This is a genomic window from Enterovibrio qingdaonensis (genome assembly GCF_028683135.1).
Lineage (GTDB): Bacteria > Pseudomonadota > Gammaproteobacteria > Enterobacterales > Vibrionaceae > Enterovibrio > Enterovibrio qingdaonensis.
In genome coordinates, this window is the sequence record NZ_JAJUBB010000007.1 from 115,343 (window position 1) to 170,555 (window position 55,213).

Sequence of the window (55,213 nt, forward strand, 5' to 3'; positions counted from 1 at the left end):
TGGCTACACCGGCCATGGTGTTGGCCTAACGAACATTGCAGGTCGTGTTGTTGCAGAAGCAATGGCAGGGCAGGCAGGTCGCTTCGATGTGTTCTCTCGTATTGACCATGGCTGGATTCCAACGCCTAAAGTACTGCGTAAACCCGCATTGGCGATGGCAATCTGGAAAGCTAAGATGGAAGACGCACTGGCGAACTAATTCTCCGGTTCTTCATTTTCTGAAAGGGTGGCATTGGCCGCCCTTTCTTTTTTAACGGGATGTCATCTTCTGACTGCTTTGGTAACGTATGAAAGGCAAAAAGGAGAGGGCAATGCAAGGCGACTTATTTGAAGATCAAGGCTGGATAAACATTCCCGATGGTTTGCTTTACTGGCAACCTGATTTCATCCAACAGGATGAAGCGGCCAACCTGTTTACTGTGTTATCTGATTCACTCCCTTGGCAACAACTCCCTATTACCATGTTCGGTAAAGAAGTCCTTCAGCCAAGAATGCAGGCTTGGTTCGGTGAAGCTTATACCTATTCAGGGTTATCCCTGACACCAGCGAAAATGCCAGACGCGTTGGCGGTGCTGAAAAAGCGATGCGAGTCCGTTGCAGGTGTTGCGTTTAATTCTGTGCTTGCGAATTTGTATAGAGATGGAAATGACTATATGGGTTGGCATCAAGACAATGAGCCTGAATTAGGAATGGCCCCCTCTATTGCCTCTTTAACATTGGGAGACACACGCAGGTTTGTTTTACGTCATGTGCAATCAGGAGAAAAAAGGGAATTTGAGCTGAATTCTGGCTCCTTGCTAATTATGGCGGGTAAAACACAAACTTATTGGCAACATTCAGTGCCCAAAACCGCTAAAGTTAGGGGGCCGCGAATCAATCTTACTTACCGCTCTATCAATTTCTAATTGAAAAATTGCGTGATTATGCTTCGATATGGTCGATTTATATCGTCTTTGATGTGTATTTGAGCGAACGAACATTAATTTCAAAAAATAGTGTTGACTAGATCACGTGAATCCGTAGAATGCGCACCGTACCGCAGAGGAAGGCAACTTACTGAAGCGGAACAGAGAAGGCGCGTTGGCAGAGTGGCTATGCAGCGGATTGCAAATCCGTGGACCTCGGTTCGACTCCGGGACGCGCCTCCATTTGCGACACTAGCTCAGCTGGTAGAGCGCAACCTTGCCAAGGTTGAGGTCACGAGTTCGAACCTCGTGTGTCGCTCCAAACATATAAGTCGTCATCGTACTTTAAACGGTGAAACACGGACGCGGGATGGAGCAGCTTGGTAGCTCGTCGGGCTCATAACCCGAAGGTCGTTGGTTCAAATCCAGCTCCCGCAACCACATTTAGTCATTCGGCTACGCCGGATGACAATGCGACACTAGCTCAGCTGGTAGAGCGCAACCTTGCCAAGGTTGAGGTCACGAGTTCGAACCTCGTGTGTCGCTCCAAACATATAAGTCATCATCGTACTTTAAACGATGAAACACGGACGCGGGGTGGAGCAGCTTGGTAGCTCGTCGGGCTCATAACCCGAAGGTCGTCGGTTCAAATCCGGCCCCCGCAACCACATTTAGTTATTCGGCTAACGCTGGGTGACAATGCGACACTAGCTCAGCTGGTAGAGCGCAACCTTGCCAAGGTTGAGGTCACGAGTTCGAACCTCGTGTGTCGCTCCAAACATATAAGTCGTCATCGTACTTTAAACGGTGAAACACGGACGCGGGGTGGAGCAGCTTGGTAGCTCGTCGGGCTCATAACCCGAAGGTCGTCGGTTCAAATCCGGCCCCCGCAACCACATTTAGTTATTCGGCTAACGCCGGGTAACAATGCGACACTAGCTCAGCTGGTAGAGCGCAACCTTGCCAAGGTTGAGGTCACGAGTTCGAACCTCGTGTGTCGCTCCAAACATATAAGTCGTCATCGTGCTTTAAACGGTGAAACACGGACGCGGGATGGAGCAGCTTGGTAGCTCGTCGGGCTCATAACCCGAAGGTCGTTGGTTCAAATCCAGCTCCCGCAACCACATTTAGTTATTCGGCTAACGCCGGGTGACAATGCGACACTAGCTCAGCTGGTAGAGCGCAACCTTGCCAAGGTTGAGGTCACGAGTTCGAACCTCGTGTGTCGCTCCAAACATATAAGTCGTCATCGTACTTTAAACGATGAAACACGGACGCGGGGTGGAGCAGCTTGGTAGCTCGTCGGGCTCATAACCCGAAGGTCGTCGGTTCAAATCCGGCCCCCGCAACCACATTCGAAAGCCCAGACTTAGGTCTGGGCTTTTTTGCATTTGAGATTTGTACACCGAAAGGAATGGATGCTTTGCACTGATAGAGCGCAACCTTGCCATGGTTGAGGTCACGCCTATACCTTGCAGATCGGGAACCTCGTGTGTCGCTCGCTTTCTCATAAAAGCATGGGTATAAGTCGTCATCGTACTTTAAACGATGAAACACGGACGCGGGGTGGAGCAGCTTGGCAGCTCGTCGGGCTCATAACCCGAAGGTCGTTGACGGATCACCGCCCGGTACAAATCCAGCCCCGCAACCACATTCGAAAGCCCAGACTTAGGTCTGGGCTTTTTTGCATTTGAGATTTGTACTCCGAAAGGAATGAATGCTTTGCGAATGATTGAGCGCACCTTGCCAAGGTTGAGGTCACGCCTATACCTTGCAGATCGGGAACCTCGTGTGTCGCTCGCTTTCTCATAAAAGCATGGGTATAAGTCGTCATCGTACTTTAAACGGTGAAACACGGACGCGGGATGGAGCAGCTTGGTAGCTCGTCGGGCTCATAACCCAAAGGTCGTCGACGGATCGCCGCCCGGTACAAATCCAGCCCCGTGACCACATTCGAAAGCCCAGACTTAGGTCTGGGCTTTTTTGCATTTTAGGTTTGTACTCCGAAAGGAATGAATGCTTTGCACTGATAGAGCGCAACCTTGCCAAGGTGGAGGTCACGCCTATACCTCGCAGATCGGGAACCTCGTGTGTCGCTCGCTTTCTCATAAAAGCATGGGTATAAGTCGTCATCGTACTTTAAACGATGAAACACGGACGCGGGGTGGAGCAGCTTGGTAGCTCGTCGGGCTCATAACCCGAAGGTCGTTGACGGATCACCGCCCGGTACAAATCCAGCCCCGCAACCACATTCGAAAGCCCAGACTTAGGTCTGGGCTTTTTTGCATTTGAGATTTGTACTCCGAAAGGAATGAATGCTTTGCGAATGATTGAGCGCACCTTGCCAAGGTTGAGGTCACGCCTATACCTTGCAGATCGGGAACCTCGTGTGTCGCTCGCTTTCTCATAAAAGCATGGGTATAAGTCGTCATCGTACTTTAAACGGTGAAACACGGACGCGGGGTGGAGCAGCTTGGTAGCTCGTCGGGCTCATAACCCGAAGGTCGTTGACGGATCGCCGCCCGGTACAAATCCAGCCCCGCAACCACATTCGAAAGCCCAGACTTAGGTCTGGGCTTTTTTGCATTTGAGATTTGTATTCCGAAAGGAATGAATGCTTTGCGACTGATAGAGCGCAACCTTGCCAAGGTTGAGGTCACGCCTATACCTTGCAGATCGGGAACCTCGTGTGTCGCTCCTCATATAACGACTACTGGTTAAACGTTTCTCTAGTCAGTATTGCTGTGTTAGTTTTTAGCAAAAGAAAAATTCACTATAGGAGCCAAAGGATATGGCTATTTCAAACGTTACTTCACTCGATCGTATTGATATCGAAATCCTACGAATCCTTCAGGAGAATGGGCGATTACCTGTCGTAGAGTTGGCAAAGCGCGTGAATTTAACGACGACACCTTGCTCGGAACGCGTAAAACGCCTTGAGCGGGAAGGGTATATTTCGGGGTACCACGCTGAGCTATCAGCGGAAAGGCTGGGGCTGGATGTACTGATCTTTATCCATGTTCGTTTGGATCAAACCAATCTATCTATCTTCGACAAGTTTGCTAAAACGGCTCTGTTGATCCCTGAGATCGAAGAGTGTTATTCGCTCTCTGGAGACTTTGATGCAATGATCAAAGTCAGAGTGAAAAACATCAAAGCGTATCAGCAGTTCATGTCTACTCGCATTGTTGAACTGCCAGGTGTCATTCAAACCCGAAGTGAAATCGTTATTGCAGAATATAAACGCAGTACCGGAATAAATGCCGACCTGATTTCTTCGTAAATGATGCAAGGTTAAAGAAAAGTAACGGGAAACATCTGTGCTAGTTAGGTAAATTACCTTCCAATCCTTATATTTGAAGGTAATTTATAAGCTTAACAACGGAATAATGAGCCTATTTAGGTAATGTTTAGTCCTGACTACCACTAAAATTAACCTCATAACAACAATGTTAATAATATGTTGAGGTGTTAGATGGTCGCCCCAATTTTCAAAGATACGGACACTTCTTCACGAGGGGAGAGTTACGCAACCAACGCTGTTGTGATGGTTCCTCCTGTCGATTTCAAGTTTAATTTCGAAACCAGCTCAGACAATGAGTTTCAGCAACGGCTCGATTTACCCGATGCTGAAGTCAGAGCTAAGGCATTGGCAGAATTCTACAACATGGTGAGCATTCTCCGAGGGCTAGGCGTTAACGTGACGGTGATGGACTATACAGGAGATGGGCTTGAGACACCTGATGCCGTATTTCCTAACAATTGGTTTTCGACGAACAGAGCAGGTGACGTCATTCTATTTCCGATGGCGTGTCAAAATCGGCGCAACGAAATTCGCCCAGATTGCCTTTTGGACGCGCTGAGTAAAGAAGGTTTTGACGTTTCTGAGGTAGTCACTGTTGGCAACATGAGTCATCCCACCGCTTTCTTAGAAAGTACAGGGGTGATGATTCACGACCATGTGAATCGAACGATTTACGCGGCGCTTTCTGACCGTTGTGACAAAAAACTTCTGCTGCAATATTTGGATGTGAGTGAGTTCCACGAGCTACTATCTTTCGAGACTCAAATGGCGTCAGGAGCTAGCGTTTACCACACCAATGTGATGATGGCTGTGGGTGATGGTTTTGCTGTTATTTGCGATGAAATCATTGAGGAGTTTGAGCGACGACGCGTGCTTTCGACATTAAGGAAAACGAAAGAGGTTATTTCCATCTCAGAGGCGCAAATGGGCCAATTTTGCGGCAATATTTTGCAACTGAAAAATGATAACAATGAGCACCTCATCGTCATGTCTCTCTCTGCATACAACGCTTTTTCACGGGAACAAAAAAACATTCTCAGGAAACACGGTAAGCTCGTACCCATCGATGTAACCACCATCGAAACAATAGGGGGAGGGAGTGTCAGGTGTATGTTAGCTGAAAATTTTCTCCCTCAAAGAGATTGTTCCTAAAGCCGCCTAGCGGCTTTTTTCTTTTCAGACAAGCATCTGCATTTGAAGGATCGACATCACCGAGTTGCAGAATTGGGTATTCGTCTTATTCTTAAGAGAGTAGGAGAGCTGAGATCATTTAAGTCATATAGGGACAATTGGTTCCCAACCCTCTGTTAAAGGGAGCAAAGATATGCCTGAAAGACGATATCGTCTTATCACACGAAGCGATTTTGACGGACTAGTGTGTGCAGTGTTGTTGAGACACATCGATTTGATCGATGACATCAAGTTTGTGCACCCAAAAGACATGCAAGATGGCGTGATTGAAATTAACGAATATGACATCACGACAAACCTGCCATACAACTCAAAGGCGCATCTGTGCATTGATCACCATGCCTCTGAAGTACTCCGCAATGAGGATTTAAACGCCAATCACATTATCGACCCTGATGCACCTTCTGCTGCGCGCGTTGTTTGGAAGCATTTTGGTGGAGAGAATACCTTTCCTGAATCTTGGGATGAAATGATGGAAGAGGTAGATAAAGGCGACTCTGCGCAGTACACCAAAGATGAAGTTCTCTACCCCAAAGGCTGGGGGCTACTTAATTTCATTATGGATGCGCGCACGGGGCTAGGTAGATTTAGGGAGTTCCGCATTTCAAATTATGAACTCATGATGGATTTGATCGAACACTGTCGCGATAAACACATCTATGAAATCATGGAGCTACCAGATGTAAAGGAACGGGTAGACCTCTACTTCAGTCACAGAGAAAAATTCCAAGAACAAATTCGCCGTTGCAGCTCAATTTGTGGAAATCTCGTGATGTTAGATCTTCGTCATGAGGACGTCATTTGGGCTGGAAATCGTTTTGAAATCTATGCGATTTTCCCACAATGTAACATCTCTATTCATGTTCTTTGGGGCCTGAAGAAGCAAAATACAGTGTTTGCTTGTGGTAAGTCCATTTTTGACCGTGACTCAAACACCAACATCGGTGAACTGATGTTGAACTATGGCGGCGGAGGGCATGAAAATGCAGGTACCTGCCAGGTGCCAAATGAAATGGCTGCCAGAGTTGAAGACGAACTCATAGTGCAAATAAATAAAGATGGCTAAATGACAAAGCCCGCGATTAGCGGGCTTTTTTCAGCTTGTAGTCGGTTGTTGTTACTGTTTTACAGTGGCTTTTGGCTGCAGTGGAATGCGTTCAAACCATATGCCTTTCCAACCATTCTCCATAAAATTTCGAATGTTCTGATGATCGGTTCCCGTTGGATTTTGTTTCACATCCTCTCTGTAATAACGACCAAAGCAATGCAGTATCGCGTCTTCACCGATTCCGTGAAGCTTTCCAAAGGCAAAGATTTTACAAGATCCTGAGTTCTGCCCTTCCTGGTTTACCAGAGAGCCATTCGTGAAGCAGCACGGGGAGAAATCATAATACTTTTCGATAATCCCTATCGTGTCCTCAAATTCTATTAGTTCGGGTGTGTTCGATAACGTCTGTAGAAATTGGTTCAATTGCTTATTCCCATTGAAAAGCACGTCAAAAGCTGAAACTAAAATACGGAAAAAGTGGCCCGGTGAGATGGGTCAGTCCAACGCAGCACTCTTGATATGTTGTATCAAGTTATAATGATAAATTGAAGAATAAGCATCCAGCAATATGTACAAACTCACAGGAACTGCCTTTATTTCTTATTCTCACATCAAAAGGCGTAGCATTGTTAACCAAAGGGGGCTCAAGATGCGAGAAGATTTGGTGAAAAATAAAATTCTAGCTATCGAAAGCCTATGAAATACACAGCATATGTGAAAATTCACACCGAAAAGCATCGGGTTGGCGATGATTTGACCGAACGGTAGGGTTTGAGTGAAAAAGCTATTTACAGCATTGCTGAGTCCCGCTATTATTCGCCGCACTTACGGAGGGATGGCTGAGTGGTTGAAAGCACCGGTCTTGAAAACCGGCGTGCGTTTATAGCGCACCTAGGGTTCAAATCCCTATCCCTCCGCCACTTTTCATCGATGAGCTAAATGGCTTGTTGATAAGAGATTGGAGCGGTAGTTCAGTTGGTTAGAATACCGGCCTGTCACGCCGGGGGTCGCGGGTTCGAGTCCCGTCCGCTCCGCCAACGATTTAAGCCCGATGCGAAAGCGTCGGGCTTTTTTCTTATACGCGCCCCAAAAAGTGCTTCGCACTTTGGTCGCGTCCGGAAGCCCGGCGCGTTGAGTCCCATCCGCTCCGCCAACACAACGAAGCCTCAGCAGAAATGCTGGGGCTTTTTTGTATGCATTGAATTTTGGAATAGGACTCTCACGAGCCTGCGGCTTGAGTCCCGCTGGTGCGCCAGCCCGAACTAGGTGTCTCCACCGGTCCGCCAACGCAACGAAGCCTCCACTGTGCGCGCCCGCTTAAATAGCGAGGTGTCGTTCTCCATCGCATTCGTGATTATCACCCAAGATGAATCGAGCAAATAGTCTTCCTGCTATTGATTGTAGATAAACCAAAAAACAGACCATTTTTGAACGATGTGATCTCATTCTGTCCAAACGAACAAAATGCTTAAAAATAGGTATTTACAAGGTTTTCGAGTATCTATATTATTCGCCGCACCTACGGAGGGATGGCTGAGTGGTTGAAAGCACCGGTCTTGAAAACCGGCATACGTTTATAGCGTATCTAGGGTTCAAATCCCTATCCCTCCGCCACTTTTCATCGATGAGCTAATTGCTTGTTGATAAGAGATTGGAGCGGTAGTTCAGTTGGTTAGAATACCGGCCTGTCACGCCGGGGGTCGCGGGTTCGAGTCCCGTCCGCTCCGCCAACACAACGAAGCCTCGCTAGAAATAGCGGGGCTTTTTTGTATATATTAAATTTTGGGATAGGACTCTCACGAGCCTGCGGCTTGAGTCCCGCTGGTGCGCTAGCCCGTCCGCTCCGCCAACACAACGAAGCCTCAGACTGCGCGTCCCGGAAGAAATGCTGGGGCTTTTTTGTATCTGTCGAATTTGAATTTCCTTCCTAGTCACATTGTTTGCGTTATCAGAGATAAAAAAGCGCCCATGATGGGCGCTGGTAAGTAGGGATATATTTTCGTTATTAGACTTGTTTGTTGTTTTATAGGAATTAGGCTTTCTGTGCTTCTAAGGTGATGGCAGGTTCTTTGCCTTCATATTTTGTGAACACATAAAGTGCGACAACAATGATGGACACGATAACGGTCTTGCTGAACACTAATTCTTCACCTAGCGTCATTACCGCGACGACATAACCGACCAGCGGCATCAAGTTCAGTGCCATTGTCGCTTTTTCAACGCCAATTTGTTTGAAAGAGTAAAGCTGAACAAGGTAGCTACCACCTGAAATACCGGTACCCAAGAAAATCAGTAGGGTGATCAGCAATGGGCTAGAAAGAATAATGTTGATTTGTGAAAGGTCTAGATCCATCGCGAAGACAACCACAATACCTAGAACAGCAACTGAGATGTACTGGTACAACATGGACACAACGGAGCCATATTTCTCAGCAAGACTTGCGCGCAGGTGTGCTGTCCAAGCGAGTGACAACATTGAACAGGTAACAAACACATAGCCCAGCATTGGTGTACCGCCTTCAATGCTGTTCGTTGGCCCAACGCTCATCGCATAGATACACAATGCCGACACGATGAACGCACCCCATTGGATCTTGTTCATTCTGAAATTCATGAACATCATGCCGAAGAACACAGTAGCAAAAGGTTGCATGCCTTGGATGACACCATTCTCAGTCGCCCCAATGTGCGAAAGAGAGAGGAAGTTGAAAAGAGAGAAAGCACCTTGGCCAATGATCCCGCACAGGGCAATTTTCAGGTAATCCTTCTTTTCGATCCGCATGGAAGAGCCTAAGTCTTCGCTGAGCGATTTACTTTTTGAAGTAAAAAAGAAAATGATGGAAAGGCCAATAACGGCAGTCACGTAACGGAAGAAGACAAGTGTTAGTGGGTCTACCGCCATCGAAAGGGGTTTAGATACAACACCCGTTACGCCCCAAATTACGGCAACAGAGATTGCGGCTATCCATCCTAAAAAGGCATTGCCTTGTCGATTCTGCATGGTCATTCCTTATCAAATTATTGGGAAGCTTTTTTACTAATGGATTCAAATAGCTGAGGAGGCAACAAATAACGCGTGTCATGACGCCTGCATTGCTGCGTTTTAACTCGATTAATCAGATGAAATGCAGTTTACTGATTGAAGAGTTAAATAATGTGACCCAAGACGTGTGGTTTAAATTAGTTGACTGAAAAGAGGGTTTTAAGTTCCAAATAGTGAATTCGGTCAACTTAAATGAACTGAAATACGGTTTTCATTGATTTTCACGGGTTTGTCGGTTTTATAAAGTGAACGCAGGAAATTTTATTGATTGAAAATCGGACAGCGACGCATGACAATGTAGTCAACATAAGTTAACTAAAAATAGTAATGGCACTCATGAACAGTATCAGTGAATTGTCTACAAAGTTTACGGCGAAGGATCGCGACGTGTTGATGGCCTATTTTCGCTTGGCCGATACCATTGCTGATTTCATTGGTCCTCACTGCGAAGTGGTGATTCACTCCTTTGAGAGTTTCGAAAAGTCTGTCGTCAAAATTGTGAATGGTCATCATACGGGGCGTGAAGTGGGCTCACCACTCACCGATTTGGGGCTTCGAATGCTTAGTGCCTTTGAAAAAACGGGGAATGTGACGCCAAAGAGCTACTTCACCGAAAGCAAAGAGGGGGCACTTCTGAAATCGACCACCTGCATTTTGGAAAGTGAAGAGGGGCGTCCGATAGGGATGTTCTGCATCAACATGAATTTGTCTTTCCCGTTTCCTGAAATCATAAAGACGCTAATGCCAGATATGGCTCAATCTCCGATGTCAGTGAGTGAGAATTTCAGTGCCAGCGCGGGAGATGTGATAGATCAGGCACTGAATCAGGCCATCATCGAAGTGGAAGGGGATGTTTCCATTACGCCTAAAGGTAAGAACAAAGCGATTACAAAACTCCTGTTTGAGAATGGTATTTTTGAACTCAAGGAAGCGACGGCGATTGTGTCTGAGCGTCTTGGTATCACCCGCCATGCCATCTACAAGTACCTTCGAGAATACAAGGCTGAGAGTTAGGAACGTCAGCGTTAACTGTGACAAAAAAGCGCCCACTCTGTGGGCGCAAACGTCGTAGGGTGTTTCCGTTTTTCTTATTTATTAAGTCGATCTTCGACCAGTGTTTGCCAGAACTGAACGCCTGACATCAGGATTTCGTCATTGAAATCGTAGAATGGGTTGTGCAGCGCAGTGCCACCGCATTCACCCACACCATTACCCACCAAAATGTAACAACCTGGGCGTTCACGCAGCATGAATGAAAAGTCTTCACTGATAGTGAACGGCGCGCAGCTTCCATTTACTTTATCTTCACCAGCGACTTTGATTGCCGCTTTTACCGCGTGCTCGGTTTCTGCAGCACTATTGATAGTGGAGAGGAAACTGTTGTTGAAGTTGTAGGTGTATTCCACGCCTGCAGACATACATTGACCTGCCACGATACGCTCAATGGCTTTTTCAATCTTGTGCAGTGCTTGGTCGGTAAAGCTACGTGTATCGCCCGTAATGGTCACGCGAGATGGAATGACATTAACGGTGCCGTTGGTTTTGAATTCGGTTACCGAGATCACCGCCGTTTCGTCAATCGCACTCAAGTTACGAGACACAATGGTCTGCATTGCGGTTACGATTTGTGCGCCAACTACGATTGGGTCAGTACCCATATGCGGCATTGCAGCGTGGCCGCCTGTTGCGATCACTTCAATCTCAAAGCTGCTCTCGCTAGCCATCAATGAATGAGGGCGGGTAGCAAAATGGCCAGCTGGGATGCCAGGCAAGTTATGCATGGCGTAGATTTCATCAATATTCCAGCGCGTGAACAGCCCGTCCGCAATCATCGCCTTTGCACCAACGCCGTGTTCTTCCCCAGGTTGGAATATGAAGTACACAGTGCCGTCAAAATCTTTAGTACGTGCTAGCTCGTGTGCTGCACCGAGTAGCATGGCAGTGTGACCATCGTGACCGCAGGCATGCATGACACCTTCGTGCACCGAGCAATGGTCAAACGTGTTCTTTTCGTGAATATGAAGCGCATCCATGTCAGCACGCAGGCCGATTGAACGGTCACTGTCACCACATTTTAGAATACCAAGTACACCGGTTTTACCAATGTTACGGTGAACTTCGATGCCAAACTCTTCCAGCTTGTTAGCGACCATTTCCGATGTCATCACTTCTTCGAAACCGAATTCAGGATGCTTGTGAATGTGATGGCGCCATTCAGTCACGAGTTGCTTAATGGTCATGGGTGTTCCTCATTTATAAAGTGGGCGCAGCTCCGGGCTGCGCCGTGTAACTAACTTATGCTTCTTGAGCTTCTAATTTGGTTTGTGCTTCTTTCGCTTTATCGTTACCAAAATTCATGAACATCATCATTGAGCCGATAACCACAACGATAGCCAGCAGTCGCATTGGTGTCACTGATTCGCCCAGAGCAAATACCGCCAGTACGAACGAAGACAGTGGCATCAGGTTCAGAGCCATACCGGTACCGTCAACACCAACACGTTCCATCGCATAAATGTAGATTAAGTAGCTGATGCCAGAGATACCGACACCCAGAATCGTGATACATAGAATACGTAGTGGTGAGCTAAAGATGCCAAGCGCAGAAGACAGATCCGCACCGGTGAATAGCAGGTACATACCAAAGCCAATCGAGGCGAAAACAAACTGGTGGAACATGGTCGCTACTGAGCCGTATTTCTCTGCCAGTTCTGCACGAGCATAAGCCATGGTTGCGAAGCTTGCGGCACTACCAAAACAAATCAGGTGGCCGATATTGAATCCATTGGTTTCTGAGTTTGGATCCATGACCAGAATTGCTACACCAACAAACGCGCCCAGTGCAGATAGCATTTGCAGATTGTTAAAGCGTGCACCGTGGCGAACGAAGCCGACAGACAGGATCAATATTGGGATCAAGCCTTGGATAACACCGTTTTCAGATGCGGTGATGTAATCCAAAGAAAGGAATGACAAGAAACTAAAGGCACCTTGGCCGATGATGCCACACGCGGCACTCCAGAAAATGTCGTGACGATTTTCCCAGTTAAGTTTGAAGTCTCTTTTTTTCTCTACTTTGCCTGTAGCGATACCGACGTTAAGAATGATTGCCAGAGTGATAAATGCGACGGTATAACGCGCCCAAACAAGGACTTGAGGGTCCATGACTTCAAGGATAGGTGTACCGACGATCCATGGAATACCCCACAGTAAGCCGATGAAAATTGCTGCTGCCCAACCTATTGCTGTACGGTTCATAATCTATTTCCTTTTAAATCGATAAATTTGAGACGAGCACCCCCGCAAGCACCGAAATGCCAGTATTAGAGAGGAGGTCGGGAGTGCTCTGTAACCGGTAGAGCTAAATCTTGTTTCCGAACGGTGCGACGTTATGCCGCGGTTTCAACGCCTTCGCCTTCACCATCTTTTAGGGTGTCGATCATTGGGTATGGCGATGCGTCTAGGTTCAATAGACGGCCGTACCCCGGACATGATGCGATGTTCCCTGACAAGTGCATGGCGTGCCAGAACATGGCAGAGTTACTGCAAACGACGGGAATACCGAAGCGGTCTTCGATTTCTTGAATGTGGTCGAGAACCCGTAGGTTGGTGCATGACATGAATACTAAATCCGCGCCGGAGTCTGGAAGCAGTTGCTCCAAAGCATCCAACATAGATTCGCGTGAAACCGTGGTAATGTCGGTGTCGCGTTCAATGCCTAGAGAACCCAGACGAACGACGTCAAATCCCGCATTGGTCAGTTGTTGGTACAGGGGAAAGTTCACATCGGTAGGGTAAGGTGAGAAAACCGCTATCTTCTTTGCACCTAGGTGCCTAAATGCGGCTTGCGCTGCCGTCCACGGATTGGTGGCTGGAATATTGCCACGGTTCTTCGTCAACAATTGTGCGACACGGTCTTCACCGATAATGATTGATGCGGAGGTACAGCCAAATGCCATAACATCCATTGGCAGGCCGTAAGCAATCAGGTCCGATGCTTCACTGATGCCATTGGCAATGTTATCCAATGCTTCTGGTGTCATTTCGCTGCTGTAAAACACGCGGCTACTGAATACGGCAGCTTGGGTGCCAATCAGTTTCGCCCAATCCATTTCCAGAGAATGATCAGTGCTCAGTTGAACCAGTCCGATATGCGTGCGATTAATGCGTGGCGCAGCGTGGTAGGTCAGAGGAATTTCAAACGTTTTAAACTCTTCTACAGTCTTCATAGGGTACAGCATCCAAAAGTGGGCCGACATAGGGGGAAACCGGCCCGAATTATTATTTTTAGTATTTAGATTTGTTGTTATTTAATGATGATCAGTTCTGGTTCAGCGCGTTCACTTAGCCACTCAGCACCATTCTCAGTGATCACGATGTTTTCTTCGTGAACCATTGATTTGCCTGGTGCGTAAACCATGCCTGGTTCAAGTGTCATTACCATGCCAGGTTTCAGTAGCGTGTTGTCGGTTGCGGTGTTAGATGGGCGTTCAGTCAGCTCCATACCTAGACCATGACCTAAGCGGCCAACGTCATTCCCGAGAGCTCCGTTTGCTTCCAATACCTTCCACATTGCATTGTAGATATCAGATGTGGTTGCACCCGGACGCGCAGCTTCAAAGCCCGCCGTGGTTGCTTCATAAACCGCGCGATATGCGTCTTTGGTTTGCTCGCTTGCAGAGCCAAACGCCCAGTTACGGTCAAAATCAGAGAAGTAACCGTCACGTTTTGCACCGGTGTCAATGATCAGCACGTCGCCATCTTCAATCATGCGATCAGTTGGGCCCATGATGATGCTGTCGTAGCCGTCAGGGCCAGAGCCTGCGATGATGTATGGACACTCATCAGCACCTTCTAGCAGCATGTCGATACGGAACTGCTTACAGATCTCGCGTTCAGTCATGCCCGCTTTTGCGTATTCAGGTACCTTTGCGAAGCCAACATTCGTGATGCGACAGATCTCTTTTACCTTCGCTATTTCTGCTGCTGATTTCACTTGGCGAATTTCATGCATTTGCAGAGAAACATCCACAAACTCTTTGCTCACCATGGTGGTCAACTTCAGGTAGTTGTTCACTGGCATGCGCAGGTGAGATTCAATGCCTAGCGTTGCACCGACACGACCAAATCGAGCTGGTAGAGAGTTCAAGTAACCAGCAACCAAGCTGATACCGTCGTCTTCTGGGCGTGGAGAAGGCCAAGTGATGATGTTATCTACCCATGTGCCTGCCATGCCGCTTGCACCGATCTCTGGGATGATTGCAGTTGGTTTACCTTCAGCAGGGATCACAACGAACCAAGGACGAGTTGGGCTGTGCCAGAACTGGGTGAAGAAGCCTGTGAAGTAACGAACGTTTGGTTCGGTAGTCAGGATCATCGCATCCAGTTTCATCTCACGCATCATTTGTTGAGCACGAGCGGTACGTTGTTCAAATTCCGCTACTTCAAAGCCACGGGCTAGATAATCAATCATTTCAGTATCCTTCTACACTCATTATTTTAGTTACACAAAGTGAACTTAACTGAAGGTTTGGTTCACTATCGGTAACGTTATGCTGTGCAGTTTACGAATAATTGAGTTAAATAATGTGACCATTCTCTCGTGGTTCACTTAAGTTTACTCAAAGTGCCTTTCTTTGTTTTGAATAGTGATTTTGGTCAACATATTTAAACTTTGCTTACTTTTTATGTTGATTGAAACGCAAATTTAGCGTCACATAGTTACCGAAAGTTAATTGTTTCGATTGAGAGAATGACAACTTCTCCATCTTTTGAGGTTAACTTAAGTTAACTATTGGAATCACAGGGACCATGATTAGTATTAGCGAATTAACCACAAAATTTACATCTAATGATCGCGAAAAACTGGCAGCCTATTTTCGCTTAGCCGACACCATCGCTGATTTTGTGGGGCCGCACTGCGAAGTGGTCATTCACTCTTTTGAGAGTTTGGAAAAATCTGTGGTGAAAATTGTTAATGGTCACCACACAGGGCGGGAAGTAGGGTCACCCATTACCGACTTGGGTCTGCGCATGCTAAGTGCGTTTGAAAAATCGGGAAATGTCACGCCAAAGAGTTACTTTGCTCAAAGCAAAGAAGGGGCTTTGCTCAAATCGACGACCTGTATTTTGGAAGGCGAAGAGGGTAAGCCTATCGGCATGTTTTGTATCAACATGAATTTGTCGTTTCCGTTCCCAGACATCATCAAGACCCTAATGCCAGACGTGAATAACACGGCGGTTTCTGTCAGTGAGAATTTTAGTGCTTGTGCAAACGATGTGGTCGCACAAGCACTCGACCATGCGATGTCAGAGGTAGAAAAAGATCTCTCTATCAACGCCAAAAGTAAAAACAGAGCGATAACGAAATTGCTGTTTGAAGGCGGCATTTTCGAGTTGAAAGAAGCAACAGCCATTGTTTCAGAACGGTTAGGTATCACTCGCCATGCGATTTACAAATACTTGCGCGAGTTTAAGTCATAAATAATTGAGTAAGAGATAAGCATCATGACAACTAAAACTAAAATCCATACAGATTCTGCGCCAGCTGCGATTGGTCCATATTCACAAGCAATGGGCTTCCAAGAACTGGTGTTCACATCTGGTCAACTGCCTTTGGACCCTGCGACCATGGCATTTGTGGAAGGTGGCATCAAAGAACAATCTCGCCAGTCTCTGGAAAACCTAAAAGCTATTTTGGAAGAATCTGGCGCATCAATGGACACGGTGCTGAAAACAACCTGTTTCTTGTCTGATATGGAAAACTTTGCTGCATTTAATGAAGTGTATACTGAAGTATTCGGCACAGAAATGGCACCTGCGCGTTCATGCGTGCAAGCTGCTCGTCTGCCAAAAGACGCGCTGGTAGAAGTGGAAGCGATTGCGTTTATCAAACGTTAATCACCCACGTTAGATTTATTGGCGAGCCTTAACGTTGGGCTCGCATATCCTCTCTCTTGTCAGAAGTAACCGCCATGTTGAAAGTCACTGAAAATAAATATTTTACCGGTCAAACAAGCAATATTTTCTCTGCTGAAGTTGCAAAAGAAACGCGTGCTTTCCACCAACAAATTGAAGGTTATGCGCCTACGCCGTTGGTGTCATTGCCAGAACTTGCTAAACGTCTTGGCGTAAAAAGCATTTTGGTAAAAGACGAGTCAAAACGTTTTGGCTTGAATGCATTTAAGGTGCTGGGTGGTTCTTATGCGCTGGGTCGTCAACTGGCAGAACACCTGAATGTGGACATCAGTGAAATTGACCTGAAAACTGTGTCTTCCAAGCTGGAAAAACCGCTTGTATTCGCGACCGCAACAGCGGGTAATCACGGTACAGGCGTAGCTTGGGCAGCAAGAGAGATGGGTCAAAAAGCCGTTGTTTACATGCCAAAAGGCTCACCGGAAGCCAGTGTGAAACGAATTCGAGGCCTAGGTGCAGAGTGTATCGTTACTGACGTGAACTACGACGATACTGTGCGTCTGGCAAGCCAAACTGCTGATGAAAATGGCTGGATGTTGGTTCAAGATACGGCGTGGGAAGGTTACGAGAAAATCCCAACATGGATTTCTCAAGGCTACATGACCATGGCGGACGAAGCGGTTGAGCAACTAGAAGAACAACCTACACACGTGCTGCTACAAGCGGGCGTAGGTGCGATGGCGGGTGGCGTACTAGGCTATCTGGTCGATAAACTGGGTGCGGAAAGCTTTAAAGCAATCATCGCAGAACCTGCAGCGGCAGACTGTATTTTCCGTTCGGGCCAAGAAGGCGAGATGGTGAATGTATCCGGTGACCTGAGCTCAATCATGGCAGGTCTGGCGTGTGGTGAACCAAACCCGGTGACGTGGCCTGTGCTGCGTGATTGCAGCCACACGTTCACCTCTGTCGAAGACAAAGTAGCAGCAACGGGTATGCGCATTCTGGGCAACCCACTGAAAGGTGATGAAGCCGTGACCAGCGGTGAATCCGGTGCTATTTGCATGGGCCTGTTGTACCTTCTGCTGAAAGATGACACCAACAAAGCATCCGCAGATCAAATGGGTTTGAATGAAGACTCTGTTGTACTGCTGTTCAGCACCGAAGGTGACACTAACCCAGATCGTTACCGCCGTATCGTTTGGGAAAGTGAATACGCGCTGTAAATTTCGCGCCCAAAATTAGTATCGAAAAAGGAGACCCTAGGTCTCCTTTTTTTGTTGTTTGGTCCCGCTACTGTTTTTCTGCAACGCGGGAAGTTCTGCCTTTCGGTGACGCAACGTTGATTAAATTTCCGAATAGCATCAGTGCAGCCCCTGCCAATAAAGCTACCTCGAATGGCTCGGCATAGAACAGTACGCCTACCACCGCAATGAGCGGTAAGCGAAGAAAATCCATCGTGACCACAACAGTAGCTTCCGCATTTTGCATGGCCTTGGCGATACTAAAATGAGCGGTCAGCGAGGTGAGTGCAACGGTTGCCAGCCAAAACCACTGTATCCCTTCCGGCGTTTTCCAATTAAGCATGGCGAGCGCGAACCCAATGGGAAGTTGAATCAGGCTCATGTAAAACAAAATAGTCAGCGGATGCTCTGTCGAAGAGAGGGATTTGGTACAGGTGTGCGCAATGGCGTAGCCAATTGCTGAGGCGAGTACAATCAGTGATGCCGCATCAATGGCTTTCATTCCCGGTTGGACGATAACAAGCACGCCAGCAAAACCAAAGGCGATGGAAAGCAGTTTTTTGACCGTAAGCCTTTCTTTCAGAAACAATGCGGCAATCAATGCAGTCCATAGTGGTACCGTAAATTCTAGTGCGAAGACTTCCGCCAGTGGCAAGAGACCGATACCAATAAACCAAGCCATTTGACCAAGAAAATGAACCGAATTTCGCATGCCATGAAGCTTGATTCGTTGGGTTGTGAAAAGCGATGCGTTGCGAGATGCGAGCAGGATACTGGTGATGACAATAAGACCAATAAAGCTTCTAAAGAACAGAACCTGAAAGGTATCGACCTCGTTGCTAAGCTCCTTGGCTGCGACTGCCATCAGACAAAAAGACGCAAGTGCAACGGACATCCATAAAACGGCTTTATAAACGATGGCAAACTCCTTTTGCAGATAAAGCTCTGTGGGGTAAAAGAGTCTGCAGGATTCGTTGGCAAATTACAAAATAGCGTGAAAATAAAACCGCCCGAGTTGGGCGGTTTGCGATTTGGAACGTGAATTTTAGCGTAGAACCTTACTCAAAAACGATTGTGTTCGTTGATGGGTAGGAGCACTGAAAATCTGCTCTGGCGGCCCGCTTTCGACGATTTCACCGCCATCAATAAACAAGACGCGGTCAGACACTTCACGGGCAAACCCCATTTCATGGGTAACGATGACCATGGTCATGCCTGCTTTAGCCAATGACTTCATCACATCCAGTACATCGCCGACCATTTCTGGGTCTAGCGCAGATGTTGGTTCATCAAATAGCATCAGCTCAGGTTGCATCGCCAGTGCGCGTGCAATCGCTACACGTTGCTTTTGACCACCGGATAAGCTGGAGGGATAAGCAGTTGCTTTGTCAGAAAGCCCCACTTGCGCCAACAGCTCTTGTGCTTTGGTATCCGCTTCTGCCTGCGTCATCAATTTAAGCTTTACAGGAGCCATAGTGATGTTTTGAAGCACCGTTTTATGAGGAAATAAATTAAAGTTTTGAAAAACCATTCCCACGCGCTGACGTAACTTGTTGATGTCAGCACCTGGTGCTGTGATGGCATCATCATCAATAAAGACATCGCCGCCAGTTGGCACTTCGAGCAAGTTCAGACAGCGTAAGAAGGTGCTTTTGCCGCTGCCTGAAGGGCCGATTACACTGACAACTTCACCTTGATTAACGGTCTCCGTTATTCCCTTAAGAACAGCGTGGTCCCCAAAGCTCTTTTGTAGATTGGTAACTCTAATCACTTTGCTTCAACCTATTTTCAAATTTGCCCAAGAGGAAGGTAAAGGTGTACGTCAGGATTAAGTAGATGATTGCACAGGTAAAGAGCGGAGCAACGTCTTCAAATGTACGGCTTCGAATAATTTCACCGGCACGCATCAGATCTACACCACCGATAAAGCCGATAACGGCAGTTTCTTTCAACAACACGATAAATTCATTGCCTAGCGCAGGCAGAATGTTTTTTAGTGCTTGAGGGAAGATAACATCCTGCATTGCTTGGCTATGTGATAAACCCAAAGAGCGAGCCGCTTCCATTTGGCCTTTATCTACTGCCTGAATACCTGCGCGAATAATTTCAGAGATGTAAGCCCCGCTATTTAAGCCAAAGGCGATAACTGCGGCAGTGATTTTGTCGACATCAAGAGATGCTAAAACGATGAAATAAAGGATGACGAGTTGAACGACAACAGGCGTACCGCGGATAACACTGACATAAATATTGGCAGGCCAAGTCAGGTACCATTTGCCTGACATCTTCATCAACGTGGTGCAGACACCAAGGATCGAACCCAGAATAATGGCAAAGAAGGTCACCAAAAGCGTGACTTTTAAGCCGTTGAGGATCAGTAGGATACCGATCATGCCATCAGAGCCGATGGGCGTGAATAACGAATCTATAATTGCTTGCATCAATACTGCTACTTCATTTTGTGCCGTTTTCGCGGGAGAGGGGAGTTCCCGCGAAAACGGTGAGAGTGGGGTTTACTTAATGTGTTTCGTCAGAAGCGCGTCATAGTCACCGTTGGCTTTCATTGATGCCAGTGTTGTGTTGACTTGCTTGAGTAGCTCTGCATTGCCTTTTGCCATCGCCAAACCGTAGTACTCTGGGTTGAATGGCAATTCTTGAAGTACCAACTCTTGGTTTTTCTTCAGAAGGTTAGCTGCAGGTGCTTTGTCGAAAAGCATCAGATCAACACGGCCATTTTGCAGTTCCATCATTGCTTCAAAACCCGTGTTAAACGCAACAACCTGATCACTGAACTCTTTCGCCATGATGTCGCCAGTAGTACCTAGCTGAACGGAGATTTTCTTACCTTTCAAATCATCGATAGATTGGATAGAAGTGTCGCCTTGGCGGGTAACGACGACCTGAGTTGCTTCATAGTAAGGGTCAGAAAAATCAACATTGGCGAGGCGCTCAGGTGTGATGGTCATGCCAGCTGCAATCATGTCAATGCGGCCTGCATTCAAGGCAACGATCAGCGAATCGAAAGCCATGTCTTCCACTTTTAGCGTTTTACCGCTGTCTTCTGCGACTTTTTTGACGATGTCGATATCAAAGCCCATGATTTCACTACCGCTTTCACCGCCAATGTATTCAAAAGGAGGAAATGACGCGTTAGTGCCCACAACTAAAACATTTTCTTCTTCGCCACAACCCGTCAGTGCTGCTAACGAGAGTCCAAGTACCGCAATGATTTTTTTCATAAATTGCTCTCTAAATGAATACGTTATGACCTGTTAGTGACTATAATCCAACTTGTTTTCATGTGTAAATATAAATTCACTTAAAATGCCAAAATATTCACTTATGGAGGTGTTTTATTTCCTTTTTATCATCTCGGTAAAATCTTATAACGTATTGTATATAAGCGTGTAGATGGGTTTTTCTGGGTGTTTATTTCTCCGACTTCCTTCAAGTATTTTTGACTTAATATACAGTTTAAGTGGTTTTTAACAGTGGTTGTATTTGTGAGGTGAATATTTGAACGATTAAAGCGAGATGAGGGGAGGAAGGGATGAGAAGTCAACCAAAGGCTGGGTTGTCCTTTGTGGGGTACCTATAAACAGAGAAAAAGGCTGAAAGTGTAGGTGTTTAAGCGAAGAAACATCTATCAGGTTATTAAGTGCATAATAACGGGCAATGTATGTGCGCGTTTCACTCGGAAGACGTAAAGACAAATAATTTGCATCCTTACTACGATTGATTGCACGTTGCACCCTGCCTTCACCTGCATTGTATGCAGCGAGTGTGAGCGTTTGATTGCCTTCAAACTTACGATACAAAAAAGAGAGGTATTTAAGCGCCGCCTCTGTGCTTGCGAACTCATCAAAACGTTGATCTGTGGTGTCCGAAACAATGAGGCCGAAGCGCGTAGCGGTTGCGGGAATCAATTGCCACAAACCAGCCGCATTGGCGTGTGAGATAGCCTCGGCGTTAAATGAAGACTCCAACATCGGAATGAGCACAAACTGTTGAGGTAAGGCATAGTCCTCTAACCTTTTTAGGATATGACTGACTAACGGGGAATAGGTGTCAAAACGGTTTTGGATTTGAGCCTGATATGGAAGAAGGATGTCACGTTGTGCAGCAATTATATGGTTTTCAGGTTTGGCAGATAAGACGCTGCAATACAGAATGAAAATTACTCCCATCATGCAGCGTATAAAATAATGAGAACGTTGAATGCCTTTCAAGCAGATTAAGCTCTTTCCTGATAGGTATCGCTGGTGGGCTGAAGCACACCTGCGATCATTTCGTGAAAGGTAGCTGTTGTTTGCCCATTTTCATTGTTGTACTGCTGACAACACTCAACGAGACGTTGTAACGTTTCCCATTGCTTTTTTGCTTGCGGTCCGAGAGATGGTGGAAGCGCCTTCATCAATCGAGCGACGCCTGAACGAGAACATCCCACGCCCAGTTTGTTTAAGCAGTCCTGTCTTTCTTGCGCCGACTTAGCAAGTTGGCTAATTAGGGGTTGTTGATCGGCAATATTTCGCGTTAACGCTTCTGCATCAAACGTCATATAAAGGACACGCTGATGTTTAAGCAATTCCAACAGTTGCTGATAGTGTCGAATGTCTCGACCTATTGTTTGTAGAAAGAGCTGTATAAGTTGCGAAGCGTTTGAAGCCATTGCGCGTTCCTTGTTTGGGTTTATTCTCTTCCGGTATGGAACATCATTACCGCTTGTGACAAGGCCTTCATATCCAGATTCAATTCACCACGATGTAATGCGCTGCGAATAGCTTCTACTTTTGCCATGTCCACATCGGCAAGGGTAGAAAGGTCTTTTTGCGCTTGTTCAATGGCAGCCGTATTGACGTTAACTTGCGGCTCAACGGTTGCAGGACGAGTCGGTGTTTCTAGCGGTTTATTTGACGCTTGGTTAAGCGAACTTTGGGGTACATGGCCACCGGCGACTTTATCGATTTTCATAATCATCGTCCTTATTCATCAGTTAATACGTTGCTTACTGGATGAATGCGACCATTACAACAAATGCATTAAATACCAGAAGAGATTTTTTTTGGTCGATTGCCTTTGTACACAAAGAGGGGTGTGTCGTTCGAGTAAGAAAACTCAGAATTGCCAACCCCAGTCCAAAAATCGCCGTTTTTGACGCGCATCTTGTTAGAGGGTTTTTAGGTATTGGCGTGGTGTTAAGCCAAATGTTTCTTTGAATTTGAGCGAAAAACGCGCCTCGGATTGGTAGCCACATCTCAGTGCCAGATCGATCTGACTTCGGTGCTCTTGCATGAGAGAAAGGGCGTAAGCCATTCTGACGTGAGTCAAAACGTGTCGAAAAGAGGCATCTTCTGCCGCCAGTTTTCGAGTGAGTGTTGCTCGGCTCATGGAAAAGTGTTGCGCCACGGTTTCTATCGGGTGCGCGTCACCGGGGTTAACACTTAGGTATTGTGCCAGCCGCTCTTTTAATGAACGGTTGCCGCCAGGGAACAGCAAGTGGAGCTGATTCATTTCGGCTAACTCTTCATAAAAGCCTTCCAGAAAACGGCGTTGAGCGTGTTGCGAAAGCCCATTGTTCGACATGTCAAAGAGGGTGTTGAAGCAAAAGGCCAGTTGCGGTGTTACCGCGATTCTTGGCTCTTCACTTAGTGCTTCTTTCTGAGAGCGCGCCAGCAGTTCATCGGAAGGCGGTGTGAAGAAGGTGAGCGTGCGTGAATAAAAATCCGCATGCTCGGGCACATTTACAAATGTCAGGTAGTGACTGGCTGGGATCACCAGCCAATCCTTGGGCGTATAGCCGCGTGAGGTGTCATGCCACCACAGTTGCTTACTGCCTTGGTTGACCCAAATGATGGTAGGCGCATAGATATAAACATTTCGTAGAGGTTGTTTGAATTGTCCTCGAAACTGTCCAGCCTGTACCACCTTCATCATTGGCGTTTTTCCTCATTCATTCACATAGGTTGCCGTTAGCGTTGCCTTATCTAAAGCTGAGCTGTTTAGCATATATCCAACTAAGGCATTTGATGGGCTTTCAGGTAACGCCATTTTTTCAGTTGGCAGTGCCCAAACGGTGAATTGATAGCGGTGCATGCCATCGCCTTTTGGCGGACAAACACCACCAAAACCATGAGTGCCGTAGTCATTTTTCATTTCAATGGCATGTGGGATTTTGCCTGACTCGCCTTGTTTCACACTATGTTGTGAAGCAGGGATATCGACCGCCACCCAATGCCACCATCCACTGCCTGTTGGCGCGTCAGGGTCGAAAGCGGTGATTGCGAAACTCTTGGTCCCTTTAGGTGCATTGTCCCAGCTCAATTGTGGGGAGATATTGTCCCCGTCACATCCAAACCCATGGAAGGCAAACGTATCGCTCATTCGGCTGCCTTCTTGAATGTCATTGCTGGTCACGGACATGGCATGCGCGCCAAAAGATAATGCAGCAATAAATGGAACAATGTATTTAATCTTCATCATGGTTCTCCTCGTCAGTGTGAGAACCAATATAGAAAAAAACCGCATTTAAAAATTTACAATAAAACTCAATGTGGTGCTAATTGGTATTGATTATGAGTTTTATCGTAACTTTGCTCAAAAAGTCGTTTCGACCGTGTTTTTTCCGGTGACCACGGCGCGAACGATTTTGTTCGAAGACAGGTTACGTACCTCGATTTGGTCGCCCTTCTTTCCTTCTTCTAATGCCACGCCTTTCATCGAGGCCTGGAAATCCCCTTTGGATGCGGTCAATAGCACTTCATCACCTTTAATGATGAGGGGAATGGACTCCAAGTGAGACGCGTTAAGCATGCTCCCGGCTTTCAAACGGCGTAGTGCTCTTAATCCCTGAAGATCAGAAAGGTCTGTGAAGAACGGGTAGCCTTTATTCAGGGTATGCTGCTTTAACGACAAGGCTGACGGTTTAAGTGTTTCACCACGTTGGACGCTTTCGTTCACGAAGACTATCGGCAAGGTCACTGTACTTTTGATCGAGACATTGATTCGCCAAGGGGAGACAAGATCATTGCACGATATGGCGCGCTTAAGGTTCCCAATAGGCAGTGAGTGGTGATCTCTTCCCTCTATCACCATTGACGATTCACACCTCGGTAAATGCACAACAGACGGTGGGATACGAATGTTGGCGTCAACCGAATAGGCAGGCCAGTTTTGGCTTTGCGCAATGCTTTCGAGTTCACCTTTGTATGCGTGTAATACCCAAGATTCGAGTGATTTCGCGTCGAGATTTTGGCCGTCGTCGGAAAATGCTACCTGTGGTGTTAATGCCGTTAGTAAGGTGAGTACGGCAAGGGAAAAAAGTTGCTTCCTACCAATAAAACGCACTTCCCATAGGCGGAAGTGGGGCTTCCATTCTTTTATGTATCTCATTGTATTTACTTGATTATTATTTTGGCACGCAATTTGTTTGTCTCTACCAGTATTAGAGGAAATATGAAGGAGAGACGCATGGCAATCACGTTTAATGATGCGTTAGGTGTGCACCCGGATGCGTTAAATTTTCGCGTTCAGCGTACCAAAGTCCTTGCGAGTAACCTAGCGAATGTTGACACGCCAGGCTATCTCGCCAGAGACCTTAGCTTTACCACAGTGATGAGTCAGCTATCGCCAAATGGGGTAGGGAAACCTCTCCCTCATATGCAGATTTCTGCCCAGTATTCCGTGCCGTACCAGAACAGCAAAAACGGAAACACCGTTGAGCTGGGGGTTGAACAAGCCAAGTTCACCCAGAACAACATGGATTTTCAAACCAGCCTGACCTTTTTGAACATGAAGTTCAGCGGGCTGGCAAAAGTGATTGAAGGACGTTAATCGTGGCTTTCACCGATATCTACACCATTGCAGGTTCAGCAATGACTGCGCAAACCGTACGACTCAATACGGTTGCCAGTAACCTTGCAAACGCCGATGCCGTGTCGGCAAACCCAGATGATGCTTACAAAGCTCTCAAGCCAGTATTTGCAACTGTTTATAGCAACACGCAATTAGTCGCAGGGGAAAACATGTACCCCAATGCCGAAGTTCGAATTGTCGATGTGGTTGAAGGGCAAAATCAGGCTGAAAAGCGTTTCGAACCTAACAATCCGTTAGCGAACAACGAAGGTTATGTTTACTACCCAGGTATTGATGTGGTGTCAGAAATGGCCGACATGATGTCAGCAACCCGCTCGTTTGAAACCAATGTTGAAGTCATGGCAAACGTAAAGAGCATGCAGCAAGGGCTGCTTAAATTAGGACAAGGCAGCTAATGAGTATTGCACATTACACCGCACTATCAGCGGACTCGCCAGTTAACGCGCGAAGTGAAGAGGCCGCAGTTTCTGCCAACCCAATGGACATGAACAGTTCTTCTTCACTGCAAAATGAATTCATTACCCTGATGGTGGCGCAAATTCAGAATCAGGATCCGCTAAATCCCCTTGATGGAACCGAATACGTCAGTCAACTCGCGCAGTTTTCTCAAGTGCAGAGCATGGAGAACATGTCTGGGCTGATGCAAAACAGCATGGTGCTCCTCGATAACATGCAAGTGCTGTCAACGGCGGGATTAGTCGGTGAAACCGTGTACGTGTCCAGTGACAAGTTTGAACTGGGTGAAGACATTCAAAGCGGAAAAATTGAGCTTGAGCATGCGTCTAACCAAGTCACTTTGGTCGTAAAAGATGCATACGGTCAGACCAAAGAAGTCCCGCTTGGCGCGCATGGGGCAGGTGATGTCGACTTTTCCATTGACCCCGAAGAGTTGGGGTTGAAACCGGGAGAGTACACGGTGTCAGTCAAGGTTCAAGACGGTCAGGACAGCCCGAATATTTTGCTCGCCGGAAAGGTTGAGCAGGTCAGAATTCCAAGCACCGGCGGTGCGGCATTGGTCAACATCACGGGTGTAGGCAATGTTCCTTTCTATCAAATCACGCAGTTTGGCGCATAACCAAGCACGAGTCAGAGGTAATTCATGAGTTTTAATATTGCACTGAGTGGTCTGGATGCGACCAACACAGAACTGAACACCATCAGCCATAACATTGCGAATGCGTCTACGCATGGCTTCAAAGGTGCGCGCACAGAGTTTTCAGCGGTTTACAACGGCATGCAGCCGGGTGGCGTTGAAGTTGCGTCTATTTCTCAGAACTTTGATAAGAACGGCTCGGTATCAGGTACGGGCCGCTCTATGGATCTTGCGATCAATGGTACAGGCTTCTTTGTAACAAAAGACACCGCAGGCCAAATGGTTTACACCCGAGCGGGTGTGTTCGGTACGGATAAAGACAACTTTATCGTGTCGAACATGGGCACCAAGCTTCAAGGTTACAGTGTTGATGGCAATGGCAACCTATTGACGGGTTCAGTGGGTGCCATGGAAGTATCCACATCTTCACTGGCGGCAAAAGCGACAGACAAGTTGGACTTTATCGCTAACTTTGATGCGAGCGCGGAGGCCATCGACCTGACTGCTACGCCGTTTGACCCTAACGATACAGGGACTTTCAATTCTTCATACACGTCAAAAGTCTATGACTCCCTAGGTAACTCTCACACTGTCACCCAGTACTTTACGAAAACCGCAGATAACGCGTGGGAAGTGAATGTGCAGGTTGATGGCAGCCCAACGCCCGTTGAAACCATTCCTGTCACCTTCAATGAAGACGGCACGCTAAATTCGCCGACTGGGGCTTTCAACATCTCGTTCCCTGCTGCGGGTGCCAACCCGATGAGCATTGATATTGACCTAGCTGGAAGCACGCAGTTTGGTGCAACGTTTGGTGTGAGCACCAACAGTCCAAATGGATACACATCCGGCGATTTGGCGGGTATTCGCGTTGAAGATAACGGCATGGTGTACGCGACATACACCAATGGCCAATCTCAGCTTCAAGGTCAGGTTGTGCTGGCAGATTTCGCTAACCCACAAGGTCTTGCGAGTGTGAACGGTACTGGCTGGACGCAAAGCTATAGCTCTGGCTCGCCAATCATTGGTGTTCCAGGTGCAGGTACGCTAGGCGGGTTAACGCCGGGTGCACTGGAAGGCTCTAACGTGGATTTGACGAGTGAGCTGGTGAACTTGATGACGGCACAACGTAACTATCAGGCCAACGCCAAAACCATTTCGACCAGTGATCAACTCACTCAGGCTCTGTTTAACGCTATCTAACGGAGTTTGACATGGACAGTTTGTTATTTACCGCTGCGTCAGGCGCCAGCCGCGTTTTAAAAGCACAACACGTGCGATCAAACAACTTGTCGAATGCGGATACCGCAGGCTTTCGCGCGGACATGGAACGCGTACAGAGCATGCAACTGCAAGGTTCGGGGTTTGATGGACGTACATTAGCCGTGACGAACTCTGCAATGACGCGCTTTGATGCGGGTGATGCGGTTAAAACCGGCAGACCGCTTGATGTTGCCGTCATGGGCGAGGGTTTCTTCGCGGTGCAAACCCCTGTGGGAAATGAAGCCTATACCCGTGCCGGTAACATCAAAGTCGACAATTTTGGTGCCATGAGTGTCAACGGTTTCCCTGTCGTGGGGGCGGATGGCGCGCCGATGGAATTGCCGGAATTTGAGAAAGTCGAAGTGAGCGAGCGCGGCGTGGTCACTGTGCTTCCGCCGGGCGGTGGTGCAGAAATGCAGGTCGGTACGCTTAAGCTGGTTAATCCGCAAATCAATCAACTTCAAAAAGAAAGTGATGGCTTGCTGCACAGTCTCGACGGCGCACCGTTTGATGTTGACCCGACAGTACAGGTTGCTTCAGAACACATTGAAAGCAGTAACGTTTCTGCCATTGATGAGCTGGTGGGCGTGATGTCACTGACCCGCAACTTCGAAATGCAAATTCGCATGATGAAAACCGCAGAAACCCTTGCTCAAGCAGGCAATAAATTGATGGCAGCGCGTTAGTCGCTGCCAACAAAGGAGTAGTAAACATGCACTCATCTTTATGGGTCAGTAAAACGGGAATGGCCGCCCAAGACACCAAAATGACGGCGATTTCAAACAACCTCGCGAACGTAAATACCGTCGGCTTTAAACGTGACCGTGTTGTGTTTGAAGACTTGTTCTACAGCATTCAACGCCAGCCTGGTGCACAAGTTGATGACATCAACCAGCTTCCTAGCGGCGTTCAGCTAGGCAGTGGTGTCCGTGTTGTAGGTACACAGAAAGTGTTTACCCAAGGCAATACCCAAAACACCAGCCAAGAGCTTGATATGGCTGTGATGGGACAAGGCTTTTTTCAGATTGAAAACTCAGACGGCGAGATCATGTACTCCCGCAACGGGCAGTTTCATGTTAACTCGGAAGGCCTGATGGTGAACACGCAAGGTCTGCCGTTAGAGCCGCAAGTTCAAATTCCAGACAATGCGTTGTCGGTCTCTGTGGGTGTTGATGGTCGCGTAACTGTGACCACGGCTGGTGACCCTGCGCCGCAAGATATTGGTCAGATTACCCTAGCGAAATTTATCAATCCAGCGGGTCTGGAAGCCGTTGGCGGTAACTTGTTCCGCGAAACTGAAGCCAGTGGTATGGCAGAAGAATTGGTCGCAGGTCAAGACGGCGCGGGCAGCATTAAACAAGGCGCGTTGGAAGGTTCCAATGTGCAGGTTGTGGAAGAGATGGTCGACATGATCACGACACAACGCGCTTACGAAATGAATGCGAAAGTCGTTTCAGCGGCGGATGACATGCTCAAGTTTGTTGCGCAGTCAGTTTAACGACGGCGTAAAAGGTGTAATGAAATGGTGATGATAAAGAAACGTGCAATATCTGGGTTTGCTAAAAGCTGGGTAGTGTTGCTGGCAGTGTTAGCGGGGTGTTCGGCACGTCCGGAATTTGCGCCGCCAAAGCCGGATAATGCGGATTACGCACCGCCTGTGTTGGATTACTCACTGCCGGAGGCAACAGATGGCAGCCTCTATCGTCATCAATACACCATGACACTGTTTCAGGATCGCCGCGCGTATCGCGTTGGCGATATCCTGACGGTAATGCTGACCGAAGAAACAGAGTCGAGTAAGAAGGCCGATACCAGCTACAACAAAAACGCAGGTGTAGGCTTTGTCGCGCCCGTTTTTGGTTCTAACAGCATTGACGCGGCAGTGAATATCGACGCAGACCGTAATTTCGATGGCAGCGCATCGAGCTCTCAAGGCAATAAATTACAAGGTGCGATCACCGTGACCGTGCACGAGGTATTGCCGAATGGCGTACTGCGTATCAGCGGTGAAAAGTGGCTTCGCTTGAATCAAGGGGATGAGTTTATTCGTCTTACCGGCATTGTCCGTGTTGATGATATTAACCGAAGCAATCAGATTTCCTCCCTGCGTATTGGTGACGCTCGTATTACCTATGCTGGTCGTGGTGCACTGGCAGACAGCAATGCATCGGGTTGGTTGACCCAGTTCTTCAATTCTCCATGGATGCCGTTTTAATGAAACAATACAAAACCCTACTGTCTTCGCTTTTGATTTTTCTATCAATGGGGTTATCAACGACGGCACAGGCAGAATCAGAGATCCCCATTATGGATCTGGTGGATATCCAGGGCATTCGCCAAAACCAGTTGGTCGGTTACGGCCTTGTCGTGGGTTTGGATGGTCAGGGTGACCGAAACCAAGTCCAATTTACGTCGCAGTCGATCACTAACATGTTGCGCCAATTTGGTGTGCAAATAGACGCGAATTCCGATCCAAAACTTCGCAATGTGGCGTCCGTCAGTGTCACGGCGGTTGTAGATCCTCACGTTGGGCCGGGCCAAACATTAAACGTTGTCGTGTCATCCATCGGGGATGCGAAAAGTTTGCGTGGCGGAACATTGTTGCTTACGCCAATGCGCGGTATTGATGGGGAAGTCTATGCCGTGGCGCAAGGAAACGTGGTGGTTGGAGGCCTGACCGCAGAAGGGCGCAGTGGCTCAAAAACCACGGTCAACACACCGACATCGGGTCGCATTCCTAACGGTGCCACGCTGGAACGTGAGATCCCATCTGACTTCAATTCAAAAGAAACCATCACGCTGAATTTGCGTAAAGCGAGCTTCACAACGGCGAAGAATATCGCGCGTGAGATCAACGATACCTTCGGGCCAAATGTCGCTACCGCCATCAATAACGGCCGGATTGAAATGCAGGCACCGAAAGACACACAGCAACGCGTCATTATGCTGTCGATGTTAGAAGAGATGCGTGTAGAGGAAGGCCGAAAGCCCGCCCGCGTTGTGTTTAACTCCCGGACAGGCACCGTCGTCATCGGTCAAAACGTAAAAGTCGGTGAGGCGGCAGTCAGCCACGGAAGTTTGACTGTCACTATTTCTGAAACCCAGCAGGTGAGCCAGCCGAATGCGTTTGCCGATGGGGAAACAGTGACAGTTGATAACTCAGAAATTGATATCGATGAAGCAGAAGCGCAGATGGTGATCTGGCCAAAAGGCACAGAACTTAGCACCATCGTGAATGCGGTCAACAGCTTAGGCGCAACCCCCACTGACCTGATGTCAATTCTTCAAGCCTTGCACGAGGCTGGCGCATTGAACGCAGAACTCGTCGTGATTTAAGGGCAACGCAATGAACCTAGATGGATTAAAAGAACAAGCGCAGTGGTCTTCCATGCTGTATCACGATAATAAAGCACTCACAAACATCAAGCACAGTAGCGAACAACAAGGCGCGTTAGAGCAAGTAGCAGGGCAGTTTGAAGCCATGTTTTTGCAATTGGTGCTGCGTCAGATGCGCAGCAGCAGTGATGCACTCGCTGATGAAGATAGCCCATTTTCCAGCCAGCAATATGGCGTATTTCGCGACATGTACGACGGGCAATTAGCGATTGAAATGGCAAAGAAACAACATGCAGGCATCGCCGATATGTTGGTGAAACAACTGGGGCCTTCTGCTTCTCCCTTTGCGGCGTTCCCAGCAAATTCAGAGCCTGTGGCCCCCATGAAAACAGACTCAGTTAATACCGCGGTACTCCGCGAATTCATTGCGCCAGCAGCGAATGATGAGTCTTGTGTGATTAAAGCGGAATCAAGATCACAATCACACATTGCTGCTGGGTTTAATGGCTGTAATTCCGTTAATAATCCGGGCTCAGAGGTCGCCTCTAATACAAAACAGCAGGTTGAAGTGTCCGTGAGTACCGCGTTTGCCCAACCGCTAATCAGAACTCTGGAGCCGTAAATGAACCTCGTCAATATCGCCATGTCTGGCCTTAATGCGAACAGTGTGGCGTTAAGTGTGACTGCACAAAACGTTGCCAACATCAATACGCCGGGATATAGCCGTCAGCAAGCCATGATGGCCTCGGTCGGCGGTTCAGCGTCAGACAGCCTCAGTGCTGGTATGGGCGTTGAGGTCACCAGTATTCGACGTGTTACCGACGACTTCTTGGTCAAACAGCTTTGGTCGACTAATAGCACAGCGTCTTATGCTGCACGTTACTCATCGAGCATGAGCCATTTGGAAAACACCTTAGGTGCTGACGGATTTAGCTTGTCGGCGGGTCTGGATTCCATGTTCGCGGCATTGAATGAGGCAACCACGAAACCCGAGTCTCAGCCATTACGCCAGCAAATCATCAACGAAGCGGAAGCGCTGTCTCGTCGTTTTAACGCCCTAAATGACGCAATGCACAGTCAACATAAAGACATGCATGATCAGAGAAATGCAGCGGTTTCCCACGCGAACAGCTTGTTAAACAACATTGCCGATCTAAACAAACAGTTGATGGAAGTTCAGGGGACAGGCGGAAGCTCAGCACAGCTTTTAGATACCCGCGACATGTTGATTGGTGAGCTTTCCAAAGTGATGGAAATTAAAACCACTGAACAACCCGATGGCTCTTTGCAAGTGACGCTAGCCAGCGGGCAACCCTTGGTCATGGGCGGCGAAGCGGGCCAACTAAAGTCCGTTACTCATACTGATGACGCGTATATGGCCGATCTTTATGTGGAGTTTGGTAACCAGTCATTCGCAGTAAGCGATTCTGTGGGTGGTGAACTGGGTGCGCTGAATGATTACCAAGCATCCGTCCTCAAACCGAACCAAGTGGCTATCAACGACATGGCAAAAGCCCTTGCCGATGAGGTCAACGCTGTTTTAGCCACGGGTAAAGACTTGAATGGGAACGCAGGCCAGCCTTTGTTTACTTACGATCCGGCGAACCCAGCTAACAGCATCACAATCACAGACATCTCAGCCGAAGAACTTGCGTTTTCTGCCGATGGCACCGCGGGTAACAGTGACGTTTTAAAAGACCTTATTGAACTGAGCAATAAGCCCGTTTCTGTTACTGGGTTTGGTAATGTCTCTCTGAATGATGCGTTTACCGCGATGGTGGGTGAAACCGCCATTAAATCGCGCCAAGCCGCCGCCGATTACGAAGCAAAGGCAGCCATGAACAAAGAAGCTCTGACCCAGCGAAATAATCTCAGTGCGGTCAGTAGCAATGAAGAAGCCGGCAACCTGATGATGTTTGCCAATGTCCACAACGCAAACATGAAGGTGATCAGCACAGCAAACGAGCTGTTCAACTCTGTGCTTCAACTGTTTTAAGGATCGAGACTAATCATGCGTATCAGTGATAATCAATTCAGTCAGATGATGCTTTCCAGCCTTCAGGTAAACAATGGTGGTTTGGGGCTAGTGTTGCAGCAAATGTCGACCGGAGACCGTTTGACCAAGCTGTCAGATGATCCAATGGCGTCGATCAAGCTGCTGAATTTGGAACGTGAGAGTGCAGCCATCGCGCAGTATCAAACCAATATCGCCAATCTAAATACAACACTGTCGAGTCAAGAAGTGCATCTGGATTCTGTCGAGGAGAGCCTTCAAAGCATGCGTGAACTGGTGCTTTGGGGGGCCAACGGTTCATTAGCGGATGCCGATCGTGAAGGCATGATTTCAGAACTCGAAATTTTGCGTGATTCTGTCGCTTCTTCTTTTAACGCGCAGGACGAAGAAGGGCACTACTTGTTTGCGGGCACGAACTCAGATGCGCCCGCGATTTCAAACGCAACGGGTGACTATGTCATTGATGGCAACAGTGATAAGCGCGTAGTGACGGTATCAAAAGGCGTGACCATGGAATCCAACATGACAGCGGCCGATATCGTTGATCTGGGCGGCGGTGAAAATGTACTCAATCAAATTGATGCCATGATTGAGGAGTTTAAGAATCCGACGGCTGACTTCCAATCGCAAATTGACGCGACACTGGGTGCCATTGATGGCACGCATACCAACGTATTGGGTGCGATGACAGAAGTGGGCGGTCGAATTAATAACCTCGATCTGATGGAAAGCACGCACAGCGAAAATAAGTTGTTTGTTGACAAGGTTAACAGTGATATTTCAGCGCTTGATTACGGCGAGGCGTCTGTTCGCTTGAACAATTACTTGGCGGCGTTACAGGCTACTCAGGCCAGCTATGTCAAAATCAACGAGCTGAATTTGTTCGATAGAATCTAAGTAACAGGTAAGTTTTCATGGTGATGAGCACAGTAGAAGTCAGACCCCACGGCATACGATTAACAAGCCATGAGCAAACTTCTATCACTCCATCTCGTTCTTCGGATCAAAGCAGTATCACTGCACCAAGAACCACAATCAAAAAGGCTGACACTCCGTCAGCCTATTCCGTTTCTAAGATGCTGCTGGCGCATGGCCAACAGCAGGCTACATCCGTTCAGATCGCGTCGAAATCACTGCAACTGGTGGGTAAAGAGCTAAGCAAAATCAAAGGCAGCCTCACACAGGCTCTGTCTGTTGGTGCGCAAAATGTGCCTTCCCTCAAAGAGGGGCTATCACAGGGTAAGCAAACAATCGAAAAAGTCCTTCACCAAGCGCGCTATGAAGGCAAACGCGTGGTGGATAACGAGTTGCGCGTGAAGCTAGACAGCGCAGATATACGTCGATTTGCCATACCTGGCCTTAATATTCATCGCCTCAGCGAAAGGGCAGAACAAATACGTCTCGATTTTCCACAAGGGCAGTCGGTGATGATTAACTTTGACGGGCAATCAGACGGAGTCAAAACCCTAAAAATGCTAGACCGAAGCCTCATTCCGATGGGAATGCGAGCGTCGCTAGCGAGTGATGGTTCGATACTGTTTGAAGCGCAGGAAAGCGCGTACCGTCAAATGCAAAATAAGGTGATGGTGACAGGGCAGGGATACCGTTTCCCTGCAGGTCAACCTAACGCGTTGAACATTAAGCCTGATCCGGAAGGGATCGCGGAACTCAGTTTTGATCTCAGCAGCCGCGATGGGATCAAGCAAACCATCAGCAAGGTCAACCAACACCTTCAACAAGTGCATATCGGGCTAGGAGAAGCGCGAGCTTTCCATCAGCAACTTTCATCCGATATGTCTTCGCTGCGTGACGCCAAAAAATCTCTCGACGTTGATGGCGTGAATGCAGTGATCGAGAACTTTCAATCTTCTTCCGGTCAGTTTACCAAAACGTTTGAAGCCCTGAACGCGCAAGCGAACGTCAAACGGCATAGCGTGGTCGCTCTGCTGAAAGGGTAATCCACTAGGAAAGAAGCACTCAATATGGGTGCTTCTTTCATTTCAGACCACCAATTCGCGATTAGACGAGAATATTTGCTTACGTTAAATAATTGTAATTGTGTCGCGAAGTTGTCTGTCTAGACGTGCTTACTGTTTCCAATAACGTTACCTTTAATTTTACAGAGAATACTATCAATTACGTAAAGGCAAATATCTAAACTTAATCATGGAGGATTAATGAAGAAATACCTTGTCTTGTTGTTAGTCGCGTTGTCTGGTTGTGCAAAACTTCAGGACCCGTCCGGAAATGCCGTGGAACTAGAAACTAACGCACCTGAATCTGTCGTTATTATTGAGGCAGATATCGATCGATCAGCGCATCACCCTGGCATCTATGCATACCAAGAAGCCACGACTCCCCCTACTGAGCCTATCTTTTTCAGTTCTGGGCTTAATACTCTGCCAGTAAAGCTCGTGCTTAAGCCGGGGACGTATCGCATTACCGTCGCGTGTGCTGCGAATCTGGATCTCCATTCCTATTTCGATTTAGTCAGAACGTTTAAAGCGGGAGAGAGAAAGACGGTTATATGTAAATCAACGGCAGGTGGTGCTCTCGCTCAGCCATATGCAAGGATGGTAGATACTTCAAGCCTAGGGGAGGACACACAATGATTCGTCAATTTTCACTCGCCGTTGTTTCTCTCTTTCTCTGCTTTCCAGTACTCGCAGACTACAACACCAGTGAAGAGAACAAAGAATGGGTCGCCGCTGATGATGGAAAGCTGACCTTAGCTGAAGGTGCGCTAATTTTGATTAAAAGGGCCGGTGACTATCGATTTAGCCTTCATGGTATCGACAGTGAAGGCCGAGAGATTGAGAAAGTAAATGGCCCTATGTCTTGGACATTTGACCATGAGTTTGTGGTGCCTGCCGGTAAAACGACCTTCAGTGGAGACTGCAAATATTCTGGCGTTTTTGAATACAACGCGAGAATGGATGTGTCGAATATTGTGCTAGAGCCTGGTGAAACGTATACCTTACGATGCCAACCCGTTCCAAAGAAACCGGGATTAGCGGTAATCACCGTGTGGCAGAAGGACAAAGGCTATGTCTTGCCTGAAAAGTAATAGTCATTAAAACCAACGACCAAGGCGGTGATTCCTGCCTTGGTCGCTATAACCATCCCTTCCTTTGAAAATACAGCAGCGGCGCAACACCAGAGGCGATCATCAGAGTAATCGCGAAGGCGAAGCCGTATTTCCAATGCAGCTCTGGCATAAATTCAAAATTCATCCCATAAATACTTGCGATAACCGTTGGCGGCAGAAAGACGACCGCGGCAATGGAGAATATCTTGATGATTTGGTTCTGCTCGATGTTGATAAAGCCCTGTGTGGAGTCCATCAGGAAGTTGATTTTGTCGAACAGAAACGTGGTGTGAGACATCAGTGCGTCAATGTCTCGACTGATTTCATGCATGGTTTCGCGGTGTTCATTGCGGTTTTGCAGATGGCGAAGCAGGAAGGATATCGCGCGCTGCGTATCCATCAAACAAAGCCTGATTTTGCCGTTACTGTCTTCTAGCTTCGCCAAGTGGGCGATGCTCTCTTCCAAATCAGAATCGTCATCTTCGAGCACAGCGTGGCTGACTTTCTCCGACTCGCGGTGCAAGTCCTCCAAGGTATCTGCATGGTTTTCCACTTTTTGCTCAAGCAAGGTGACGAGCAGACTTTCAACGTCGTTACACCGAACTTGGCGTTTGCGTGCCCTGAATCGCAGCAGCCTGAAGTCGGCGACTTCACCTTCTCGAATGGTTATCAATCGCTGGCTTTGCAATATACAGGCAACAGTTACTGTATGATGTCGCCCTTCACTTGGAGAGAGGAAGAGGGAATGAACATGCAGGCCGCTTCTATCGAGGAAGTAGCGCGCAGAGGTCTCGATTTCTTCGACATCATCTGATTCTGGGAGGTCGATTTTCAGTAAAGAGCTCACCAGTTTGCGTTCACTGTCCGTGGGCTCATGGGCATCGATCCACATGGCTCTTTCAACCAAGGTCGTGATATCGGATTCGTCATCGACAGGAATTTCGGTGATATAGCCCGACTCAATAGTGAATAAACGAAGCATGACTTCCCCCGCGTTAAAAAAGGCAGACGATGAGCTTTTGCGTAGCGTAATACTATAAGTGTTGGCTCATAACGTCTTGAGTTTCAAGATAGGCAAGACATTCAGCTTTGTTCGTCACACTAGAAAGAAAAAGTAGAGAAAGAAGATAAAGGCCAGCAAGGTCGCAGACAGTGTCGGGTAAATGATATGGCTATGCTGATGTGCCACGCGCTGAAAGCAAAGGACGGAAAGCAAAAGATTGTAGAGCATCAAGAGGGTACTAATGGCTGTACCACCGCTTAATGTTAGCGTCGGCAGCAGAAAGAGAAACATGCCTAGTAGCAGGTAATCAACAACAACCAGCCACAGGAACGCCTTTTTAATTAAATCGGTTTGAGTAGTAGATTCTGAACGTGACATAGTTTTACACGCACTAACAGTGATAGACGTAGGGATTAAGCGAAAAAGCATGTCGGGCAGAATGACTCAATGCGCGAGTATTCGATATTGCCCGACATGAAGCGGTTATCTGTTAGCTTTGACCCGCAGCAACATTCACCTCGTTACTGACTATCTCTTCTCGATAAACGGGTTGATTAAATCGTGCTTTATCGCGCGCTTTTTCTAACTCACTGGTGTTGTGCGTGCCAAACAAAGATTCAATGACAGTTGCCGCAGGCGTAGTCAGAACGAAAAGCTCAATGCGACGGTTTTCAGAGGACTCAGGATCGCTGGCGTTAAGCAATGCGCGGTCAGACATGCCTGTCACCTGCAATACTCTGTCTTCTGGCATACCGCCATCCACCAAGGTTTTTCTTGCCTGATTTGCGCGATTTACCGACAACTCCCAATTGGATTTAGAACTGAATGCCTGTTTGAATCGCGTTGCGTCCGTGTGACCACTGATGATCAGCGGGTTTTTCACTTGCTCGAAAATGGGGGAAAGCAGTAGTAACAAATCCTCAAAGAACGGTGTTAAATCTGCGCCGCCACGGCTAAACATGTGTTGCTTGTAGTCATCCTGCAGCACAATCCGGAGCCCTTGAGGGGTGACCGTGACATTGACATTGCCTTGCGCGTTTACTTGCTGCGTCATTTCCTCAACCACTTTGGCAAGGGCCGCTAATTGCTCTTGTGTGTCAAACTGACCCAGTATGAGTGAATCGGTTTGCGTGCCGTTGCCATTGCCTTGGAAAAACGAACTCACACTGTGGGTTGAATTGTGCTGACTTGGCACCGAGGAATCCGATGCCAAATCAATCGGCGATATGCTTTGTGAGGAGTCAAAAGGGTTGCCAAAACTTTTATCGAACACGCTGGCACTGTGCAAATTCGCCATGATGGCTTTACGCTCTTCTTTGTCGACAACCTGCATGACCCAAAGCACCAAAAAGAGTGCCATTAGGGCAATCATGAAATCGGCGAACGCCACCTTCCATGCACCACCATGGAAGTCATCATGCGACTTATGTTTTGCACGTTTGAATACGACGTGTTCTTGTTTTTGCATTATCCCTCCTGTTCAGCCAGCCATTGCTCCATTTGGTTAAACGTAGGCTTAATATCTAGCTGAATGTGTTTTCGTCCCGCATCTATGGCGAGCAATGTTGGCTTTTTCGCTACATATGCCACTAAGGTTGCACGCACGCACTCATAGGCTGACATCTCGCGCTTTACGCGCTGAGCCATGGCGTTACTTGCAGGGTCTAGGCAGCAATAACAGCCAAAAATACCTAAGAAAGTGCCTACGAGGGCTGCCGCAACGTGATAACCAATCATCGCGATTGAACCATCGATTGCGCTCATCGTAATAATGATGCCGCCAACAGCCGCTAAAATACCAAAGCCAGGCAATGCTTCCGCGGTGCGTTGAAGCGATTTTGCTGGAAGCAGTAAATCCGTTTCAATGGCATCAATTTCTTGTTCGAGTAAGCCCTCTAATTCATGAGGCGACATTTGTCCCATTGCCATTAAACGCAAATTGTCAGTAATGAAGGCGACGAGGCGATAATCTTTCGCAACGAGTGGGTAACGATGAAAAATTGAGCTTTCAGTTGGGTTTTCAATGTGGCTATCAAGCGATTTGAAGCCACCGTTACGAATGGTTTCAAGCAACGACTGAAGCAATGCCATTAGCTCCATGTAGTATTCACGCTCATTTTGAGGGCGGCGAAGCACGCGAACAAATTGAGCGCGCATTTCTTTTAGTACATGAGAGGGGTTACCAATGATCAAAGAGCCCAACGCTGCGCCGATGATGATGATAAATTCGGCAGGTTGCCAAATAGCCCCAAGCTTTCCGCCCGCCATGACATAACCGCCGAATACGCCACCCAAAATGATGAGGGCACCAAGTAGTTTTTGCATCGTTGACTCCTAGGAGGTCAGGTAGAGATTAAGTTGTTTCAATGCCTGCTTGTGTAGCTGGCAAATACGCGGTGGGGTCAAATCCAACACCAGTGCGATCTCATGAAGGTTTAAGTCATGTTGATAGAACAGGGTCAGTAAGAGTTGGTCCCGTTTGTTCAATTGACTTAACGCGGACTCTAAGCTGATACGGGCTTCTTCGTGTGATACGCCGTCATAATCTGCGTCGAGGTAGTTTTCAGCACCATTTTCAAGCAACTGATCCAGACTCTGCATTTCGCCAGCAACGGAGGCATTTAAGCGTGCGTGATAATCTTTTTCGGTTGTGCCAAGAGCTTTAATGACCTCGGCGTCAGTGGGCTGGCGTCCCAAAGCGCGCATTAAATCTCGTGTCACGTCGTTGAGTTCGTGGGCTTGTTGTCGCGTTTTACGAGAACGCCAATCAAGCCGGCGCAATTCATCTAAAATCGCTCCGCGAATACGGCAGACAGCGTAAGCCGGAAATTGTGGGTCATGAATATTGCCAAATCGACGACCGGCTTCGAGCAATCCAATCAACCCTATCTGCTGCATGTCTTCGATACTGCAGTGCGTCGTGGCGTGGGCACGAAGTTGATTGACGATTCGCTTTACGAGGATCTGATGTTTTTGCAAAAGCAGATTTTCGTCGATGGGAGTTGCGGGTTGATTGCTAATATCAGCGTCCGCATACCCATCATGGAAGGCCATGTCCAACATAGATATGCCCTCTACTGAACGACGTATTTCGTCAGGAGTACATCATCAATATCCCGCACGAGGTCGGTTTTGTTGAAGGCAGTAATCAACGTGTTTTTGACTTCAGATTGAAGGTTTTCGATAGCACCTTCTTCTTGTAAGTCATTGTAATGTTTATCAGCGAAGAGCTTGAGTAGCGCGTTTTGAATAACAGGCATGTAGTTATCAATGGCGGTCATACGCTCGGGGGAGCGAGTTTCGATCGCCAATTCCAGCATGACAAAATGTGTTTGGTTGTTGCCTTTAATAGAGAGGACGATTTTTTCTAGCGGGTGAAAGCTCGGCCCTTGACGGACTTCTTCTTTGGAAAAGAAATCGGGTATCTCGAAAGATGAAAATAGCCCGTCTTCTGATGTTTTTGCTTGTGTCGCGTGTTGCAAATACCAAATACCACCGCTTAGGGTAGCGACTGAGACCAGTGCACTTGATAGAAGCATCATGCCACCAACGGCGAGAAGTTGTTTTTTTGTCATTGTTTTTACCTCTTTATCTATCAAGCGTGAACATTGAGCCAATGTTCAGAGGCAAAATAGTGTGTTTCGTTATCACCACCGACTTCGCGCGATGAAAAAATGCCAGTCGGTGATTCATCAGGCTCTTGGTTTTTCCGTTCGTGTTGCTCACTACCCACATTGACGTCAACGTGCACAAAGTGCTCGCTTTGCAGTTCGGCTCTTAGTCGTTCCGAAACCTGTACGAGTGCCTCGCGTGTTGCTACAGCACTGGCATTGAGCTGAACGTTCAGCCTGTCACCTTCCACGCGCACGATAACGTCCAATTTGCCAAGATCAGGAGGGTCAAGGCGAATGCGCGCTTCTTGTAGGTTTTGATTGGCTTGCAAGGTGACGCGGTCTTGCAGCACTTGCATCATCTGTTCGCCCCACTTGCCTGCTTGTGTATCGACGCGAATAGGTGCCCATTCAGCAGACGTTTGTACAGTGCTTGTCGCTGGCGGGGAGATGTTGGGTGCCGTTGCTGTGCTAACGCTCAGTGATAGATCGGCTGTCACAGGCAGACCAGATATCGCACTTGGCTGCATGTTCAAGATGAGTGACTGAACGTCGGCAGTTTTCGATGGGGGAGTCGGGGTTGCGGGCTGTGGAAGTGAATGCTCAGCCAAAGGCGATGCCGTGGCGGAGAGCAAGGATGTGTTAATGCCTCGGTGAACGGGCAACGTCTGTGGGCTGTCTTTTCTGACGGCGTCAGACAACGTTGTTCCCAAGGCCATGGTTGGCGATGAACCCAAACCCGACGGCGACTTCTCGTGTACAAGGGAGTGCATCACTGCCACATTTGCCGTCGCGTGAGATTCTGCCTGTTCTCCAACTACCCCGTTTAAATTCAGGTGTGGTGTAACGGCAGAACCTTCAGAGTGCTCTGTAGGTAAAGATAGCGCGCCCAACAACGGGTTTTGCTCAGAAAACGGCACATCCGCATCTTCTGTAGATAAGGCATCAAAACCCTTGGCAGGCTTAATGTTATCGAGTGGAGAACCTGCCGATTTTGAGGTGTTCGACGCTGGCTGAATGGTTGAAGAAACTACCATGGGTACTCCATTGTCATTGCCATTTGATAGGCCTTCGCACGCTCTTGCTGCGCTTGCATGCCCGCTAACTCTGTTTCCATTTTGTTCACTGAAATAGCGAGTTGAGAAACCGCGTTTTTGTGCACACGTTTTAGCTGTGCCAAATCGTGTGAAAGTGCAGGCGTGGAGAGACAGTCAGGGTATTGGGTGAGCAATTCCCTGACCTTAAGATCCAGTTGCTTAAGTGCTTGCCAGTCTTGTGCGAGGGCCACATGGTGAATCTGTTTTGACAGCCGTTGGATATGCTGAGAAGTGGCGTTATGCGTGTTGACCAAAGCTCACCCATCCTTCTCGAATGTTTGCCATGACACGTTCAACGTTAGTCAGTCGTTCGAGATCGTTGTTCAAGCTCGCTTGATACAGCTCCATTTGGCAAAAATCGTAGAGTTGGTGAAGGTTCTCAGCGACTTCGCCGCCATTTTCCATATCCAACGCGCTATCAAGGCCAATCAGAATGTTCATGCTTTTTGCGATGCTGGTGCCTTTCTGTTCGAGTCTTCCAGCGGCAATATGGCCACGCGTGCGTTCTATTTCATCCAACAGACCATCAATAAGCATGACAACCAACTGGTGTGGGGAGGCTGAGGCCGCTTGCGCGTCCAAATCGACTTGTTGGTATGAGTCGTAGCCGTTTTCTAAAAACATGAGATTACTCCTAGCCAAACATCGCCATGGTTTGGTTCATTTGGGTCATGATTTGATTCATTTGCGTGAATTGTTTGAGGTATCGGTCATATGACATCTCGTACTTACGGTCGAGTTGAGTAAGTTTGTCGTCAATACGGTCGATATTTGCCTGAAGCGATTCTTTTCGAGAGCTGAACAGCCCTGAAGAGGTTTTTAAATAGGGCTCCATCATGTTATCGATAGAGTCGAGGAGGTTGCCGTCGCCGTTAAACATGTTTTCCAACGCAACCCCATTGTTTTTCTGAGCGTCGTTGAATTTATCTTCATCCAAAGTCAGCTTTCCGCCTTTGTCGATAGACAGGCCAATATCGGTGAGGCGCATACCGCCAAAATCCGATCGCAGAATATTGTTAAGCTGGCTTTCGATAGAGCGAAGGGTGGGGTCATTAGCCAGTGCGCCGCGGCTTGCACCGTCTTCACCGCCAACAGAGGTGTATTCGTCGAACGTTGATACCAACGCATTGTAAGCATCAACAAACTTGGTCAGTTGTTCTTTTGTCGCTTCGCTGTCAGGACCGACGGTTAAGCTGACTGGCTCATCGCCAGCACTTTGCGCTTTGGTCACGGTGATATCGACACCATCAATGACGTTATCGAACGTGTTGCTGCTGCTGGTGAGTTTCAGGCCAGAGTCTTTTGCTCCCACCCAAATGACAGCATCTTGGGGCTCAGTAATCACTTTTGGTGTGGTAAAGGCACCTTCAAACCACGCAGATCCGGTGCCTGTCGCAGATACGGATACACGATTCGCTTCCCCTGTTTCGGTGCTCGATAGCATCAGGTGGGTCTGGCCATTTGAGCGCACTAAGGTTGCATTAACGCCTGGGTTGGTGCTGTCGTTGTTAATGGTTTTAACCAGATCTGCCATCGTGGCTTTGCCATCACCGTCGGTATCCACCGTCGACAAGTCAATGATCATTTCCTCGCCGTTGATCGCGAGTTTCAGTTCGCCAGTGGTGGGAATTTGTGTGTCTGCGGTCATGTCCGCAGGCATGTTGGCAGAGATTTGGTGTGCAGAGGCGACCTGTTCTACAAAAATTTGATAGTTGCCACTGAGTGAATTCGCGTCAGCCGTTGCGGAAAAAATACCGTCTTGTGACGTGGTTGCACTGTTTTTAATGATACTACTGCCGTACCCATTCATTTCGCTGACGGCAGTGCGGAACGTTCGAAGGGCAGACTCAACTTTGCTCAATGCATTGATTTTTGCTTGATAAGAATCAGCCTGCATTTGATAGCGTTCTTGAAATGGCAATACATCAAATGTGGCCAACTGGGTTGCCATCGTAATTGGATCTAATGAACTCATCGTAATACTCCAGGCTCATTTGCTAAATTAGCGTTGAATACACCTCAATCAGCAAAAAGCGTTCCATTTTTAAATTCCATTAAAAACAGTAATATAGGTAAGAATTGGTTGGTTTGCGGAAGTGGTATTTCCAGTCTGGGAGTTCCGCTGTTTCCTTTCGCCTATACCACCCAAATACTCAAGCCGCGCTAAAAATGCAGGATTCAACGCGTTTGGGTATACAAGGTAATTAGGCGACCTGTTTGTTGGGCGGGTTAAGGCAATATCAAAATAAAAACGCCTCTTTTAGAGGCGTTAATAGAAAAGTTTGTTAAGCGCTTTCATTGAGGATTGGTGGGATTTGGTATCTCAACATATCTGCAATAGCAGTGAAATCGTTGGCGCGTCGCGCGGTGTTGAGTTCGTCTAATATTTCAACAACGATATCTTGCTTACTATGTACTTCAAACAGCTTGCTAAACAACGCCACACATTGCGCGAGTAACATATCGCCAGTGATGTGATCACCATAGTAATAAACGTCTGCGGTTTTCGCGAAAAGCTGGCTGAGCTGGCTAGATAGCATGTTCAGTCTCCTTGGCTAAATCCATGTACTCGGCACCCAGAATTCTTGCTCCCATACGGCTCCAATTGAAAAACCGTGTGTCGGGCGCACAGCTAATGATGTTTTCGACACCGGTAGCAAACATGCGGTATGGCGGAGAGGTTTTGATCAATTCACCATAACCGTTTTCAGTCCAAGCCTGCATGGTCGCGTTGTGATCGTTGGCGTCGTTAGCCATTGATGCATGGACGATTTCATTCGGAAAACCAAAGTCACAGCCAATGAAGCGAACGGTTTTTGCGCCTTGTACCAGCGTGGTATGAAGCATCGGGTGAATAACGGAGCCATACACATAAGGGCGAAATTGAGTCGGGAACGCGGCACTAATGCGATCGTATGTTTCGTCTGCCAGATGTAGGTAATATTTTTCTCCGTGCCAGAGCTTCATGTGGTCGTGAGGCAAACGGCTGGCCGCGATCAGAATGGTATTTTTGGCAATATGGAAAGGGATATACGACGTCGGAATATCAAAGTCTATTGCGTAAACCACATCTGGCTTAATGCCATTTTCTAACAAGCACTTACATGCAGTCGCTGCAGCGATAAATCGAGGGCGGTCTTTTTGAAGATAAACTGCTTTTAACTCTTCGATATGGTGTGACAGCGAAGGGCCTGCACCAATACAAATCGCGTCATCAATCCGGTATTGAAGAAAGGTGTCAATCGACGCCATTTTTTTCAGTAGCGGCGCGTTTTCTGTTTCTCGCTGAATGAATCTGTCTTCATTGTCGAGTTGGTTGCGGTGGACGTGCTTAACAACCAGCGTGTTTTCCATGCGGAAAAACAGCCATTGGTGGCTCTTCTGGGAAATAAACTTATCGCCATTCAGAATAATGCTGCCTGGGTGAGAAAGCATCGCGGTGTAGTGCATGACCTCTGCGCTATTTTCGTCGATAAAACGAAGTTCCACACGTGGATCATTCAGCCAATCAAACGGCACGAGCGACAGCGCGAGTTTGGCTAATGGCAAGTTATACAGGTAAACACGGATGGATGAGCATTTGGCATCTTGCACAAGCAGCGCAGGCACGCTACCTAGGCCAAGGCCCCAAACATGATAATCGTTCCCTGACGTTAGACTTCGGTAATGAAACGCTTCTTCTACAGGATCGTATGCACTGCAAAGTTGGATACCGTTGACTTTCAATGTGGCAGCGGTTTTTTGGATAACGTCAAAGGTGAGCTCATCGACGTTAGCGGCTTCTAACTCTTCGGCAATGGTAGGCCAGCGCGTGAAGATAACGTCAATATTTTGGGCGTAAATTGGGGTCATGTTTCACCGTCATAGAAACGAAAAAACCCCATCCTGAGATGGGGTTGGACTTGCAAGGGATTAGCGCAGTAGCGACATTGCCATGCCTGGCAGCTGATTGGTTTGTGACAGGACAGTAGTACCTGCTTGCATCAGCATTTGGTTCTTAGTCATGTTTGAAGATTCAACCGCGAAGTCTGCATCCATGATGCGGCCTTTTGCAGCGGTGGTGTTTTCAGTCATGTTACCAAGGTTAGTGATGGTGTGCTCAAGACGGTTGATGTTTGCACCCAGTGCAGAACGTGCTGAGCCCAAAGTACCCAGAAGACCTGCGTCACCCGCAGTACCCGTCAGTTTAGTGATTGCAGCTTGAGCAGCAGTTGCTGTGTTCAAGTTACCAATCGCACCAGCTGATGCACCCAGAGCAGTACTGATTGCAAGTACTTGAGTGTCAACATTGATGTTCAGTTTGTCACCTGCGTTAGTACCAATCTGGATGTTAACACCCGTTGATGCGCCGAATGAACCAGCTGTACCAAACAGTGTTTTACCACCGAAGCTTGTTGAATCAACGATGTTGTGCAGTTCAGCACCCAGTTGCGTGAATTCTTCGTTCAGTGCAGTGCGGTCAGCAGTAGAAGCAGTGTCGTTCGATGCTTGAAGAGCCAGGTCTTTCATGCGGTAAACGATGTTAGTCATCTCGTCCATCGCACCTTCAGCAGTTTGCATCATAGAAATGCCGTCTTGTGCGTTACGCATTGCAACGCCCATACCGCGGCTTTGTGCTTCAAGGCGGTTTGCGATTTGCAGGCCAGCTGCGTCATCAGCTGCTGAGTTGATGCGGTAACCGGTGCTTAGACGCTCCATCGCAGTGTTCAGCAAGCCGCTAGTGTTGTTCAGAGTGTTTTGAGTAACAAGCGACGCATAGTTAGTGTGCATTGATAAAGCCATCTTAAGTCTCCTTGGTTAGCTTTTTTTGCAGGCTTCGGGATATTCCCTGTTCACTAACTAGAGGCGGACGCTTGTTGTATTTAATTAACTGACATTTTTAAAAATATCGCGATTTTCGTGTTTTAAGTGCAATAAGGTGATCTTTATTCCACCGTTTCGTCTTTTACACTGGCACTGCGTGTGGTTTCGTCCTCATCCTTCGAATAGGTTTCAAAGCTCTTGAACGAGATAGAGGTAGGGATATCACTGAAGTAGCCAAAGTAATGGCTCGCCCCTAACAATCGGTATTGGTTTAGTTCATTCTGGCTAGCGACCCGTCCGGCGATCCAAGACACGCGGTGAGATCGGAAAAAACGAATAAAGGGCAATAACGCTGCACGATCTTCTTTGTGTTCCAGAGAGATAGCGAGCTTTACCTTATCGGGCAGATGCTGAGCTATAAATGTCAGGTTGTAGTTGGGGTCTGAAATATCGAAACAGAGCTCCGCCGCATAGGCACGCAATTTTGACAATAACGGAATCGCAGCATTTTGTTGCTCTGCGTCGTCAGGCAAGATCAATGACGGTATTAACAAAGCGAATGCTTCCGCATCACATTTGATCATTTGATTCAATAAACGCTGACCACTTGGCCAAATTAGAGCCCGTGAATCAATAGGCACTACAATCTTGTTGATGAGGTCGGGGTGGTACGTATCCAATTGAAAACGACTTTGCCTCAGTGCGAGATACAGACTGAATAAATCCAACGCATATTTGAGCTCTTCCGATAAATCGAATTGATAAACACTTTGCTCGCCGCGACTGCCAAAACGAAGCGTGACATGCTGATAGGCGACTTCTCCAGACGCTGTTTCTCGTATCGCCTGACACACATGGTGAACGTCATTTTGAGACAAGGCATCATACAAAAGCTTATCGTCGTCCGTTTTCGCGTGTTTTCGAATCAATGCCCTGAAAGTATGGCGCATTGCGATAAGTTGAGAGAAGTTAGCCAAGGTTACCTACCACATTAATTTGTTTATTTTCAGGAACTTCATTGTACGAAAGAACAGCGAGACCTTGAGTGAAGGTGCGCGCATATCTGGCGATAAGCGGTCTCAATTGAGGCATGACCAGTAAAATCGGCACAAGACCTTGTTGCTTCAACTGTTGGCGAATCAGTGGCAGGTTTTGTTGGAATTGCCCCAAAATATTCGGCTCAATCGGGAAGCTGTCCAACATCACGGGGCCGCTGGCCTGAGCTTGTTGTAATGAGGTCATCAACATTTTTTCAAGTTCGTCTGACAGGGTGTAGACACTCAAGTCGCTTTTCTGGCCTGCAATGAGGTTAAACAAGGTGCGTCTTAACGTGCAGCGAATATCTGCGGCAAGCAAAATCGGGTCTTTAGTATTTTCAGACGACTCCAGCATGGTATTGGCGATCGTCCGAATATCACGCAGTGGCACCTGATCGAGCAAAAGCTGGCGATACACTTTTAGCTGATTGGCCGGTGTTAACGCTGCACCCAATGCTTGAGCAAGCTTGGGAGCATGCTGAGTCAGACGTTGGTTCATGGCTTCAACATCGTCGTGATTAAACAGATCAGCAAGGTGAGACTTCATGACTTTACTGATGTGCGTAGCAATCACGGTGCTGTCATCAACGACCTGATATCCCATGTTCAGTGCTTTGGCTTTATCTTTGTGTTCAATCCAAACCGCAGGTAGCTGATAAGCAGGATCACTACCCAAAATGCCATCAATTTCGCCATAGGTTTCGCCCACGGCAATGGCCATTAAGCGGTCGGGTTCGATAAAGCCTTGCTCAACGACTTCGCCGTTTAGGGAAATCGTGTATTGATTCGGTTTTAAGCTTAAGTTGTCGCGAATACGTACTTCGGGCAGCAGAAAGCCGATTTGCTCTGACAGGTTTCTTCGCACGCCGCGAATACGTTGGGTCAGCGGTGCACCTTGATCTTTATTTACCAGATGGACAAGGCGATAACCAATGGCCAAAGACAGGGTGTGCACATAAGGAATGTCTTCCCAAGAGAGCGGCATTTCCTCTTCGCGCACCATGGCTTTGGAAATCGCCTCGACCTGATCGAGTTGCTGATCTTTGACCGGTGATTTGCTTTGACGCCATCCTGCAAATGCCAATACCGCAGCAAAAGAGAAAAATGCCAGATGTGGCATGCCAGGGACGATACCCATAACAAACATAATGCCCGCGACGGTATAAAGCGTGGCTGGCGTTGCGAGTAACTGCTTACGTACCGTTTCTGACATGTCATTGTCAGAGTCGTTAATACGGGTGACGATAATAGCGGCAGCCGTTGCGAGCAGGAGCGAAGGTATCTGGGCAACCAAACCGTCACCGATGGTCAGTAATGCGTAGGTTCGCATTGCCTCCGAGCCAGTCATGCCATGATCGAAGACACCAATACTGACACCGCCAATCAAGTTGATGAACAAGATAAGCATACCGGCAATGGCATCACCACGGACAAACTTGGACGCACCGTCCATCGAACCATGAAAATCAGCTTCATTCGCGACTTCTTTGCGGCGACTACGTGCAGTTTCTTGGTCAATGAGGCCCGCATTTAAGTCTGCATCAATGGCCATTTGCTTGCCGGGAAGGGCATCAAGCGTAAAGCGGGCTGACACTTCAGAAATACGCTCGCCACCTTTGGTGATCACCACAAAGTTAATGATCATCAAAATGACGAAAACCACCATACCGATGACGTAGTTCCCTCCGATAACCACCTCACCAAACGCATGAATCACCTTACCTGCAGCATCTGGCCCATTGTGACCTTCAAGCAATACGATGCGGGTAGACGCAACGTTTAGTGCCAATCGAAGTAATGTGGCGACCAACAAAATGGTAGGGAAAATGGAGAAATCAAGAGGTCGCTTTGCCGTCGTACTGACGAGCAGCACGAGAATGGCCAACACAATGTTGAAGGTAAACAAGGCATCCAACAGTAGGGGAGGCAATGGCAGTATCACCATCGCGAGCAACATTAACAGTACGACAGGGATGACTATCCGCCCTCTGACTGATTGTTGGAATTGTTTAAACCGGTTGAGCATATCGAGAAGTCCTCAGTGTTTCATGCCATTTAGTGCTGAAGGTGTTTAGGTATAGAAAAATGCGGAAGAGGCATGGGCTTATCGCCTCGTCCCTGACGGAACGTTCTTAGCTGAAGAACGTAAGTCAGAATATGTGCAACCGCGACGTAGAGTTGGCTGGGAATGGCCTGCTCAATCGCTGTCGTGTGATAAATCGCGCGCGTTAGCGGTGGTGCGTTGATGATCTCGACGTTGTTCTCACGCGCAATGCGTTGAATGTGCATCGCCGTTTCATCAATGCCCTTGGCGACAACAAAAGGTGCATCTGACAGCGAAGTGTCATATTTCAAGGCGACGGCATAGTGGGTAGGGTTGGTAATCACTACGTCAGCACTGGGCACCGTTTTATTAATTCTTCGACGAGAAATTTGCTGCTGAATTTGGCGAATTCGCTGCTTCACTTCCGGACGACCTTCGTTGTTTTTGAATTCTTCTTTGAGCTCCTGCTTGGTCATTCGAAGCCCTTTCATGTGTTCCCAATGTTGATAGGGAATATCGACGACACCAAAAAGCAACAGTGCCAGCCCCATGAGAAGCAATCCTTCAAACAGGATCCCCATGATTTGTACGACCCCTTGATTTAGGGGGAGGTTTTGCATGCCAAGTAAAGGTTGAAGATTGCTGCTAAGAAACAGATAGAGCACGGTGGATATCACCAGCACTTTCAGTGTCGACTTGACCAGTTCAACCAAAGAACGTGTTGAAAACATGCGTTTCAAGCCTTTGAGAGGGCTGAGCTTGCTAAGGTCTGGTAAGGCATTGGCGGGGCGGAACATCCAGCCGCCCAACATCAACGAGCTGAGTACTGCAGCAACAATAATCATCACGAACATTGGTAGGAGAATCTCAATGATGATCCCCAAGCTATGACCGACGTGTTCAATGCCTCTTAGTGGGTTTTCTAAATCGGCTTTGGTCAATGACATGTTGTAACGCATCACGCCATTGATGGCTTGCCAGATATCGTCGAGGTGGGCATAGAAGTAAATACTTACCGCGAGGAAAATGACCGCGGTAGTGAAGTCTTTTGCGCGCGGTATTTGGCCTTGGTCACGCGCCTTTTTTACCTTCTGACTGGAGGGTTTTTCTGTTTTGTCTTGTGATGACGATTCGCTCATAGCGTCCCCACCATGTAGTTGTTCAAATGGCGTAGCGTGTCATGCACTAGCTGAGTGTAACGGTCTGGCACACCGGTAATTGTCAGTAGGGTGCTGAAAAGCCCCAGCAACATGGTCATGGGAAAACCCAATGCATAGACGTTCAATGACGGCGCTGCACGGTTCATGACGCCAAAGCTGATATTGGCCAACAGCATCGAAATGATGGCGGGAAGTGCCAGTGCCAATGCAGCAGCGAACATCCAGCCAAATACGTTCATCAGTCCCTGTAATGACAGGCTTGAAATTCCCGTGCCTACAGGCCAAACGGTAAAGCTCTGAATAAGCACATCAATGATGATCAAGTGGCCTTCAAGCGAAAGGAAAAGAAGCGTGCAGAATATAAGGAATATTCGGCCTAGCACCGCGTCAGACGCCCCGTTTACAGGGTCATTCATGATCGCCATCGCCAAGCCCATCTGAAGGGACAAAATTTGGCCAAGCATGGTAAACACTGCGAAAAACAAATGCAGTATAAGACCGAAGAACACGCCCCATATTGCTTGCTCAAATGCTAAAAACAAGGAGGCAAAAGAAAACAACTCGACTTCAGGCATGGGTGGCATCAATGGCGCAGTGATGACGACGAGAGACAGCGCAAGCAGGCTTCGAACCCAAAGTGGAATGAGGCCATCGCCGAAAAAAGGCATAAACAGAAAAGCGGCCCCAATACGAAAAAACGGCCACCAGAGTTGACCGAGTATCACGGAAAGGTCGGCAAAGGTGATGGCCATTATCCAATCATTCCCGGGATGTTCTGGAACAGGTAGGCAAACAGCTCCATCAGCTTTCTGAGCATCCAATGCCCGGCGAATATCACCATAAGAAGCGTCACGATCAAGCGCGGTAAAAAACTCAGCGTTTGTTCGTTGATTTGTGTCGCGGCCTGAAAGACCGCCACACACAAGCCAACGAGTAAGCCGGGCATAACCAGCACCGCGACGATAAGAATGATCATCCAAACGGCATTTGAGAAAAGCGAGACGACAAGTTCGGGAGTCATGCGCGTAACTACCCGAAACTTGCCGACAACGTGCCGACCGTCATTGCCCAGCCATCGGCCAGTACAAAGACGACCAGTTTAAATGGTAATGAGATGATGAGGGGGGAGAGCATCATCATACCCATTGCCATCAGCACACTGGCTACCACCAAGTCGATGATCAGAAAAGGAATAAACAGCATAAAGCCGATTTGAAACGCGGTTTTCAGCTCACTGATAACAAATGCTGGCAAAACTACCGCAAAGGAAATGTCGTCGACATTTTGGTCCAAAGGCTCGTCAGCGATACGCAGCATTTGCTCAAGGGATGTTTGGTGTGTCTGCGCCAACATGAATGCACGAACGGGTTTCTCTGCATGCGAAAACGCCTGCATCAAGGTGATTTCGCCATTGTCATACGGTTTAAACGCATTGTCGTAAATGTCTGTCCAAACGGGTCGCATGATCAATAGCGTCAGCGCCAAGGCAATACCCACGAGTACCCGATTGGGTGGACTTTGCTGCAAGCCGAGTGCCTGACGCAAGATCGCCAAGACGACAATGATGCGCGTAAAGCTGGTACCCATAAGAACAAAAGCAGGCAAAAAACTGAGCGCTGTCATCAGCAACAGTATTTGCAGCTTCACACTGTATTCTTGTTGCGTATCCCCGTCAGTCACTGACAAAAACGTTAAGCCAGATTCCGACGCAAATGCGGGGAATGCGCTTAACGCCGTCAAGGCAAATAGGGCGGGCAAATAGCGATATAAAAGACGAGACATTGACATGTTGAATGAACTTATTTGCCCATGCCGGTTAACGCGGAATCAATCACGTCAATCAGACGTAAGCCATACTTATCATTGACGATTACGACTTCAGCGTGCCCCATCAGTGAGCCATTGACTTTGACATCCAGAGGTTCGCCGTTGAGTTTGTCCAACTCAATCACAGAGCCTTCTCCGGCTTTCATTAAATCACCCAGAGCGATCTCTTTGCTGGCCACTTCAAGCGTGACGGTGACAGGGATTTTCTTAAAGAAACTGAGGTCGCGCTCAGGAGCACTGGCAACAGGGTTACTGACGGGTGTATCAAAGTCTTCTAGCTGAAAATCATCGAAGTTCAGGTCATCAGCATTAAAAGTTGGGTTTTCAGGCATCGCACTCACGTCAATACATCCTTAATCGTGGTTCAAAATCAATACAAGTTGGCCGTCTTGCTCAGCAACGCGCCCGGTAAACAATTGTTCTCCGCCAATGCTTACTGGCACGGTATTGAGTAATTCAATCGGGAGAATGTCATTCGGTGAAAGAGACAACACATCACTCAGGGGTAAGGTTTTTCGGCTCAACAAAACATTTAGCTTCACTGGCGTGGCAGCGAGTTTTTCGTTGAAGGCATCACCGAGGTGAGTGGGTCGCTCAAGCCCCAATTGTTCAATCAACGAATGGATGAGTTTTCCTTCGAGGATAAGTGATAACCGCCCAGTTTTTTTGCCGAACTGAATGGTGAAATCTGCATTCAGTCCCATGCCGTTGGCAAATTCGTACGGGCTGAATGTCCACATCTCCTCAGGTGCAATCCATTGGCTCACAAGCTTTGCGACACGCTCTTGCAGACGAAGGTCACTGCTGGTGAGTATTGGCTCGCTGCGCTCGATGGATGCACCGTAGAATCGGTCAGCCAGTGCGACAAGCAGTGCGGGATCGATATTCAAATACGCGGTACCACCACCGATATGACGCAGAGTCGTTACGTTGTTTTTTTCGATATTGCCGTTTTGGAATGTGTGGAGATTAACGCCATTTAGTGTCACCTCGACAAGGCTGCTTTTTAACCAGCTCTGAAGTGCATTCGACAAAGTAAGGCAAGATGCGTGAATGATAGATTCAAGGTTATCCCGAATCGTATGGATAGGCTTACCCAGTAATTCTAGATCGACTGCTTGAAGCTCAGGTTTAGACGATGGGGCTGTCATTACCATTAACTATTAACCATAAACATAACCACTAACGTAACCACTCACATAGTTACCGTATAAAAAGTTCATCGCCACACGCTGATAAAACGGGGCGTGTAGCCTTTATTGGGACTCAGTTTATACAGGGTTTTTTATCGGTTTTTAGTCTCCGATTATAACAATGTGACATTAGTTCACATGTTCGTTTTATCCTTAATGTAGACCTTTTATAAAAGAAGAATTGCAGGTAATTTTCGGATTGCTATTTTCGTCTTAGAGCTATTTTAACTTACTTCTTGTTACGAGCTTTGAAACGACCTTGTCGGTATAAATAATTTTATTAATAAAACGCATTTCGACATTGGCATCATCAAATAGCCAATAATTAGAACAATATCTATCCCTATCTTGCTTGCTAAATCAATGCATAAGCGTAGTGTTCGCCATTCGGAATGGTGGGGGTGTTTTCCATTTTTTGTAGGTCTGGTATGTTGGGAAATATGTTTTCCGGAATTCGAGGAAATAAAGTAAATGTATTTTTGTCTTTGTTTTTCTACATTCTCAGTATAGAAAGTGTACATGCCACTATAAAAAATGAGATCATTGTTCCAATGGATATTTCATCATGGTCTTACAGTGGTGAATTATTTAAATGTACATTGAGGCATGCGGAAACATCCAATGGGAAGTATTACTTCCGCTCACTTCCGGGTAATCATTTATCATTCGAAGCTCACGATATTACGGAGCATGCCATTGCAAAAGCATCTCTCTATTTAGTTAGCCCTCCATGGGAGAGTAAACCTTCTTCGACACTGATATCGACAACAGAAGGAAACGGCCAAGAGCCGCTGACATTTAGCGATGGGATTGGCACGTTGATTAAAGGCTTGGCGTCCGGTGGTTGGATACAACTGCGACTCAATGAATCTCAACACTCACCCATTACTATGACGCTCCCCAGTATTCGTATCGCTGCGCCTATTTCCTCGTTCACTGCGTGTACGTCAAGATTGCCAGAAATGGGATATGACGATGCAAGGACGTTAGAGCTTCGTTTTTCACATGGGCAGCTCGGACTCACACAACCTCAGAAACAGACCCTCGCTGCATTCCAAAGCTATGTGGCACTAGACACATCCATAGAAAAAATACTGATTGATGGTCATACCGATGCAACTGGAT

General features: G+C 47.6%; 61 protein-coding genes and 18 tRNA genes (2 of these 79 cut by a window edge). 42 read left to right on the plus strand and 37 right to left on the minus strand.

The features are described 5' to 3' along the window. From LRP49_RS11565 to LRP49_RS11655, 19 genes are all read left to right on the plus strand, one after another. On the plus strand, positions 1-199 hold the 3' portion of the coding sequence (locus LRP49_RS11565; protein WP_274142355.1) for an NAD(P)/FAD-dependent oxidoreductase. 1,085 nt of this gene lie to the left of the window's left edge; the window shows 199 of its 1,284 coding nt (coding positions 1,086-1,284); its start codon lies off the left edge, out of view; its stop codon occupies positions 197-199. A 112-nt stretch (positions 200-311) separates the two neighbouring features. Continuing rightward, positions 312-905 (plus strand): alpha-ketoglutarate-dependent dioxygenase AlkB family protein, encoded by a 594-nt coding sequence (locus LRP49_RS11570; RefSeq protein ID WP_274142357.1) that lies wholly within the window; start codon positions 312-314, stop codon positions 903-905. 169 nt (positions 906-1,074) lie between these two features. Continuing rightward, positions 1,075-1,148, plus strand: a tRNA-Cys gene (locus LRP49_RS11575). Positions 1,149-1,151: 3 nt separating this feature from the next. Continuing rightward, positions 1,152-1,227: transfer RNA gene (locus LRP49_RS11580), tRNA-Gly, on the plus strand. Positions 1,228-1,269: 42 nt separating this feature from the next. Then, positions 1,270-1,346: transfer RNA gene (locus tag LRP49_RS11585), tRNA-Met, on the plus strand. Between the two features lie 32 nt (positions 1,347-1,378). Further along, positions 1,379-1,454: transfer RNA gene (locus LRP49_RS11590), tRNA-Gly, on the plus strand. Between the two features lie 42 nt (positions 1,455-1,496). Continuing rightward, positions 1,497-1,573: transfer RNA gene (locus LRP49_RS11595), tRNA-Met, on the plus strand. A gap of 33 nt (positions 1,574-1,606) precedes the next feature. Continuing rightward, positions 1,607-1,682, plus strand: a tRNA-Gly gene (locus LRP49_RS11600). 42 nt (positions 1,683-1,724) lie between these two features. Beyond that, positions 1,725-1,801, plus strand: a tRNA-Met gene (locus LRP49_RS11605). Between the two features lie 33 nt (positions 1,802-1,834). Then, positions 1,835-1,910, plus strand: a tRNA-Gly gene (locus LRP49_RS11610). 42 nt (positions 1,911-1,952) lie between these two features. Next, positions 1,953-2,029, plus strand: a tRNA-Met gene (locus LRP49_RS11615). 33 nt (positions 2,030-2,062) lie between these two features. After that, positions 2,063-2,138: transfer RNA gene (locus LRP49_RS11620), tRNA-Gly, on the plus strand. A 42-nt stretch (positions 2,139-2,180) separates the two neighbouring features. Continuing rightward, positions 2,181-2,257 (plus strand) — tRNA-Met (locus LRP49_RS11625). 208 nt (positions 2,258-2,465) lie between these two features. Further along, positions 2,466-2,556 (plus strand) — tRNA-Met (locus LRP49_RS11630). Positions 2,557-3,063: 507 nt separating this feature from the next. Further along, positions 3,064-3,154, plus strand: a tRNA-Met gene (locus tag LRP49_RS11635). A 208-nt stretch (positions 3,155-3,362) separates the two neighbouring features. Continuing rightward, positions 3,363-3,453, plus strand: a tRNA-Met gene (locus tag LRP49_RS11640). Between the two features lie 243 nt (positions 3,454-3,696). Next, positions 3,697-4,188 (plus strand): Lrp/AsnC family transcriptional regulator, encoded by a 492-nt coding sequence (locus LRP49_RS11645; RefSeq protein WP_274142358.1) that lies wholly within the window; start codon positions 3,697-3,699, stop codon positions 4,186-4,188. A 192-nt stretch (positions 4,189-4,380) separates the two neighbouring features. Next, a complete protein-coding gene (locus LRP49_RS11650; protein WP_274142360.1) occupies positions 4,381-5,361 on the plus strand; it encodes an arginine deiminase-related protein in 981 nt (326 codons plus the stop codon). A gap of 172 nt (positions 5,362-5,533) precedes the next feature. Then, entirely contained in the window at positions 5,534-6,466 is a 933-nt protein-coding gene (locus LRP49_RS11655; RefSeq protein ID WP_274142361.1) for a DHH family phosphoesterase, read from the plus strand. Positions 6,467-6,517: 51 nt separating this feature from the next. On the opposite strand, the gene LRP49_RS11660 is transcribed toward LRP49_RS11655, so the two are convergent. Next, positions 6,518-6,871, minus strand: a complete 354-nt coding sequence (locus tag LRP49_RS11660) for a HopJ type III effector protein (RefSeq protein ID WP_274142362.1) — start codon at positions 6,869-6,871, stop codon at positions 6,518-6,520. Positions 6,872-7,277: 406 nt separating this feature from the next. On the opposite strand from LRP49_RS11660, the gene LRP49_RS11665 reads away from it, so the two are divergent. From LRP49_RS11665 to LRP49_RS11680, 4 genes are all read left to right on the plus strand, one after another. Then, positions 7,278-7,368 (plus strand) — tRNA-Ser (locus tag LRP49_RS11665). Positions 7,369-7,408: 40 nt separating this feature from the next. Beyond that, positions 7,409-7,485, plus strand: a tRNA-Asp gene (locus LRP49_RS11670). Positions 7,486-7,971: 486 nt separating this feature from the next. Next, positions 7,972-8,062: transfer RNA gene (locus LRP49_RS11675), tRNA-Ser, on the plus strand. 39 nt (positions 8,063-8,101) lie between these two features. After that, positions 8,102-8,178 (plus strand) — tRNA-Asp (locus LRP49_RS11680). A 302-nt stretch (positions 8,179-8,480) separates the two neighbouring features. Here LRP49_RS11680 and LRP49_RS11685 read toward each other — a convergent pair. Next, a complete protein-coding gene (locus LRP49_RS11685) occupies positions 8,481-9,449 on the minus strand; it encodes a DMT family transporter (protein ID WP_274142363.1) in 969 nt (322 codons plus the stop codon). Positions 9,450-9,827: 378 nt separating this feature from the next. Here LRP49_RS11685 and LRP49_RS11690 point away from each other — a divergent pair, with 378 nt between their 5' ends. Then, complete coding sequence (locus LRP49_RS11690; RefSeq protein ID WP_274142365.1) at positions 9,828-10,505, plus strand: helix-turn-helix transcriptional regulator; 678 nt, start codon at positions 9,828-9,830, stop codon at positions 10,503-10,505. Between the two features lie 74 nt (positions 10,506-10,579). Here the strand turns inward: LRP49_RS11690 and LRP49_RS11695 are convergent, their stop codons facing one another. The 4 genes from LRP49_RS11695 to LRP49_RS11710 form a co-directional block, all read right to left on the minus strand. Continuing rightward, positions 10,580-11,731 carry a M20 aminoacylase family protein gene (locus tag LRP49_RS11695; RefSeq protein WP_274142367.1) on the minus strand — a complete coding sequence of 384 codons (1,152 nt, stop codon included), beginning with the start codon at positions 11,729-11,731 and terminating at the stop codon, positions 10,580-10,582. A gap of 55 nt (positions 11,732-11,786) precedes the next feature. Then, positions 11,787-12,749, minus strand: coding sequence for a DMT family transporter (locus tag LRP49_RS11700; RefSeq protein ID WP_274142368.1), 963 nt, complete (start codon positions 12,747-12,749; stop codon positions 11,787-11,789). A gap of 131 nt (positions 12,750-12,880) precedes the next feature. Then, a complete protein-coding gene (locus tag LRP49_RS11705) occupies positions 12,881-13,720 on the minus strand; it encodes a maleate cis-trans isomerase family protein (protein ID WP_274142370.1) in 840 nt (279 codons plus the stop codon). 77 nt (positions 13,721-13,797) lie between these two features. Then, positions 13,798-14,964, minus strand: coding sequence for a M24 family metallopeptidase (locus tag LRP49_RS11710; RefSeq protein ID WP_274142371.1), 1,167 nt, complete (start codon positions 14,962-14,964; stop codon positions 13,798-13,800). A gap of 338 nt (positions 14,965-15,302) precedes the next feature. Here LRP49_RS11710 and LRP49_RS11715 point away from each other — a divergent pair, with 338 nt between their 5' ends. The 3 genes from LRP49_RS11715 (at position 15,303) to LRP49_RS11725 (ending at position 17,629) form a co-directional block, all read left to right on the plus strand. After that, positions 15,303-15,974, plus strand: coding sequence for a helix-turn-helix transcriptional regulator (locus LRP49_RS11715; RefSeq protein ID WP_274142373.1), 672 nt, complete (start codon positions 15,303-15,305; stop codon positions 15,972-15,974). Positions 15,975-15,998: 24 nt separating this feature from the next. Then, the gene (locus LRP49_RS11720; RefSeq protein WP_274142374.1) at positions 15,999-16,391 is read left to right on the plus strand and encodes a RidA family protein; all 393 of its coding nucleotides are present in this window, start codon (positions 15,999-16,001) and stop codon (positions 16,389-16,391) included. 74 nt (positions 16,392-16,465) lie between these two features. Beyond that, positions 16,466-17,629 carry a diaminopropionate ammonia-lyase gene (locus LRP49_RS11725; protein WP_274142375.1) on the plus strand — a complete coding sequence of 388 codons (1,164 nt, stop codon included), beginning with the start codon at positions 16,466-16,468 and terminating at the stop codon, positions 17,627-17,629. A 67-nt stretch (positions 17,630-17,696) separates the two neighbouring features. Here the strand turns inward: LRP49_RS11725 and LRP49_RS11730 are convergent, their stop codons facing one another. From LRP49_RS11730 to flgA, 10 genes are all read right to left on the minus strand, one after another. Then, a complete protein-coding gene (locus tag LRP49_RS11730) occupies positions 17,697-18,566 on the minus strand; it encodes a DMT family transporter (protein ID WP_337992948.1) in 870 nt (289 codons plus the stop codon). A gap of 126 nt (positions 18,567-18,692) precedes the next feature. Beyond that, a complete protein-coding gene (locus LRP49_RS11735; RefSeq protein WP_274142379.1) occupies positions 18,693-19,418 on the minus strand; it encodes an amino acid ABC transporter ATP-binding protein in 726 nt (241 codons plus the stop codon). Continuing rightward, complete coding sequence (locus LRP49_RS11740) at positions 19,411-20,088, minus strand: amino acid ABC transporter permease (protein ID WP_274142380.1); 678 nt, start codon at positions 20,086-20,088, stop codon at positions 19,411-19,413. Before LRP49_RS11740 ends, LRP49_RS11735 begins: the two co-directional genes overlap by 8 nt. A gap of 72 nt (positions 20,089-20,160) precedes the next feature. Continuing rightward, positions 20,161-20,886, minus strand: a complete 726-nt coding sequence (locus LRP49_RS11745; RefSeq protein WP_274142381.1) for a basic amino acid ABC transporter substrate-binding protein — start codon at positions 20,884-20,886, stop codon at positions 20,161-20,163. Between the two features lie 285 nt (positions 20,887-21,171). After that, on the minus strand, positions 21,172-21,834 hold the full coding sequence (locus tag LRP49_RS11750) for a lytic transglycosylase domain-containing protein (RefSeq protein WP_420791550.1): 663 nt from the start codon (positions 21,832-21,834) through the stop codon (positions 21,172-21,174). Positions 21,835-21,881: 47 nt separating this feature from the next. After that, on the minus strand, positions 21,882-22,316 hold the full coding sequence (locus LRP49_RS11755; RefSeq protein WP_274142383.1) for a flagellar protein FlgN: 435 nt from the start codon (positions 22,314-22,316) through the stop codon (positions 21,882-21,884). A gap of 20 nt (positions 22,317-22,336) precedes the next feature. Further along, positions 22,337-22,618 carry a flagellar biosynthesis anti-sigma factor FlgM gene (gene flgM / locus LRP49_RS11760; protein ID WP_274142384.1) on the minus strand — a complete coding sequence of 94 codons (282 nt, stop codon included), beginning with the start codon at positions 22,616-22,618 and terminating at the stop codon, positions 22,337-22,339. A gap of 195 nt (positions 22,619-22,813) precedes the next feature. Then, positions 22,814-23,581, minus strand: a complete 768-nt coding sequence (locus LRP49_RS11765) for a helix-turn-helix transcriptional regulator (RefSeq protein WP_274142385.1) — start codon at positions 23,579-23,581, stop codon at positions 22,814-22,816. A gap of 12 nt (positions 23,582-23,593) precedes the next feature. After that, positions 23,594-24,124 (minus strand): YbhB/YbcL family Raf kinase inhibitor-like protein, encoded by a 531-nt coding sequence (locus tag LRP49_RS11770; RefSeq protein ID WP_274142492.1) that lies wholly within the window; start codon positions 24,122-24,124, stop codon positions 23,594-23,596. 117 nt (positions 24,125-24,241) lie between these two features. Continuing rightward, positions 24,242-25,036 carry a flagellar basal body P-ring formation chaperone FlgA gene (gene flgA / locus LRP49_RS11775; protein WP_274142386.1) on the minus strand — a complete coding sequence of 265 codons (795 nt, stop codon included), beginning with the start codon at positions 25,034-25,036 and terminating at the stop codon, positions 24,242-24,244. A gap of 78 nt (positions 25,037-25,114) precedes the next feature. On the opposite strand from flgA, the gene flgB reads away from it, so the two are divergent. From flgB to LRP49_RS11845, 14 genes are all read left to right on the plus strand, one after another. Further along, positions 25,115-25,477: a flagellar basal body rod protein FlgB gene (gene flgB / locus LRP49_RS11780; protein ID WP_274142387.1), complete on the plus strand. Its 363-nt coding sequence runs from the start codon at positions 25,115-25,117 to the stop codon at positions 25,475-25,477. A gap of 2 nt (positions 25,478-25,479) precedes the next feature. After that, entirely contained in the window at positions 25,480-25,914 is a 435-nt protein-coding gene (gene flgC, locus LRP49_RS11785; protein ID WP_274142388.1) for a flagellar basal body rod protein FlgC, read from the plus strand. Next, positions 25,914-26,594 carry a flagellar hook assembly protein FlgD gene (gene flgD, locus LRP49_RS11790; RefSeq protein WP_078752311.1) on the plus strand — a complete coding sequence of 227 codons (681 nt, stop codon included), beginning with the start codon at positions 25,914-25,916 and terminating at the stop codon, positions 26,592-26,594. The genes flgC and flgD overlap by 1 nt, the downstream gene beginning before the upstream one ends. Positions 26,595-26,618: 24 nt before the next feature. Further along, the gene (gene flgE, locus LRP49_RS11795; protein WP_274142389.1) at positions 26,619-27,815 is read left to right on the plus strand and encodes a flagellar hook protein FlgE; all 1,197 of its coding nucleotides are present in this window, start codon (positions 26,619-26,621) and stop codon (positions 27,813-27,815) included. Positions 27,816-27,826: 11 nt separating this feature from the next. Further along, positions 27,827-28,561 carry a flagellar basal-body rod protein FlgF gene (gene flgF / locus LRP49_RS11800; protein WP_274142391.1) on the plus strand — a complete coding sequence of 245 codons (735 nt, stop codon included), beginning with the start codon at positions 27,827-27,829 and terminating at the stop codon, positions 28,559-28,561. A 26-nt stretch (positions 28,562-28,587) separates the two neighbouring features. Continuing rightward, complete coding sequence (gene flgG / locus LRP49_RS11805) at positions 28,588-29,373, plus strand: flagellar basal-body rod protein FlgG (RefSeq protein WP_274142393.1); 786 nt, start codon at positions 28,588-28,590, stop codon at positions 29,371-29,373. A gap of 30 nt (positions 29,374-29,403) precedes the next feature. Next, the gene (flgH, locus tag LRP49_RS11810; protein WP_274142394.1) at positions 29,404-30,090 is read left to right on the plus strand and encodes a flagellar basal body L-ring protein FlgH; all 687 of its coding nucleotides are present in this window, start codon (positions 29,404-29,406) and stop codon (positions 30,088-30,090) included. Continuing rightward, a complete protein-coding gene (locus LRP49_RS11815; protein ID WP_274142395.1) occupies positions 30,090-31,211 on the plus strand; it encodes a flagellar basal body P-ring protein FlgI in 1,122 nt (373 codons plus the stop codon). The genes flgH and LRP49_RS11815 overlap by 1 nt, the downstream gene beginning before the upstream one ends. Positions 31,212-31,221: 10 nt before the next feature. Further along, a complete protein-coding gene (locus LRP49_RS11820; protein WP_274142396.1) occupies positions 31,222-31,833 on the plus strand; it encodes a rod-binding protein in 612 nt (203 codons plus the stop codon). Further along, positions 31,834-33,207, plus strand: a complete 1,374-nt coding sequence (flgK, locus tag LRP49_RS11825) for a flagellar hook-associated protein FlgK (protein ID WP_274142397.1) — start codon at positions 31,834-31,836, stop codon at positions 33,205-33,207. It abuts the gene before it with no gap. A gap of 15 nt (positions 33,208-33,222) precedes the next feature. Beyond that, complete coding sequence (gene flgL / locus LRP49_RS11830; RefSeq protein ID WP_274142398.1) at positions 33,223-34,122, plus strand: flagellar hook-associated protein FlgL; 900 nt, start codon at positions 33,223-33,225, stop codon at positions 34,120-34,122. 17 nt (positions 34,123-34,139) lie between these two features. Further along, on the plus strand, positions 34,140-35,183 hold the full coding sequence (locus LRP49_RS11835) for a flagellin (protein ID WP_274142399.1): 1,044 nt from the start codon (positions 34,140-34,142) through the stop codon (positions 35,181-35,183). A gap of 219 nt (positions 35,184-35,402) precedes the next feature. Beyond that, positions 35,403-35,837, plus strand: coding sequence for a putative periplasmic lipoprotein (locus LRP49_RS11840; RefSeq protein ID WP_274142400.1), 435 nt, complete (start codon positions 35,403-35,405; stop codon positions 35,835-35,837). Then, positions 35,834-36,292: a hypothetical protein gene (locus LRP49_RS11845; RefSeq protein WP_274142401.1), complete on the plus strand. Its 459-nt coding sequence runs from the start codon at positions 35,834-35,836 to the stop codon at positions 36,290-36,292. The genes LRP49_RS11840 and LRP49_RS11845 overlap by 4 nt, the downstream gene beginning before the upstream one ends. A 46-nt stretch (positions 36,293-36,338) precedes the next feature. Here LRP49_RS11845 and corA read toward each other — a convergent pair whose 3' ends face one another. From corA to LRP49_RS11950, 21 genes are all read right to left on the minus strand, one after another. After that, positions 36,339-37,295 carry a magnesium/cobalt transporter CorA gene (gene corA / locus LRP49_RS11850; RefSeq protein ID WP_274142403.1) on the minus strand — a complete coding sequence of 319 codons (957 nt, stop codon included), beginning with the start codon at positions 37,293-37,295 and terminating at the stop codon, positions 36,339-36,341. Positions 37,296-37,409: 114 nt separating this feature from the next. Next, the gene (locus LRP49_RS11855; protein WP_274142404.1) at positions 37,410-37,694 is read right to left on the minus strand and encodes a hypothetical protein; all 285 of its coding nucleotides are present in this window, start codon (positions 37,692-37,694) and stop codon (positions 37,410-37,412) included. 112 nt (positions 37,695-37,806) lie between these two features. Further along, complete coding sequence (locus tag LRP49_RS11860; protein WP_274142405.1) at positions 37,807-38,784, minus strand: flagellar motor protein MotB; 978 nt, start codon at positions 38,782-38,784, stop codon at positions 37,807-37,809. Beyond that, on the minus strand, positions 38,784-39,641 hold the full coding sequence (gene motA, locus LRP49_RS11865; RefSeq protein ID WP_274142406.1) for a flagellar motor stator protein MotA: 858 nt from the start codon (positions 39,639-39,641) through the stop codon (positions 38,784-38,786). Before motA ends, LRP49_RS11860 begins: the two co-directional genes overlap by 1 nt. Positions 39,642-39,650: 9 nt before the next feature. Then, positions 39,651-40,379 carry a FliA/WhiG family RNA polymerase sigma factor gene (locus LRP49_RS11870; protein WP_420791547.1) on the minus strand — a complete coding sequence of 243 codons (729 nt, stop codon included), beginning with the start codon at positions 40,377-40,379 and terminating at the stop codon, positions 39,651-39,653. 11 nt (positions 40,380-40,390) lie between these two features. Next, complete coding sequence (locus LRP49_RS11875) at positions 40,391-40,891, minus strand: flagellar basal body-associated FliL family protein (RefSeq protein WP_274142407.1); 501 nt, start codon at positions 40,889-40,891, stop codon at positions 40,391-40,393. A gap of 20 nt (positions 40,892-40,911) precedes the next feature. Beyond that, positions 40,912-41,964 (minus strand): flagellar hook-length control protein FliK, encoded by a 1,053-nt coding sequence (locus tag LRP49_RS11880; RefSeq protein WP_274142408.1) that lies wholly within the window; start codon positions 41,962-41,964, stop codon positions 40,912-40,914. Further along, positions 41,958-42,278: a hypothetical protein gene (locus LRP49_RS11885; protein ID WP_274142409.1), complete on the minus strand. Its 321-nt coding sequence runs from the start codon at positions 42,276-42,278 to the stop codon at positions 41,958-41,960. Before LRP49_RS11885 ends, LRP49_RS11880 begins: the two co-directional genes overlap by 7 nt. After that, entirely contained in the window at positions 42,262-42,648 is a 387-nt protein-coding gene (gene fliS / locus LRP49_RS11890) for a flagellar export chaperone FliS (RefSeq protein WP_274142410.1), read from the minus strand. The genes LRP49_RS11885 and fliS overlap by 17 nt, the downstream gene beginning before the upstream one ends. A 10-nt stretch (positions 42,649-42,658) precedes the next feature. Beyond that, complete coding sequence (gene fliD, locus LRP49_RS11895; RefSeq protein WP_274142411.1) at positions 42,659-43,999, minus strand: flagellar filament capping protein FliD; 1,341 nt, start codon at positions 43,997-43,999, stop codon at positions 42,659-42,661. Positions 44,000-44,309: 310 nt separating this feature from the next. Next, positions 44,310-44,564, minus strand: a complete 255-nt coding sequence (locus LRP49_RS11900) for a hypothetical protein (protein ID WP_274142412.1) — start codon at positions 44,562-44,564, stop codon at positions 44,310-44,312. Continuing rightward, complete coding sequence (locus LRP49_RS11905) at positions 44,554-45,876, minus strand: 6-hydroxymethylpterin diphosphokinase MptE-like protein (protein ID WP_274142413.1); 1,323 nt, start codon at positions 45,874-45,876, stop codon at positions 44,554-44,556. Before LRP49_RS11905 ends, LRP49_RS11900 begins: the two co-directional genes overlap by 11 nt. Positions 45,877-45,936: 60 nt before the next feature. Beyond that, positions 45,937-46,806 carry a lateral flagellin LafA gene (gene lafA / locus LRP49_RS11910; RefSeq protein ID WP_078752290.1) on the minus strand — a complete coding sequence of 290 codons (870 nt, stop codon included), beginning with the start codon at positions 46,804-46,806 and terminating at the stop codon, positions 45,937-45,939. A 143-nt stretch (positions 46,807-46,949) separates the two neighbouring features. Beyond that, the gene (locus tag LRP49_RS11915; RefSeq protein ID WP_274142494.1) at positions 46,950-47,777 is read right to left on the minus strand and encodes a diguanylate phosphodiesterase; all 828 of its coding nucleotides are present in this window, start codon (positions 47,775-47,777) and stop codon (positions 46,950-46,952) included. Between the two features lie 19 nt (positions 47,778-47,796). Then, positions 47,797-49,890 (minus strand): flagellar biosynthesis protein FlhA, encoded by a 2,094-nt coding sequence (gene flhA, locus LRP49_RS11920; protein ID WP_274142414.1) that lies wholly within the window; start codon positions 49,888-49,890, stop codon positions 47,797-47,799. 29 nt (positions 49,891-49,919) lie between these two features. Then, positions 49,920-51,047 carry a flagellar biosynthesis protein FlhB gene (gene flhB / locus LRP49_RS11925; RefSeq protein WP_274142415.1) on the minus strand — a complete coding sequence of 376 codons (1,128 nt, stop codon included), beginning with the start codon at positions 51,045-51,047 and terminating at the stop codon, positions 49,920-49,922. Then, on the minus strand, positions 51,044-51,820 hold the full coding sequence (fliR, locus tag LRP49_RS11930) for a flagellar biosynthetic protein FliR (protein ID WP_274142416.1): 777 nt from the start codon (positions 51,818-51,820) through the stop codon (positions 51,044-51,046). The genes flhB and fliR overlap by 4 nt, the downstream gene beginning before the upstream one ends. Continuing rightward, positions 51,820-52,089, minus strand: a complete 270-nt coding sequence (gene fliQ, locus LRP49_RS11935; protein WP_274142417.1) for a flagellar biosynthesis protein FliQ — start codon at positions 52,087-52,089, stop codon at positions 51,820-51,822. The genes fliR and fliQ overlap by 1 nt, the downstream gene beginning before the upstream one ends. Positions 52,090-52,097: 8 nt before the next feature. After that, positions 52,098-52,856, minus strand: a complete 759-nt coding sequence (gene fliP / locus LRP49_RS11940; RefSeq protein ID WP_420791548.1) for a flagellar type III secretion system pore protein FliP — start codon at positions 52,854-52,856, stop codon at positions 52,098-52,100. Positions 52,857-52,867: 11 nt separating this feature from the next. Next, on the minus strand, positions 52,868-53,236 hold the full coding sequence (gene fliN, locus LRP49_RS11945) for a flagellar motor switch protein FliN (protein WP_274142418.1): 369 nt from the start codon (positions 53,234-53,236) through the stop codon (positions 52,868-52,870). Between the two features lie 12 nt (positions 53,237-53,248). Further along, positions 53,249-54,052, minus strand: a complete 804-nt coding sequence (locus LRP49_RS11950; RefSeq protein ID WP_274142419.1) for a FliM/FliN family flagellar motor switch protein — start codon at positions 54,050-54,052, stop codon at positions 53,249-53,251. 587 nt (positions 54,053-54,639) lie between these two features. Between LRP49_RS11950 and LRP49_RS11955 the strand changes: the two genes are divergently transcribed. Then, positions 54,640-55,213, plus strand: the 5' portion of a protein-coding gene (locus LRP49_RS11955; protein WP_274142420.1) for a MotY family protein. It continues 266 nt past the right edge of the window; the window shows 574 of its 840 coding nt (coding positions 1-574); the start codon lies at positions 54,640-54,642; the stop codon falls past the right edge of the window.

What these genes read in the sequence shown, in the direction of transcription:
- LRP49_RS11570 (WP_274142357.1), top strand. Translation starts at nt 312, where the DNA reads ATGCAAGGCGACTTATTTGAAGATCAAGGCTGGATAAACATTCCCGAT.
- LRP49_RS11645 (WP_274142358.1), top strand. Translation starts at nt 3,697, where the DNA reads ATGGCTATTTCAAACGTTACTTCACTCGATCGTATTGATATCGAAATC.
- LRP49_RS11650 (WP_274142360.1), top strand. Translation starts at nt 4,381, where the DNA reads ATGGTCGCCCCAATTTTCAAAGATACGGACACTTCTTCACGAGGGGAG.
- LRP49_RS11655 (WP_274142361.1), top strand. Translation starts at nt 5,534, where the DNA reads ATGCCTGAAAGACGATATCGTCTTATCACACGAAGCGATTTTGACGGA.
- LRP49_RS11685 (WP_274142363.1), bottom strand. Translation starts at nt 9,449, where the DNA reads ATGCAGAATCGACAAGGCAATGCCTTTTTAGGATGGATAGCCGCAATC.
- LRP49_RS11690 (WP_274142365.1), top strand. Translation starts at nt 9,828, where the DNA reads ATGAACAGTATCAGTGAATTGTCTACAAAGTTTACGGCGAAGGATCGC.
- LRP49_RS11695 (WP_274142367.1), bottom strand. Translation starts at nt 11,731, where the DNA reads ATGACCATTAAGCAACTCGTGACTGAATGGCGCCATCACATTCACAAG.
- LRP49_RS11700 (WP_274142368.1), bottom strand. Translation starts at nt 12,749, where the DNA reads ATGAACCGTACAGCAATAGGTTGGGCAGCAGCAATTTTCATCGGCTTA.
- LRP49_RS11705 (WP_274142370.1), bottom strand. Translation starts at nt 13,720, where the DNA reads ATGAAGACTGTAGAAGAGTTTAAAACGTTTGAAATTCCTCTGACCTAC.
- LRP49_RS11710 (WP_274142371.1), bottom strand. Translation starts at nt 14,964, where the DNA reads ATGATTGATTATCTAGCCCGTGGCTTTGAAGTAGCGGAATTTGAACAA.
- LRP49_RS11715 (WP_274142373.1), top strand. Translation starts at nt 15,303, where the DNA reads ATGATTAGTATTAGCGAATTAACCACAAAATTTACATCTAATGATCGC.
- LRP49_RS11720 (WP_274142374.1), top strand. Translation starts at nt 15,999, where the DNA reads ATGACAACTAAAACTAAAATCCATACAGATTCTGCGCCAGCTGCGATT.
- LRP49_RS11725 (WP_274142375.1), top strand. Translation starts at nt 16,466, where the DNA reads ATGTTGAAAGTCACTGAAAATAAATATTTTACCGGTCAAACAAGCAAT.
- LRP49_RS11740 (WP_274142380.1), bottom strand. Translation starts at nt 20,088, where the DNA reads ATGCAAGCAATTATAGATTCGTTATTCACGCCCATCGGCTCTGATGGC.
- LRP49_RS11745 (WP_274142381.1), bottom strand. Translation starts at nt 20,886, where the DNA reads ATGAAAAAAATCATTGCGGTACTTGGACTCTCGTTAGCAGCACTGACG.
- LRP49_RS11750 (WP_420791550.1), bottom strand. Translation starts at nt 21,834, where the DNA reads ATGGGAGTAATTTTCATTCTGTATTGCAGCGTCTTATCTGCCAAACCT.
- LRP49_RS11755 (WP_274142383.1), bottom strand. Translation starts at nt 22,316, where the DNA reads ATGGCTTCAAACGCTTCGCAACTTATACAGCTCTTTCTACAAACAATA.
- flgM (WP_274142384.1), bottom strand. Translation starts at nt 22,618, where the DNA reads ATGAAAATCGATAAAGTCGCCGGTGGCCATGTACCCCAAAGTTCGCTT.
- LRP49_RS11765 (WP_274142385.1), bottom strand. Translation starts at nt 23,581, where the DNA reads ATGATGAAGGTGGTACAGGCTGGACAGTTTCGAGGACAATTCAAACAA.
- LRP49_RS11770 (WP_274142492.1), bottom strand. Translation starts at nt 24,124, where the DNA reads ATGAAGATTAAATACATTGTTCCATTTATTGCTGCATTATCTTTTGGC.
- flgA (WP_274142386.1), bottom strand. Translation starts at nt 25,036, where the DNA reads ATGAGATACATAAAAGAATGGAAGCCCCACTTCCGCCTATGGGAAGTG.
- flgB (WP_274142387.1), top strand. Translation starts at nt 25,115, where the DNA reads ATGGCAATCACGTTTAATGATGCGTTAGGTGTGCACCCGGATGCGTTA.
- flgD (WP_078752311.1), top strand. Translation starts at nt 25,914, where the DNA reads ATGAGTATTGCACATTACACCGCACTATCAGCGGACTCGCCAGTTAAC.
- flgE (WP_274142389.1), top strand. Translation starts at nt 26,619, where the DNA reads ATGAGTTTTAATATTGCACTGAGTGGTCTGGATGCGACCAACACAGAA.
- flgF (WP_274142391.1), top strand. Translation starts at nt 27,827, where the DNA reads ATGGACAGTTTGTTATTTACCGCTGCGTCAGGCGCCAGCCGCGTTTTA.
- flgG (WP_274142393.1), top strand. Translation starts at nt 28,588, where the DNA reads ATGCACTCATCTTTATGGGTCAGTAAAACGGGAATGGCCGCCCAAGAC.
- flgH (WP_274142394.1), top strand. Translation starts at nt 29,404, where the DNA reads ATGATAAAGAAACGTGCAATATCTGGGTTTGCTAAAAGCTGGGTAGTG.
- LRP49_RS11815 (WP_274142395.1), top strand. Translation starts at nt 30,090, where the DNA reads ATGAAACAATACAAAACCCTACTGTCTTCGCTTTTGATTTTTCTATCA.
- LRP49_RS11820 (WP_274142396.1), top strand. Translation starts at nt 31,222, where the DNA reads ATGAACCTAGATGGATTAAAAGAACAAGCGCAGTGGTCTTCCATGCTG.
- flgK (WP_274142397.1), top strand. Translation starts at nt 31,834, where the DNA reads ATGAACCTCGTCAATATCGCCATGTCTGGCCTTAATGCGAACAGTGTG.
- flgL (WP_274142398.1), top strand. Translation starts at nt 33,223, where the DNA reads ATGCGTATCAGTGATAATCAATTCAGTCAGATGATGCTTTCCAGCCTT.
- LRP49_RS11835 (WP_274142399.1), top strand. Translation starts at nt 34,140, where the DNA reads ATGGTGATGAGCACAGTAGAAGTCAGACCCCACGGCATACGATTAACA.
- LRP49_RS11840 (WP_274142400.1), top strand. Translation starts at nt 35,403, where the DNA reads ATGAAGAAATACCTTGTCTTGTTGTTAGTCGCGTTGTCTGGTTGTGCA.
- LRP49_RS11845 (WP_274142401.1), top strand. Translation starts at nt 35,834, where the DNA reads ATGATTCGTCAATTTTCACTCGCCGTTGTTTCTCTCTTTCTCTGCTTT.
- corA (WP_274142403.1), bottom strand. Translation starts at nt 37,295, where the DNA reads ATGCTTCGTTTATTCACTATTGAGTCGGGCTATATCACCGAAATTCCT.
- LRP49_RS11855 (WP_274142404.1), bottom strand. Translation starts at nt 37,694, where the DNA reads ATGTCACGTTCAGAATCTACTACTCAAACCGATTTAATTAAAAAGGCG.
- LRP49_RS11860 (WP_274142405.1), bottom strand. Translation starts at nt 38,784, where the DNA reads ATGCAAAAACAAGAACACGTCGTATTCAAACGTGCAAAACATAAGTCG.
- motA (WP_274142406.1), bottom strand. Translation starts at nt 39,641, where the DNA reads ATGCAAAAACTACTTGGTGCCCTCATCATTTTGGGTGGCGTATTCGGC.
- LRP49_RS11870 (WP_420791547.1), bottom strand. Translation starts at nt 40,379, where the DNA reads ATGTTGGACATGGCCTTCCATGATGGGTATGCGGACGCTGATATTAGC.
- LRP49_RS11875 (WP_274142407.1), bottom strand. Translation starts at nt 40,891, where the DNA reads ATGACAAAAAAACAACTTCTCGCCGTTGGTGGCATGATGCTTCTATCA.
- LRP49_RS11880 (WP_274142408.1), bottom strand. Translation starts at nt 41,964, where the DNA reads ATGGTAGTTTCTTCAACCATTCAGCCAGCGTCGAACACCTCAAAATCG.
- fliS (WP_274142410.1), bottom strand. Translation starts at nt 42,648, where the DNA reads ATGTTTTTAGAAAACGGCTACGACTCATACCAACAAGTCGATTTGGAC.
- fliD (WP_274142411.1), bottom strand. Translation starts at nt 43,999, where the DNA reads ATGAGTTCATTAGATCCAATTACGATGGCAACCCAGTTGGCCACATTT.
- LRP49_RS11900 (WP_274142412.1), bottom strand. Translation starts at nt 44,564, where the DNA reads ATGCTATCTAGCCAGCTCAGCCAGCTTTTCGCGAAAACCGCAGACGTT.
- LRP49_RS11905 (WP_274142413.1), bottom strand. Translation starts at nt 45,876, where the DNA reads ATGACCCCAATTTACGCCCAAAATATTGACGTTATCTTCACGCGCTGG.
- lafA (WP_078752290.1), bottom strand. Translation starts at nt 46,806, where the DNA reads ATGGCTTTATCAATGCACACTAACTATGCGTCGCTTGTTACTCAAAAC.
- LRP49_RS11915 (WP_274142494.1), bottom strand. Translation starts at nt 47,777, where the DNA reads ATGCGCCATACTTTCAGGGCATTGATTCGAAAACACGCGAAAACGGAC.
- flhA (WP_274142414.1), bottom strand. Translation starts at nt 49,890, where the DNA reads ATGCTCAACCGGTTTAAACAATTCCAACAATCAGTCAGAGGGCGGATA.
- flhB (WP_274142415.1), bottom strand. Translation starts at nt 51,047, where the DNA reads ATGAGCGAATCGTCATCACAAGACAAAACAGAAAAACCCTCCAGTCAG.
- fliR (WP_274142416.1), bottom strand. Translation starts at nt 51,820, where the DNA reads ATGGCCATCACCTTTGCCGACCTTTCCGTGATACTCGGTCAACTCTGG.
- fliQ (WP_274142417.1), bottom strand. Translation starts at nt 52,089, where the DNA reads ATGACTCCCGAACTTGTCGTCTCGCTTTTCTCAAATGCCGTTTGGATG.
- fliP (WP_420791548.1), bottom strand. Translation starts at nt 52,856, where the DNA reads ATGTCAATGTCTCGTCTTTTATATCGCTATTTGCCCGCCCTATTTGCC.
- LRP49_RS11950 (WP_274142419.1), bottom strand. Translation starts at nt 54,052, where the DNA reads ATGGTAATGACAGCCCCATCGTCTAAACCTGAGCTTCAAGCAGTCGAT.